This is a genomic window from Piscinibacter defluvii (genome assembly GCF_004011805.1).
Lineage (GTDB): Bacteria > Pseudomonadota > Gammaproteobacteria > Burkholderiales > Burkholderiaceae_C > Piscinibacter > Piscinibacter defluvii.
Genome location: NZ_ML137198.1, coordinates 228148 through 283485, shown reverse-complemented (window position 1 = coordinate 283485; position 55338 = coordinate 228148). Strand labels below are relative to the sequence as shown.

Sequence of the window (55338 nt, the reverse complement as noted above, 5' to 3'; positions counted from 1 at the left end):
GATCACGCGCTCGACCGTCGTGACGTGGCGGAAGCGCCAGAGCCGGAAGGCGTCTTCCAGGTCGGTGAGTTCCTCGCCGAGCTGGTAGAGGTCCCAGTGCTGCTGCGGGTGGCGGTAGACCTCGAGCCAGGCCTGCTCGACGGCGTCGCTGGCCGGGTAGGGCTGGGTCCAGTCGCGTTCCAGGTGCGAGGCCGGCACGCTCAGGCCGCGGCGCGCCAGCAGGCGCAAGGCTTCGTCGTACAGCGACGGCGCGCGCCACGCGGCCTCCACGCGCGCCAGCAGGTCGGGCCGGTGCGCGTGCGGCTTGAGCATCGCGGCGTTCTTGTTGCCGAGCATGAACTCGATGCAGCGGTACTGCCAGCTCTGGAAGCCGCTGCTGTTGGAGAGGTAGGGCCGGATCGCCGAGTACTCCGGCGGCGTCATCGTGGCCAGCACGTCCCAGGCGTGCACCAGCTGCTCCATGATCTTGCTGACGCGCGCGAGCATCTTGAAGGCCGGCGCCAGCTCGTCGGCGGCCACCGCACGCACCGCCGCGCCGAGCTCGTGCAGCATCAGCTTCATCCACAGCTCGCTGGTCTGGTGCTGCACGATGAACAGCATCTCGTTGTGGTCCGGCGAGAGCGGGTGCTGCGCGCTCAGCACCGCGTCGAGGTGCAGGTAGTCGCCGTAGCTCATGTCGCGGCTGAAGTCGAGCTGCGCACCTTCTTCCTGGACGATGCGCTCGCCCGCGCCCGTGCCGCCGGCGGGGTGGTGCGGGCAGCTCATGTCACCGCCGCCTTGACGTTGAAGCGCGCCTCGCGCCATTGCCCGGTCTCGAGCACCTGGCGCAGCTGCTCGACCGCGTCCCACACGTCGGCGAAGCGCAGGTACAGCGGCGTGAAGCCGAAGCGCAGCACGTCGGGGGCGCGGAAGTCGCCGATCACGCCGCGCTCGATCAGCGCCTGCACGATGGCGTAGCCGCCCTCGGCGCGCGCGAAGCTGACCTGGCTGCCGCGGAGGGCCTCGTCACGCGGCGTGACGAGCTCGAGGCCGTGCCCGGTGCAGCGCTCCTCGACCAGGCGGATGAACAGGCCGGTCAGGGCGAGCGACTTGCGGCGCAGTGCGGCCATGCCGCCCAGCGGCTCGGCGGCCAGCACGGTGTCGACGCCGCACTCCAGCGCGCCGAGCGCGAGCGCCGACGGCGTGCCGCAGGCGAAGCGCGCGATGCCCGGCGCGGGCCGGTAGTCGGGGCCGAACTCGAACGGCGCGGCATGCCCCATCCAGCCCGACAGCGGTTGCCAGAGCTGCTCGCGGTCCATGCGCTCCAGGTGGCGCCGGTGCACCCACAGGAAGGCCGGCGCGCCCGGGCCGCCGTTGAGGTACTTGTAGCCGCAGCCGACCGCGAAATCGGCCTCGGCCGCGTTCAGGTCGACCGGGATCGCGCCGGCCGAGTGCGCCAGGTCCCACACCGTCAGCGCGCCGCACTCGTGCGCCGCGCGCGTGACGGCGGCCATGTCGTGCACTCGACCCGTGCGGTAGTTCACCTGCGTCAGCATCAGCACCGCGAGGCGCTCGTCGATCTGCGCCGCGATCTCGTCGGGCTCCACCAGCTCGAGCGTGAAGCCGTGCTGCGCCGCCAGGCTCTGCGCGATGTAGAGGTCGGTCGGGAAGTTGTGCCGCTCCGAGACGATGCGCTGTCGTGCCGGCGGCGCGTCCCGCCCGACGATCTCGAGCGCGGCGCTCAGCACCTTGTACAGGTTCACCGAGGTGGAATCGGCCGCCAGCGTCTCGCCCGGGCGGGCGCCGATCAGCCGGCCGATCTTGTCGCCCACGCGCTGCGGCAGGTGGATCCAGCCGGCCTTGTTCCAGCTGGTGATGAGGTCGGCGCCCCATTCGCGCGTCACCACGTCATGCACGCGTGCCGCGGTGGTGGCCGGCAGCACGCCGAGCGAGTTGCCGTCGAGGTAGATGGTGCCCGCGGGCAGCGCGAACTGCTCGCGCAGCCGGGCCAGCGGGTCCTGCGCGTCGAGCGCTTCGCAGTCGTGTCGTGTGGTCATGGGAGTTCCCGCAGGATCGCGCGCACCGGGCTGGCGCAGGCGAGCGTCAGCTTCAGCGGCAGCGCGATCAGTTCGTAGTCGCCCTCGGGCACCTCGTCGAGCACCAGGTTCTCGAGCACGCGCAGGTCGTGCTCGAGCAGCAGCCGGTGCGAATCGAGCGTCTTGCTGGTGGCCGGGTCGACCGACTGGCTGTCGATGCCGACCAGCCGCACGCCCTGCGCGGCGAGCCAGGCGATGGTCTCGGGGGCGTAGGCGGCAAAGTCGTCCGACCAGGCGGTGGGCGCGCGCTCGCAGGTGCGCACCAGCACGCGTGGCGGCAGGTCGCGCACCGCGTGTGCGAGGTGCTCGATGCGCACCAGCGGGCCGCATCCGATGGCGTAAATCACGCGGCACGGGCCGAGGTAGGGCTCGAGGCCCACCGCGCCGATGGCCGGCGCGCCGTCGGCGTAGTGCAGCGGCGCGTCGGCATGCGCGCCCAGGTGCGGCGAGAGCGTCAGCGCCGACAGGTTGACCGGGCAGCCGGGGCCGATGCGCGCCGTCCAGCGCTGCTCGTAGGTTTGGTCGCCCGGGAAGGGCGGCGTGGCCGGGTTCAGGGCAGGGGAGATGTCCCAGAGGCGAGGCATGGGCGGAAGTGTAGTTGCTTGACATCTAAAATATCAAGCCCTAAAGTGACCGGAACGACCTGGAGACCGGACATGCGCATCACCTGCATCGGCGGCGGCCCCGCCGGCCTGTACTTCGCGCTGCTGATGAAGCTGCAGGACCCGGCGCATCGGGTGACGGTGATCGAGCGCAACGCCCCCACCGACACCTTCGGCTGGGGCGTGGTGTTCTCCGACCAGACGCTCGGCGCGCTTCGGCGTGCCGACGCGAAGACCGCCGGCCAGATCCTCGACGCCTTCAACCACTGGGACGACATCGACGTCCACTTCCAGGGCCGCACGATCCGCTCCTCGGGCCACGGCTTCTGCGGCATCGGGCGCATGCGGCTGCTCAACATCCTGCAGGCGCGCTGCGAGGAGCTCGGCGTCGAGATGCGCTACTCCACCGACTGCCCGGGCGACGAGGACATCGACGCCGACCTGATCATCGCCGCCGACGGCCTGAACAGCCGCATCCGCAGCAAGTACGCCGCCACCTACCAGCCCGACATCGACCTGCGGCGCTGCCGCTTCGTGTGGCTCGGCACGAAGAAGCGCTTCGACGCCTTCACCTTCGCCTTCGAGAAGACCGAGTGGGGCTGGTTCCAGGCGCATGCCTACCGCTTCGATGCCGACACCTCGACCTTCATCGTCGAGACGCCGGAGGAGGTGTGGCGTGCGGCCGGGCTCGAGGAGATGTCCAAGGAGGAGGGCATCAACTTCTGCGAGCGCCTGTTCGCGAAGTACCTGGACGGGAATGCCCTCATCAGCAACGCCGCGCACCTGCGCGGCTCGGCGCAGTGGATCCGCTTTCCGCGCGTGGTCTGCCGGCACTGGGTACACCACAACGGTCGCGCGCCGGTGGTGCTGATGGGCGACGCGGCGCACACCGCCCATTTCTCGATCGGCTCGGGCACCAAGCTCGCGCTGGAGGATGCCATCGACCTGGCCGGGCGCCTCGCCGCCCACCCGGGCGACCTGGCCGGCGCACTTGCCGCCTACGAGGCGCAGCGCGGCGTCGAGGTGCTGAAGATCCAGAACGCGGCGCGCAACTCGACCGAGTGGTTCGAGAACGTCGAGCGCCACGCCAGGCTGGCGCCCGAGCAGTTCGCCTACTCGCTGCTGACGCGCTCGCAGCGCATCTCGCACGAGAACCTGCGCGAGCGCGATGCGGGCTACGTCGGCGGGCTCGAGGGCTGGCTGGCGCAGCGCGCCGGCCTGGCGGCGCAGCCGGTGCCGCCGATGTTCACGCCCTTCACGCTGCGCGGCGTGACGCTGAAGAACCGCGTCGTGGTCTCGCCGATGGCGCAGTACAGCGCGGTCGACGGGCTGCCGGGCGACCACCACCTGGTGCACCTGGGCGCGCGTGCGATGGGCGGCGCCGGGCTGGTGTTCTGCGAGATGACCTGCCCCAGCCCCGAGGCGCGCATCACGCCGGGCTGCCCGGGGCTGTGGAACGACGCGCAGACGCAGGCCTGGAAGCGCATCGTCGACTTCGTGCACGGTCACACCAGCGCGAAGATCGCGATGCAGCTCGGCCACGCCGGACCCAAGGGCTCGACCCGCGTGCCCTGGCAGGGCGAGGACCTGCCGCTGCCCGAGGGCAACTGGCCGCTGCTCGCGGCCTCGCCGCAGCAGTACCTGGACGGCGTCAGCGCCTGGGCGCACCCGATGAGCCGCGAAGACATGGACCGCGTGCGCGACGAGTTCGTCGCCGCGACGCGCCGCGCCGTCGAGGCCGGCTTCGACTGGCTCGAGCTGCACTGCGCGCACGGCTACCTGCTGTCGGCCTTCCTCTCGCCGCTGACCAACCAGCGCAGCGACGAGTACGGCGGCTCGCTGGCGAACCGGCTGCGCTGGCCGCTCGAGGTGTTCGCCGCGATGCGCGCCGAGTGGCCGGACGACAGGCCGATGTCGGTGCGCATCTCGGCGCACGACTGGGTGCCCGGCGGCAACACGCCGGCCGACGCCGTCGAGATCGCGCGCGCGTTCAAGGCCGCGGGCGCCGACCTGATCGACGTCTCGTCGGGCCAGGTCAGCAAGCAGCAGCAGCCGGTCTACGGGCGGCTCTACCAGACGCCGTTTGCCGACCGCATCCGCAATGAGGTCGGCATCGCGACCATGGCGGTGGGCGCCATCAGCGAGGCCGACCACGTGAACAGCATCGTCGCCGCGGGCCGTGCCGACCTGTGCGCGATCGCCCGGCCGCACCTGGCCAACCCGGCCTGGACGCTGCTGGAGGCGGCGAAGATCGGCCACACCAGCGGCGTCGGCGCCGACTGGCCGGTGCAGTACCTCTCGGGCAAGAACCAGCTCGAGCGCAACCTCGAGCGCGAGCGCCAGCTCGCGGCGCAGAACGCGGGGCTGTCGGCGCAGGAGCGCGCCAACCTCGCGCAGGGAGTCTGAGCGTGGCCATCGTCGAGACCGCCGACCTCGAATCCCGCGTCGACGAGGGTGACCACCAGGCGCTCAAGCTGTGGCTGCGCCTGCTCGCCTGCACGACGCGTGTCGAGGCCGTGATCCGCAACCGGCTGCGCAGCGAGTTCGGCACCACCTTGCCGCGTTTCGACCTGCTCGCCCAGCTCGAGCGCGAGCCCGGCGGGCTGACGATGGGCGAACTCTCGGCCCGCATGATGGTGACCGGCGGCAACGTGACCGGCATCGTCGACCAGCTCGAGGCCGAAGGCCTGGTGGTGCGCAACGAGCACCCGAGCGACCGGCGTGCCTTTCGCGTGCAGCTCACCGCCGCGGGCCGGCGCCAGTTCCGCCGCATGGCCTCGGTGCACGAGGGCTGGGTGGTCGAGCTGCTCGAGGGCTGGAGCCCGGCGCAGAAGACGCAGGTGCACGAACTGCTCGCGACGCTGAAGCCGCACCTGGCCGGCTTCGACATCGCGCCCGCGCCGCGGCGCCACACCAGAACCACCAAGGACTCCGCATGACGATGGATTCGCACCTGGCCGGCGGCAACCGCCGCACCACGGCCGAGCTCGTGCCGCAGCACTTTGGGTGGTCTGTCCGGCAAAGCGTCGGCCTGATCACGCTGAACCGGCCCGAGCGCAAGAACCCGCTCACCTTCGACAGCTACGCCGAGCTGCGCGACCTGTTCCGCCTGCTCGCCTACGCCGACGACGTGCGCGCGGTGGTGGTGCAGGGCGCCGGCGGCAACTTCTGCTCCGGCGGCGACGTGCACGAGATCATCGGCCCGTTGACGCAGATGGGCATGCCGGACCTGCTCGCCTTCACCCGCATGACGGGCGACCTGGTCAAGGCCATGCGCGCCTGCCCGCAGCCCATCCTCGCGGCGGTGGACGGCGTGTGCGCCGGCGCCGGCGCGATCGTCGCGATGGCCTCCGACCTGCGCGTGGGCACCGCGCGCAGCAAGGTGGCCTTCCTGTTCACGCGGGTCGGCCTCGCGGGTTGCGACATGGGCGCCTGCGCGATCCTGCCGCGCATCGTCGGCCAGGGCCGCGCCTCGGACCTGCTGTTCAGCGGCCGTTCCCTGCCGGGCGAGGAGGCGCTCGCCTGGGGCTTCTACAACCGGCTCGCCGAGCCGGACGCACTGCTCGCCGCCGCCACAGACTGGGCACGCGACCTGGCCAGCGGCCCCGGATTCGGCCATGCCATGACCAAGCGCATGCTGCACCAGGAGTGGTCCATGGGCGTGGACGAGGCGATCGAGTCCGAGGCGCAGGCGCAGGCGATCTGCATGATGACGCAGGACTTCCGGCGCGCCTACGAGGCCTTCGTCGCGAAGCGCAAGCCGGTGTTCGAGGGCGACTGACCATGCGCCGCGACCACCTCGACTGGCCCTTCTTCGAGCCGCGCCACCGCGAGCTGGCCGAACTGCTGGGCGCCTGGTGCGCCGAGCACCTGCACACCGGCCACGGCAGCGACGTCGATGCGCAATGCCGCGGCCTGGTGGGCCAGCTCGGCAGCGCCGGCTGGCTGCGCCACGCGGTCGCCGGCACGGCGCACGGCGGCGCGGGCGAGGCGATCGACACCCGCGCGATCTGCCTGCTGCGCGAGACGCTCGCCTTCCACCACGGCCTGGCCGACTTCGCCTTCGCGATGCAGGGCCTGGGTTCGGGCGCGATCTCGCTGGCCGGCACCCCGGCGCAGCGCGAGCGCTACCTGCCCAAGGTGGCCGCGGGCGCGGCGATCGCGGCCTTTGCACTCTCGGAGCCGCAGGCCGGCTCGGACGTCGCGGCGCTGCAATGCGCGGCGCGCGACGACGGCGACGCCTGGGTGCTGGACGGCGAGAAGACCTGGATCAGCAACGGCGGCATCGCCGACTTCTACGTCGTGTTCGCCCGCACCGGCGAGCAGCCGGGGTCGCGTGGGATCAGCGCCTTCATCGTCGATGCCGGCACGCCGGGCTTCGAGATCGCCGAGCGCATCGACGTGATCGCGCCGCACCCGCTGGCGCGGCTGCGCTTCAGCGGCTGCCGCGTACCCAGGGCACAGCAGCTCGGTGCGCCGGGCGAGGGCTTCAAGCTGGCGATGCGCACGCTGGACATCTTCCGTACCTCGGTGGCGGCCGCCGCGCTCGGCTTCGCGCGCCGCGCGCTGCACGAGGGCCTGCAGCGCGCCAGGGCGCGGCCGATGTTCGGCCAGCGCCTGGCCGACTTCCAGCTCACGCAGGCCAAGCTGGCGCAGATGGCCACCACCATCGACTCGGCCGCGCTGCTGACCTACCGCGCCGCCTGGCAGCGCGACCAGGGCCGCACGGTCACGCGCGAGGCGGCGATGGCCAAGCTCGCCGCCACCGAGGGCGCGCAGCAGGTCATCGACGCCGCGGTGCAGCTGTGGGGCGGGGCCGGGGTGGTGCATGGCAACGTCGTCGAATCGCTCTACCGCGAGATCCGCGCGCTGCGCATCTACGAGGGGGCGACCGAGGTGCAGCAACTGATCATCGGCCGCGATCTGCTGAAGGAGACCTGATGCCTTCCGCCCACATCGACACCTTCGCCGCCGACCACCTGCCTCCGCGTGCGCAGTGGCCGGAGTTCGTGTTCGACGGCCCGGACCTGCAGTTCCCCGAGAAGATGAACTGCGCCACCGAGCTGCTCGACCGCCGGGTCGACGCCGGGCAGGGCGACCGGCTCTGCATCCTCGGCGAGGGGGTGCGCTGGAGCTACGCCGAGCTGCAGGCCCAGGCCAACCGCATCGCCCGCGTGCTGGTGGAAGACCTCGGCCTGGTGCCCGGCAACCGCGTGCTGCTGCGCGGGCCGAACTCGCCGATGCTCGCGGCCTGCTGGTTCGGCGTGGTCAAGGCCGGTGGCATCGCGGTGGGCAGCATGCCGCTGCTGCGCGCGAAGGAACTCGCGCAGATCGTCGGCAAGGCCGAGATCAGCCATGCGCTGTGCGACGTGCGCCTGGCCGAGGAACTGACCCTCGCGCAAGCGGACTGCCCGACCTTGCGGCAGGTACTGCGCTTCCACACCGATACGGCCGATGGCCTGGAGGCGCGTGCGGCCGCCAAGCCGTCGAGCTTCCGCAACGTGGCCACGGCGGCCGAAGACACCTGCATCATCGCCTTCACCTCGGGCACGACCGGGATGCCCAAGGGCACGATGCATTTCCACCGCGACGTGATGGCGGCCTGCGCCTGCTGGCCGCGCCATGTGCTGCGGCCGAGCGCCGGCGACATCTTCATCGGCAGCCCGCCGCTGGCTTTCACCTTCGGGCTCGGCGGGCTGCTGCTGTTCCCGCTCTCGGTGGGCGCCGCCACCGCGCTGGTGGAGCGGCCGTCGCCGGACGCGCTGCCGGCGGCCATCGAGCGCTACCGCGCCACGGTGCTGTTCACCGCACCGACCTCCTACCGCGCGATGGCCGGCAAGCTGGCGGGGCACGATCTCTCGTCGCTGCGCAAGTGCGTGGCCGCCGGCGAGGCGCTGCCGGCCGCGACGCGCCAGCTCTGGAAGCAGGCCAGCGGCATCGAGATCATCGACGGCATCGGCTCCACCGAGATGCTGCACATCTTCATCTCGCACGACGAGGCGCATGCCCGCCCCGGCGCCACCGGCACGGTGGTGCCGGGCTACACCGCCTGCGTGCTGGACGACGCCGGCCGCCTGCTGCCGCCGGGCAACGTCGGGCGCCTGGCGGTCAAGGGCCCGACCGGCTGCCGCTACCTGGCCGATCCGCGCCAGACGCAGTACGTGCAGGGCGGCTGGAACGTCACCGGCGACGCCTACCTGCACGACACCGACGGCAACTTCGTCTACCAGGCGCGCACCGACGACATGATCATCAGCGGCGGCTACAACATCGCCGGCCCGGAGGTGGAAGGCGCGCTGCTGCTGCACCCGAAGGTGGCCGAATGCGGCGTGGTCGGGGTGCCGGACGAGGAGCGCGGCCAGATCGTCAAGGCGTTCGTCGTGCTCAAGGCCGGCATCGCGCCGTCCGACGAGCTGGTGCGCGAGCTGCAGGACTTCGTCAAGCAGACCGCGGCGCCCTACAAGTACCCGCGGGCCGTCGAGTTCCGCGACACGCTGCCGCGCACCGAGACGGGCAAGCTGCAGCGCTTCAAACTGAGACAAGCATGATGCAGGTGTTGCAACCGGAAGGATGGGAGAAGCCGCGCGGCTACTCCAACGGCGTCGCGGCCGAGGGCCGGCTGGTGTTCGTGGCCGGCCAGATCGGCTGGAACGCGGCGTGCCGCTTCGAGAGCGACGACTTCGTCGCGCAGGTGCGCCAGGCGCTGGCCAACATCGTGGCCGTGCTCGCCGAGGCGGGCGCCCGGCCGGAGCACATCGTGCGCATGACCTGGTACGTGACCGACAAGCGCGAGTACCTCGCGCGCGGCCGCGAAGTGGGCCAGGTGTTCCGGGAGCTGATCGGCGTCTACCACGCGGCGATGAGCGCCGTCGAGGTGAGCGCGCTGATGGAGGACCGCGCGAAGGTGGAGATCGAGGTCACCGCGGTGATTCCGCGCTGATCGTCGCCTGGGTGTTGGAGACGGCGCCGGCACCGTTCGCTGCCGAGTCTGCTTGGTCCGGGGGATCACTGGCCCGACCGCCGTCAGGAACGACTGTAGTCCCGTGTGCTCGCGAGGGTGTGTCGAACACATCACGTTTCGTTGACAACGTTGGTTTGCAGCGTGGTCTTTGCACGCGTCGCGCGACCGGCGCATGATCGCCGGCGGCGCAGCTCGACGCCGAACAAACACAGGAGATCCCCCATGCACGCTCCCAGCCCGCTCGGCCGGCTGGCGCTGAGCCTCGCGCTCGCCGCCTTCAGCGCCTCGTGCGCCCTGCCGGTCGCCGCCCATCCGCCCGGCCATCACCCGAGCCTGCGCACCCCCGGCACGCCGCCGGGCATCGTGTTGCCGCCCACCGACGAGGACGTGCCGGCGCCGCCCGCCTGGGACGGCGTGGCGTTCCGCGGCGGCGTCGTGTCCGTCTCGCACCCGCTGGCCGCGCAGGCCGGCCGCGACGTGCTGGCACGCGGCGGCAACGCGATCGACGCGGCCGCCGCGATCCAGTTCATGCTCAACGTGGTGGAGCCGCAGTTCTCCGGCATCGGCGGCGGCGGCTTCATGATGATCCACCTGGCGCATCGCCACCGCACCTTCGCGATCGACGGGCGCGAGAAGGCCCCCGCCGCGGCCACGCCGACACAGTTCGTGCTGACCGACGTGCCGGCAGCGCAGCGCTTCACGATCGCCTCCACCAGCGGGCTGTCGGTCGGCGTGCCGGGCACGCTGGCGGTGCTGGACCATGCGCTCAGGCGCTACGGCACGATCCGCCTGTCCGAGGCGCTGGCCCCGGCCATCGAGGTGGCGGAGAAGGGCTTCAGGATCAACCGCTTCCTGGCCGCCAACATCGCCAACGACGGCGGCCGCACCGGCTTCCAGCCCGAGACGGCCGCCGTGTTCCGCCCGGGCGGCGTGCCGCTGGCCGACGGCGCGCTGCTGGTGCAGCCCGACCTCGCGAAGACCTTCCGGCTGATCGCCAGGCACGGCCCGAAGGTGTTCTACCAGGGCGAGATCGCGCAGGCGCTGGTGGCCGCGCAGCAGCGCAGCCGCACGCCGGTGGCGGCCGAAGGCGTGGGCCGCATGACGCTGCAGGACCTGGCCGACTACCGCGTCGTCGAACGCGACCCGGTGAAGGTGGACTACCGCGGCTGGACCGTGGCCGACATGGCGCCGCCGTCCTCCGGCGGGCTCACGGTCGGGCAGATGCTCGAGATGGTCGAGCGTTTCCCGATGGGCGACGCGGGCCAGGGCTTCGGCTTCGGCAGCCCGACCACGCTGCACGTGATGACCGAGGCGATGCGCCTGGCCTTCGCCGACCGCGCGGTGTGGATGGGCGACGAGGACTTCGTGCCGGTGCCCAAGACCGGCCTGCTGAACCCCGAGTACGTGGCCACGCGCTCGGCCATGATCAGCCTGACCTCGCGCATGGCCACGCCGGCCGCCGGCAACCCGCTGCCCTACGACACGGCGGCCACCGGCAACCGGAACGTGCGCCTCGCGCCCGAGAAGGAGGACACCGAGCAGCGCCCCTCGCACACCACGCACTACTCGGTGGTGGACAAGTGGGGCAACGTCGTCAGCTTCACGACAACGATCGAGGCCACCTGGGGCACCGGCATCACCGTGCCGGGCTACGGCTTCCTGCTCAACAACGAGCTGACCGACTTCAACTTCGACCCGGCCTTCAACCCCGCCACCGGCAACCCGGGCGCGAACGACGTGGCGCCGGGCAAGCGGCCGCGCAGCTCGATGGCGCCGGCGATCGTCTTCAAGGGCCGCGAGCCGGTGCTGGCCTACGGCTCGCCGGGCGGCGCGACGATCATCAACTCGGTGTTCAACGTCACGCTGAACCTGATCGACCACGGCATGAGCATCCAGCAGGCGATCAACGCGCCGCGGCTGTCGGTGACGAGCGCGACGGGCACGGTCTCGTGCGAGGGTGTCGAGCCCTTCATGCAGCCCAAGTTCAGCGTCGCGACGCAGGACGCGCTGCGCAGCCTCGGCCACCTGGTGCCCGGCGCGGCCGGCGCCAACGGCTGCACGGCCACCATCGGCTCGGTGCAGGGCGTCGTGATCGACCTGCGCACCGGGCGCCAGTACGGCGGTGCGGACCTGCGCCGCGAGGGCACGGTGCTCGGCCTGAAGCGCGTCAAGGCGCAGGGACCCAAGGACCGAGACAAGCGGGACGAGCGCGACGACGAGACCGACGACTGACCTGCCGGTCAGAGCGGCGGCAGGCCGTGGCGCGCGCGGGCGCGCGCGCAGGCCTCGTCGCCGATGCCGAGCGGCGCGCGCAGGCCGAACTCGCGGCACGGCGACGGGCGCCACTCGTAGATGCCGCACTGCGCCTGCACCCCGACCGTGCCCACCAGCGCCGCGCAGCGCGGCCGGGCATGGTCGGTGCCGCGCATGCGGCACAGGCTCGTGTTGAGCTCGACGGCCAGGCCGGCCGGCACCTGGCCGCCTTCGCCTTCGAGCTCTTCGCGCGCGAAGTCGACGCGGAAGCTGGCGCAGCAGGCGCCGCAGCGGGTGCAGGGGTTGTTCATCCGGCGGCGGTGCGCACCACGGTGACGTTGCACGGCGCCTCGGCCGCCACCTGGGCCGACACGCTGCCCAGGTAGCGGCGCAGGCTGCCGCTGCTGCGCGCGCCCATCACGATGTGGTCGACCTGGTTGCGCTGCGCGTACTCGACGATCGCGGCGGCCGGATCGGGCGCCTCCAGCACGTGGAAGGTCAGCCGGCCTTCCGGCACCTCGTGCTGCTGCTCGAGCGTCTTGACCAGCGGGTGGGCCCAGTGCTTGAGCTGCACCAGCAGGTTGACATGCTTGCTGCTGCCGTCGCGCTCGACCAGCTCGTCGGTGGCGATGCGGTTGATCTTCATGACGGTCAGGCAGGCCAGGCGTGCCCCGGGTTCGGTCTGCAGCAGGCGCTGCACCGTGTGGCGCACCGCTTCCAGCAGCGAGGGCTCGGCCGCGGCCACGTCCACCGCGGCCAGCACGATCGGGCTGCGCACGGTCTGCTCGACTGCGCTGGCCGCCGGCGCCGGCTCGTGCCCGATCGCGGTGAACCAGCGCCGCAGCGACTGCCAGCGGCTGCCGCGCGCCAGCCGCCCGGCGCGCTCGGTCAGCGCCACCTGCGCGGGATGCTGCATCTCGAAGGCCAGCTGCGCCGCGCTCTGGTGGCGCTTGCCCGGCTGCACCTCGAGGCAGCGCAGGATGACCTCCTGCAGCCAGGGCGGGATCTCGGGCCGGATCGCGCGCGGCGGCACCGGCTCCTCGTAGAGCCGGCGGCGCAGCCCGCGCACCGTGTTCGGCGCGCCGAACGGGCGCTGGCCGGTGGCCAGGTGGTAGAGCAGCACGCCGAGCGCGAACAGGTCGCTGCGCGGATCGTTGCGCACGAACTGCACCTGCTCGGGCGACATGTACGGGCCGGTGCCCATCGGCAGCTCGAACTCCTCGTCGAGCAGGTCGGGCAGCAGGTCGTGGCGCGACAGCCCGAAGTCCACCAGCACCGCCTCGCCGGTGCTGCGGAACATGATGTTGCTCGGCTTCACGTCGAGGTGGATGACGTGCTGGCGGTGCAGGTCGTGCAGCGCGGTGGCGACCTTCCAGCCGACCTCGATCACCTCGGCCAGCGGCAGCGGCGCCTGCTCGAAGCGTGTGCGCAGCGAGTTGCCCTCGATGCGCTCCATCACGATGTAGGGCTGGCGCGTGAAGTCGCCCTTGGCGACGAAGCGCGGCACGTGCGTTCCGGCGAGCGCCGGCATGATCATCTGCTCGACCTCGAAGCCGACGATGGTGGCCGGGTCGTCGCCGCCCTTGATGCGCGGCACCTTCATGATGAGCGGCATCGAATCGTCGCCGTCGTCCATGCGGGTGACGCGCCACAGGTGCGCCATGCCGCCCTGGTGGGTGCGCTCGACGAGCCGGAAACCGTCGATCACCTGGCCGGGTTCGAGCTTGCCCGGACCCGGCCAGCGCGACTCATTCGCCATGCTGCAGCCGCGCGGCCAGGCGCTGCGGCAGGCCGGCCGCGCGGATCTTCGCGCCGGCGGACTCCACGTCGTAGGGCACGCGGTGGTAGGTCAGCGTCGAGCCCTGGGTCTCGAAGGTGGCATAACACGCGGCCGGATTGCCGTCGCGCGGCTGGCCGGCCGAGCCGGGGATGACCAGCCAGCGGCGCTGTTCCGACAGCGGGATCGGCATGCCGGGCGTGGGCACGAAGTCGCCCGCCTTGCCGGTGCCGCTGAGGTGGAACAGCTTCGGGTCGTGCACGTGGCCGCAGAAGGTGAAGCGTGCGTCGGTGGACTGCAGGCTGCGCACCGCCTCGACGCGGCCGAGCACGTACATCCATTCGGACGGCGCGAAGGCGTTGGCGTGCACGAACAGCCGGTCGCCGTCGACCACCTGCATCGGCAGCCCGCCGAGGAAGGCGATCTGCTCGCGCGTCAGGCGCTCGCAGGTCCACTCGACCACCTGGCGCGCCTCGGGGATCATGGTCGGCAGCGGGCCCTGCACGACGGCCGCGTCGTGGTTGCCCAGCACCGCGATCGCGCCCTGCGCCACATGCTCGCGGATGCGGTCGACCACCCAGCCGGGGTCGGCGCCGTAGCCGACGAAATCGCCCAGGAAGGCGTAACGCTGCGCACCCTGCGCCTTCGCGTGCGCCAGCACCGCCTCGACCGCCTCGCGGTTCGCGTGCAGGTCGGTGATCAGCGCGAACTTCATGCGCCCGGGTCCGTCATCCGATGCGGCCGAGCAGCAGGTATTCCATCAAGGCCTTCTGCACATGCATGCGGTTCTCGGCCTCGTCCCACACCACCGACTGCGGGCCGTCGATCACCTCGGCCTCGACCTCCTCGCCGCGGTGCGCCGGCAGGCAGTGCATGAACAGCGCATCGGGCTGCGCCACCGACATCATCTGCCGGTCCACGCACCAGTCGGCGAAGGCCTTCTGGCGCGCCTCGTTCTCGGCCTCGTAGCCCATGCTGGTCCACACGTCGGTGGTGACCAGGTGCGCGCCCTCGCAGGCGGCGATCGGGCTCTTGAAGATCCGCACGCAGTCGGGATTCGACACGCCGGCCACCTTGGGGTCGATCTCGTAGCCCGAGGGCGTGCTGACGTGCAGCGTGAAGCCGAGAATGTCGGCCGCCTGCAGCCAGGTGTTGGCCATGTTGTTGCCGTCGCCCACCCAGGCCACCGTCTTGCCCTGGATCGAGCCGCGGTGCTCGATGTAGGTGAAGATGTCGGCCAGGATCTGGCAGGGGTGGTACTCGTTGGTCAGGCCATTGATCACCGGCACGCGCGAATGCGCCGCGAAGCGCTCCAGCTTGGTCTGCTCGTAGGTGCGGATCATCACCAGGTCGACCATGCGGCTGATCACGCGCGCGCTGTCCTCCACCGGCTCGGCGCGGCCGAGCTGGCTGTCGCCGGTGGTCAGGTGCACCACCGAGCCGCCCATCTGGTACATGCCGGCCTCGAAGCTGACGCGCGTGCGCGTGCTGGCCTTTTCGAAGATCATCGCCAGCGTGCGGTCCACCAGCGGCTGGTACTTCTCGTAGTTCTTGAAGCGCTTCTTGATGATTGCCGTGCGCTCGAGCAGGTAGGTGTACTCCTCGGCGCGCAGGTCGCGGAACTGCAGGTAGTGGCGCATCAGGCTCGGGCCCGGCTTCATGACGGCTCGGCCTCGGCGAGGAAGTCCTTGATCAGCGGCACCAGCAGGGCGACGATCTGCGCCGCCTCGTCGGCCGAGAGGATCAGCGGCGGCACGAGGCGGATCACCTTGTCGGCCGTGACGCTGAGCAGCAGCCCGGCACGGGCGGCGCGGCCGAGCAGGTCGCCGCAGGGGCGCGCCAGCTCGATGCCGAGCATCAGCCCCTGGCCGCGGATCTCGACCACGCCGGCGACGCCGGCCAGCTCGCGCTGCAGACCGCCCTTGAGCAGCGCGCCGACGCGCGCGGCGTTCTCGAGCAGGCCGTCCTCTTCCATGATGCGCAGCGTCTCGACGCCGGCGCGCATCGCCAGCGGGTTGCCGCCGAAGGTGGTGCCGTGGTTGCCGGGGCCGAACACCTCGGCCGCGCGCGGACCGCAGACCACCGCGCCGACCGGCACGCCCGAGCCCAGGCCCTTGGCCAGCGGCATCACGTCGGGCCGGATGCCGGCCCACTGGTGCGCGAACCACTTGCCGGTGCGGCCGATGCCGCACTGCACCTCGTCGAGCATCAGCAGCCAGTCGTTGGCGTCGCACAGGCGGCGCACCGCCTGCAGGTACTCGACCGTGGCCGGGTTGATGCCGCCCTCGCCCTGGATCACCTCGAGGAACACCGCGACGATGTTCTTGTTGCCCGCGGCAAGCTTCTCGAGCGCTGTCACGTCGTTCAGCGGCACACGCGGGAAGCCCTCGACCAGCGGCCCGAAGCCGGCCTGCACCTTGGGGTTGCCGGTGGCCGACAGCGTGGCGATCGAGCGGCCGTGGAAGGCCTTCTCGTAGACCACGATCTCCGGCCGCTCGATGCCCTTGTCGTGGCCGAACTTGCGCGCGATCTTCAGCGCCGCCTCGTTGGCCTCCAGCCCGGTGCTGCAGAAGAACACCTTCGACAGACCCGACAGTTCGCACAGCTTCGCGGCGAGCCGCTCCTGCAGCGGCACCAGGTAGTAGTTGGAGCTGTGGATCAGCTTGCCGATCTGCTCCTGCAGCGCCGGCACGAGCTTCGGGTGCGCATGCCCCAGCGTGTTGACCGCGATGCCGCCCAGGGCGTCGAGGTACTTGCGGCCCTCGGTGTCCCAGACCCAGCAGCCCTGGCCGTGGGAGAGCGCGATCGGCAGGCGCCCGTAGGTCCGCATCACGTGCGGTTCGGGGCTCGCGGGCAGTTTTTCCGGGGCATTCATCGCGGTCTCCGTCGCGGCAGGAGCGGGGAATTCTAAGGGTCGCCCCGGAAGCGCCGATAAACGGCCATGGGCGTGATGGAACCCGGATTCCGGTTTGCTGCGGCGCAGCAACTTGGCGGCACAATACCTGCTGCGCAACGGCCGTTCCTGTGGGCCGAACGCTGGCCTGCGCTGCAGCCTGCACCGGCCGAACCCGACATGCCTCCCCATCCCAAACGCGAAGTCTTCATCCAGGGCACCACGCTGGACGGCCGCACCTTCCGCCCGAGCGACTGGGCCGAACGGCTGGCTGGCGCGATGTCGTGCTTCCGCCCCGACGGGGTGCGCGGCCGCATCGGCGACTTCATCGGCTACTCGCCCTACTGCGTGCCGCGCGTGATCGGCGGCGTCAAGTTCGTCATCGTCAACGAGGCGCTGCGCGACCTCGAGCCGATGGCCTGGGACTTCGTGATGAACTTCGCGCGCGACAATCAACTGCAGGTCAGCGACGCCTGCCTGTTGCCCGACACGTCGGAGCGGGCCCCGAAATGAAGAAGGGCCCGCCTGCGCGAGCCCTTCGTCCACCACCCAAGAAGCCGTTCAGGCCGTCGCGAGCGCCTTGACGCTGGCGGCCAAGCGGCTCTTGTGGCGAGCCGCCTTGTTCTTGTGGAACATGCCCTTGTCGGCCACCGAGTCGATCACGCTCTGGGCGGTCTTGAACAGGTCGGTCGCCTTGGCCTTGTCGCCGGCGGCCACGGCCTTCTGCACGTTCTTGATGACGGTGCGGAACTTCGAGCGCAGCGCGGTGTTCGCGGCGTTGAGCTTCACGTCCTGGCGCGCGCGCTTGCGGCCCGACGCGATGCGGACGGTCTTCTTCTTGGCTTTGGATGACGTGGCCATGCGTGTAAAGGGGTTTGCCTGGGTGGAGCAAAGACAGCCAGTATAGCAGTAATCCGGCGCGCGCCTGCCGGCTGCCTATAATCCGCCGCCTTCATGAACCTGCTGCGGGCCGCCTCCACCGTCTCCCTCTTCACGCTGGCGTCGCGCATCACCGGCCTGGCCCGCGAGGCGATCGTCGCCGCGGCCTTCGGCGCCAGCGCCTGGATGGACGCGTTCCAGGTTGCCTTCCGCATCCCCAACCTGCTGCGCCGGCTGTTCGCCGAAGGGGCGTTCTCGCAGGCCTTCGTGCCGATCCTGGCCGAGACCCGCGCCCGCGAGGGCGACGAGGCCACGCACCGCCTGGTCGACGCCGTGGCCACCGCGCTGTTCTGGGCGCTGATGCTGGCCTGCGTGCTGGGCGTCGCGGCGGCGCCGGTGGTCGTGTGGCTGATGGCCTCGGGGCTGGAGCGCTTCGACGCCGCGGTGCTGATGACGCGGGTGATGTTCCCCTACATCGCCTTCATGTCGCTGGTGGCGCTCGCGGCCGGCATCCTGAACACCTGGAAGCGCTTCGCGGTGCCGGCGGCCACGCCGGTGCTGCTGAACCTGGCGGTGATCGGCGCCGCCTGGGGCCTGGTGCCGCTGTTCCGGCGCCACGGCATCGAGCCGATCCACGCGCTGGCCGTCGGCGTGATGATCGGCGGCGCGCTGCAGTTGCTGGTGCAGGTTCCGGCGCTGCGGCGCATCGGGGCGCTGCCGCACATCCGCCTCGCGCCGGCGGGCATCCGCGCCGCCTGGACGCACCCGGGCGTGGTACGAGTGCTGCGCCAGATGGCGCCGGCGCTGCTTGGGGTCTCGGTGGCGCAGCTGTCGCTGCTGATCAACACCCAGATCGCCTCGCACCAGGGTGTGGGTGCGGTCTCCTGGTTGACCTATGCCGACCGGCTGATGGAGTTCCCGACCGCCTTGCTGGGCGTCGCGCTGGGCGTGGTGCTGCTGCCGCAGCTCGCGGCGGCGCAGGCCAGGCAGCAGGAGGGCGAGTACTCCGGCCTGCTCGACTGGGGGCTGCGCCTCGTGCTGCTGCTGGCGCTTCCCTGCGCCGCGGCGCTGCTGGTGTTCCCGCAGCCGCTCGTCGCGGTGCTGTACCACTACGGCGCGATCACCGCGGGCGACGTCGAGCGCACCGCGCTCGCGCTGATGGGTTACGGCGTCGGGCTGATGGGACTGGTGGGCGTGAAGATCCTCGCGCCGGGCTACTACGCCCGCCAGGACATCCGCACGCCGGTGCGCATCGCGGTGGTCGTGCTGGTGCTGACGCAGCTGATGAACCTGCTGTTCGTGCCGCACCTCGGCCATGCCGGGCTGGCGCTGTCGATCGGCCTGGGCGCGCTGATCAATGCCGGCTGGCTGTACGTCGGCCTGCGCCGTGGCGGCCTCTACCGGCCGGGGCCGGGCTGGTGGCCGTTCGGCCTGCGTGTGATCGCCGCCAGCGGCGTGATGGCGGCGGCGCTGGCCTGGGCGGCGCGCGCGATCGACTGGATCGGCCTGCGCGAGCATCCCTGGCAGCGCATCGGCTGGATGGCCGCCTGCCTGGCCGGCGCCGTGCTGCTGTACTTCGCCTGCCTGCTGGCCAGCGGCCTGAAGCTTCGACAATTCGCGCGCCGCGGCTAAACTGACCTCATGGCCGGACCGCTGCAATTCGAGGCGCCCAGCGCGCTCGAGTACTTCGCCGCGCTGGTGGCCGAGGACCGCAGCCTCTCGCTCGTCGAGGCGGCAGCCTCCATCGCGCAGGACGAGTTCCCCCGGCTCGACACGCAGGCCGTGCTGGCCGAGATCGACACGCTGGCCGACAAGCTGCGCCGGCGCATCCCGGCAGACGCGGTGCCGGTGCAGCGGCTGCGCTGGCTGAACCGCTTCTTCTTCCAGGAGCTCGGATTCGCCGGCAACGTCAACAACTACTACGATCCGGCCAACAGCTACCTGAACCGGGTGCTGAGCACGCGGCGCGGCATCCCCATCACGCTGGCCGTGCTCTACATCGAGCTGGCCACGCAGATCGGGCTGACGGCGCGCGGCGTGTCGTTCCCGGGCCATTTCCTGATCAAGCTGAAGATGCCGCAGGGCGAGGTGGTGATCGACCCGTTCACCGGCCAGTCGCTCTCGCGCGAGGAACTCGACGAGCTGTTGCTGCCCTACAAGCGCCACCGCGGCCTGCAGGGGGAGTTCGACGTGCCGCTCGGCCTGTTCCTGCAGGCCGCGCCGGCGCGCGAGGTGGTGGCGCGCATGCTGCGCAACCTGAAGGAGATCCACCGCAGCGCCGAGGACTGGGGCCGCCTGCTGGCGGTACAGCAGCGCCTGGTGGTGCTGCTGCCGCAGGCCTGGGAGGAGCGGCGCGACCGAGGCCTCGCCTACGCCGAGCTCGGCCACCACGACGAGGCGGTGCGCGATCTGGCCGAGTACCTCGAGCGTGTCGGCGAGGCCCCCGACCGACGCGCGATCGGTGAGCGCCTGGACGAGCTGCGCCGCCTCGGGCCGCCACGCCTGCATTGAGCCGGCGGCGGCCGGCCGCCGGGCCGTCGCGGGGCGGCTGATTAGAATCCCGCGCCTGCCGACCCCGGCCCCGCGGGGCCGACACTCCTCCGAATGACGCTGTCTCCCGCCCAACGCCAGACACTGACCTGGTTCGCCATCGCTGCCGCTGCGCTGCTGCTGCTGTGGCTGCTGGCGCCGGTGCTGACGCCCTTCGTCGTCGGTGCGGTGCTGGCCTACGCGCTGCACCCGGCGGTCGAGCGGCTCGCCGCGAGGCGCGTGCCGCGGCTGCTGTCGGTGCTGCTGGTGGAGGTGGTGTTCATCGTCGCCGTGCTGGCGGTGCTGCTGCTGATCGTGCCGATCATCTCGAAAGAGCTGCCGATGCTGCGCGAGCAGATCCCGACGCTCGCCGACCGGCTCAACCGCAACCTCTCGCCCTGGCTGGCGCAGTTCGGCATCCACGTGCAGCTCGACATCGCCGGCATCAAGGCCTTCGTGCTGAAGTACCTGGACGCCAACCTGGAAGACTGGCTCGGCACCGTGCTCAGCTCGGCGCGCATCGGCGGCTCGATCCTGCTGGCGGTGATCGGCAACGCGGTGCTGGTGCCGGTGGTGCTGTTCTACCTGCTGATGGACTGGCCCCGGCTGGTGGAGCGCAGCCAGGCGCTGATTCCGCGCGCGCGCCTGGAATCCGTGACCGGCTTCCTCGACGAGTGCGACGTGATGCTCGGCCAGTACCTGCGCGGCCAGCTGCTGGTGATGCTCATCCTGGCGGCCTTCTATGCGATCGGCCTGGCGCTGTTCCGCTTCGACCTGGCACTGCCGGTGGGCGTGTTCACCGGGCTGGCGATCTTCATTCCCTACCTCGGCTTCGGCCTCGGCCTGCTGCTCGCGCTGCTGGCCGGCCTGCTGCAGTTCGCCAGCTGGTACGGCGTGGTGGCGGTGGCGGTGGTCTACGGCATCGGCCAGGTGGTCGAGAGCCTGTTCCTGACGCCGCGCCTGGTGGGCGAACGCATCGGCATGAACCCGCTGATGGTCATCTTCGCGCTGCTCGCCTTCGGCCACCTGTTCGGCTTCGTCGGCGTGCTGATCGCGCTGCCGGTCAGCGCGGTGCTGGTGGTGGCGGTGCGCCGGCTGCGCGCGCTCTACCTCGACAGCCCGCTGTACCGCGGATGAAGCAGCTGCCGCTGGCCATCGGCGCGCTGGGCGCGGGCCCCGAACAGAGCTTCGAGACCTTCACGCCCGGCGCCAACGCGGCGCTGCTGGCGCATCTGGCCGGCTTCGGCCCCGGCGCGGCGCCGGTGTACCTGTGGGGGCCGCGCGGCTGCGGCAAGACGCACCTGCTGCACGCGCTGGTGCGCAGGGTCGAGGCCCAGGGGCAGCGCGCCGGCTGGTTCGCTCCCGACGTGCCGCTGCCCTGGGAGGCGGACGAGGCCTGGCCGCTGATCGTGCTGGACGACTGCGATGCCCTCGACGCGGCGCGCCAGCAGGCCGCCTTCGCGCTGCTGGTGCACTCGCTCGGGCAGGGCAGCGCGGTGGCCGCGGCCGGACGGCTGCCGCCGGTGGACCTGCCGCTGCGCGAGGACCTGCGCACCCGGCTCGGCTGGGGCCCGGTGTTCGGCGTGCAGCCGCTGGACGAGCCGGCCGTGCGCGCCACGCTGCGCCGCGAGGCCGACCGGCGCGGCATCTTCCTGTCCGACGAGGTGATGGGCTACCTGCTGACGCGCTTCGAGCGCGACCTGAAGCACCTGATGCGCCAGCTCGAGCGGCTCGACCGCTTCTCGCTGGCGAACAAGCGCGCAATCACCGTGCCGCTGCTCAAGCAGATGATCGCGGAGGAAGGAACGCCGTGAACCTGACGCTGTTCGACCTCGACGAGACGCTGATCCCGCTCGATTCGGACCACGCCTGGGGCGAGTTCGTGATCCGGCTCGGCTGGGTCGACGAGGGGGCCTTCCGGCGCCGCAACGACGCGTTCTTCGCCGACTACAAGGCCGGCCGGCTCGACATCCACGCGTACATCGCCTTCGCCACCGAGCCGCTGCGTGCGCAGGGGCCGCAGCGCTGCGCCGAGGCCCATGCGCGCTTCATGCACGAGGTGGTGGAACCGGCGCTGCACCCGGCGGCGCTGGCGCTGGTGCGCGAGCACCAGGCGCGCGGCGACCGTGTCGCGCTGGTCACCGCGACCAACGACTTCATCACCGCGCCGATCGCGCGCGCCTTCGGCATCGAGGCGCTGATCGCCGTGCGGCTGGAGCGTGGGCCCGGGGGTACCATCACCGGCCGGATCGACGGCGTGCCGAGCTACCGCGAGGGCAAGGTGGCGCGGGTGGGCGAGTGGCTGGCGGCTTCCGGCGCGGCCTGGGGCGATTTCGAGCGGGTCAGCGTCTACAGCGATTCGCCCAACGACCTGCCGCTGCTCGAACGCGCCACCGACCCGGTGGCGACCAATCCGTCGCCGGCCCTCGAGGCGATCGCGCGCGAGCGCGGCTGGCGCATCCTGAGACTGTTCGAATGATCAAGAAGCTGATCGACAAGCTGCTGGGCAAGAGCGGCAAGGCCAACCCGCTGGGCAAGCGGGTCGAGATCCCGCTGAGCGAGCACGGCATCGACAAGGCGCTGGTCGACGAGCGCGCCATCAAGGTGGTGAGCACGCTCGCCGAGGCCGGCCACGAGGCCTACATCGTCGGCGGCGCGGTGCGCGACCTGCTGCTCGGCCTGCGGCCGAAGGACTTCGACGTCGCGACCAACGCCACGCCCGAGCAGGTCAAGGCACTGTTCCGGCGCGCCTTCATCATCGGGCGGCGCTTCCGCATCGTGCACGTGGTGTTCGGGCGCGGGCGCGAGCACGAGGTGATCGAGGTCTCGACCTTCCGCGCGCTGATCGACGCCAGCGCCGAGCAGGTGCAGGGCGACGAGAAGAGCTCGCGCCGCGAACTGGCCGACAAGACCAGCGTGGTCGACGCCAGCGGCCGCGTGCTGCGCGACAACGTCTGGGGCCCGCAGATCGAGGACGCGGCGCGCCGCGACTTCACCGTCAACGCGATGTACTACGACCCGCAGCGCGAGATCGTGGTCGACTACCACGGCGGCCTGGCCGACGCGCGCAAGAAGCTGCTGCGCATGATCGGCGACCCGGCCACGCGCTACCGCGAGGACCCGGTGCGCATCATCCGCGTGGTGCGCTTCGCGGCCAAGCTCGGCTTCGAGATCGAGCCCAAGACCCGCGCGCCGATCCGCGAGATGGCCGCGCTGCTGGACAACATCCCGCCCTCGCGCACCTTCGACGAGATGATCAAGCTGCTGCAGACCGGCCACGCGCTGGCCAGCATCGAGGAGCTGCGCAAGCAGGGCCTGCACCGCGGCGTGTTCCCGGTGCTCGACGTGGCGCTCGACGAGGCGCAGCGCCACGACGGGCGCGAGAAGTTCGTGCAGCTCGCGCTGGCCGACACCGACCGGCGCGTCGGCGAGGGCAAGCCGGTGGCGCCGAGCTTCATGCTCGCCTGCCTGCTGTGGCACGACGTGCTCGACGGCTGGCAGAAGGCCCGGGCGCGCGGCGAGGCCCCGTTCCCGGCGCTGCAGCAGGCGGTCGACGCCGCCTTCGACGCGCGCATCGGCGACATTTCCGGCCGCGGCAAGCTGGGCGCCGACATGCGCGAGATCTGGATGATGCAGCCGCGCTTCGAGCGCCGCAGCGGCACCACGCCGTACTCGCTGGTCGAGCAGCCGCGCTTCCGTGCCGGCTTCGACTTCCTGCGCCTGCGCGCCGATGCCGGCGAGGTGGACAACGAACTCGCCGAATGGTGGGAGGACTTCTCCCTCGGTACCGACGAGGAGCGCGAGGCACTGGTCGAGCAGGCGCGCGAGCGCGACCAGCAGGCCCGCCGCAGCGGCCCGGCCGGCACGGCCGGCGCGCCGGAGGCCGCGCGCAAGAAGCGCCGCCGGCGCCGCAAGCCGGCCGGCGAGGGCGCGGCGCCCGCGCCGGCCGCCGAACCGGCGCCCGATGCCTGACGATGCCGCGCGCGCCTGGGTCGGCCTGGGCGCGAACCTGGGCGACGCACGCGCCACGCTGGCCGCGGCGCTCGACGCGCTCGGCCGGATCGACGCCACGCGGCTGCTGCGCCGCTCGTCGATCTACCGCAGCGCGCCGATCGATTCCAGCGGGCCCGACTACCTGAACGCCGTCGCCGAGCTCGAGACCACGCTCGCGCCGCACGAGCTGCTGGCGCGCCTGCAGGCGATCGAGCGGGCGCATGGCCGCGAGCGGCCGTACCGCAACGCGCCGCGCACGCTGGACCTCGACCTGCTGCTGTACGGCGACGCGGTGATCGATACGCCGACGCTCGCCGTGCCCCACCCGCGGCTGCACGAACGGGCCTTCGTGCTGCATCCCCTGGCCGAGCTGGCGCCCGGGCTCGTGGTGCCCGGCCGGGGCCGCGTGGAGGCGCAGCTGCCGGGTGTCTCGGACCAGCGCATCGAGCGCCTGAGCGCCTGACCGGGCCGGCTACACTCGCGCCCCATGACGGTTTCGTGACCGTCGTGTGACACGAGGACATTCGATGCTGTTCGGCAAGCTGCTGCCCCGCGAAGGCAACTTCTTCGAGCTCTTCAACCAGCATGGCGGGCACATCGTCGAGGGCGCGCGTGCCTTCACGCTGCTGATCCAGAACTACGCCGACCCGGGCCTGCGCGAGAAGTACGCCACCGAGGTGGGCAATGCCGAGCGCAGCGCCGACCGCGTCACCGCCGAGGTGAACCGGCTGCTGCACAAGACCTTCATCACCCCGATCGACCGCGAGCAGATCCATTCGCTGATCAATGCGATGGACGACGTGCTGGACCTACTGCAGGACGTGACCGAGACCATGTCGCTGTACGACGTGCACCACATGACCGAGGAGGTGATGCGCCTGGGCGACCTCTCGGCCAAGTGCTGCGAGCGCGTGCAGCACGCCGTCTCGCTGCTGCCCAAGATCAGCCAGCCGGCCACCGCCGAGGCGGCCATCAAGACCTGCGAGGAGATCGACAAGCTCGAGAGCGACGCCGACCGCGTGATGCGCAGCGCGATGTCCAAGCTGTTCCGCGAAGAGACCGACGTGCGCGAGCTGATCAAGCTGAAGACGATCTACGAGCAGCTCGAATCGATCTCCGACCGCTGCGAGGACGTGGCCAACCTGATCGAGGGCGTGGTCCTCGAGAACTCCTGAGCGCACGCGCGCCGACGGGCTGATACATGGATTCCGTCCAGACCGCGTTCTGGGTCGTGGTGCTGCTGGTCGTGCTGGCCGTGGCCTTCGACTTCATGAACGGCTTCCACGACGCCGCCAACTCGATCGCCACGGTCGTCTCCACCGGCGTGCTCAAGCCGCAGCAGGCGGTGCTGTTCGCGGCCTTCTTCAACGTCGTCGCGATCTTCGTGTTCCAGCTGAAGGTGGCGGCCACGGTCGGCAAGGGCATCGTCGTGCCGGGCGTGGTGGATCACCACGTGGTGTTCGGCGCGCTGATCGGGGCGATCTTCTGGAACATCGTCACCTGGTGGTACGGCATCCCGTCGAGCTCGTCGCACGCGCTGATCGGCGGCATCGTCGGTGCGGTGATCGCCAAGGCCGGCGCCGGTTCGCTGATCGGTGCCGGGGTGCTGAAGACGGTGGCCTTCATCCTCGTCTCGCCGTTGCTCGGCTTCCTGCTCGGCTCGCTGCTGATGGTGCTGGTGGCGCATCTCTTCAGACGAGCGTCGCCACTGCTGGTGGACAACTGGTTCCGGCGCCTGCAGCTGGTCTCGGCCGGCCTGTACAGCCTGGGCCACGGCGGCAACGACGCGCAGAAGACCATCGGCATCATCTGGATGCTGCTGATCGCCGCCGGCTACACCAGCGCCAGCGACAAGCTGCCGCCGACCTGGGTGATCTGGACCTGCTACATCGCCATCGGCCTGGGCACGATGTTCGGCGGCTGGCGCATCGTCAAGACCATGGGCCAGAAGATCACCAAGCTCAAGCCGGTGGGCGGCTTCTGCGCCGAGACGGGCGGGGCGCTGACGCTGTTCCTGGCCACCGCGCTGGGCATCCCGGTCTCGACCACCCACACCATCACCGGCGCGATCGTCGGCGTCGGCTCGGTGCGCAGCGCCTCGGCGGTGCGCTGGGGCGTGGCCGGCAACATCGTCTGGGCCTGGATCTTCACGATCCCCGCCTCGGCCTTCGTGGCCGGCGTGTTCTACTGGATCGGCCTGAAGCTGTTCAACTGAGCCCGGCCTGGTACTCGAAGAAGCGCTGGGCCGAGAAGGCGATCGTCGCCATCAGCACGCCGGCGCCGAGCATCAGCGCGACGATCACGCCGATCACCACGCCCCAGCCGCTGACGTGCGGCGGGCCCTGCGGGTTGTGGCGTGCGTTCCACTTCTCGTCCGGCGTGAGGCCGTAGACGATGGCGCTCAGCATCGTGGCCGACAGCACCAGGCCGAGCAGCGGGATCAGCACCCAGGCGAGCCGGTCGTCCTGGCCGAGTTCACGCATGCGCAGCACGCCGAGCGTGCCCAGCAGCGTCGGCCAGGGCAGCAGCCAGCCCCAGACGTCCTTGAAGCCGTGCAGGTAGAAGCGGTGCAACCCGAGCGGGCCGCCCACCAGCGCGATCCAGGTGGCCAGGGTCTTCGACTTGTAGCCGGCGCTCATCGGTCGACGGGGGCCGCTGCATCGCCCAGACCGAGCGCCTTCTGCATCAGCACCACGTCGAGCCAGCGGCCGAACTTCCAGCCCGCGCTCCTGAGCACGCCGGTGTGCTCGAAGCCCAGGCTGCGGTGCACGCCGATCGAGCCGGCGTTGCCCGAATCGCCGATCACCGCGAGCATCTGGCGCGCGCCGGCCGCCTGGCAGCGTGCCATCAGCTCGGCCAGCAGCAGGCGCCCGACACCCTGCCCGCGCGCCGTGTCGGCCAGGTAGATCGAGTCCTCCAGGCAGAAGCGGTAGGCGCGCCGCGGGCGGAAGTGGTTGGCGTAGGCGTAGCCGAGCACCTCGCCGGCGCGTTCGGCCACCAGCCAGGGCAGGGCCTTGTCGAGCACGTCGGCACGCCGGCGGGCCATCTCGGCCGCGTCGGGCACGTCGAGCTCGAAGGTGCCCGTGCCGTGCTCGACGTGCCAGGCATAGATGGCGGTGATGGCCGGCAGGTCGGCCTCGGTGCTGGGGCGGATCGACAGGGATGCGGTCATGGGCAGGTGCGTGGCGGGCGCGAGCGACTATAATGCCGGGTTTCGCTGCTGGCCGGTCGGGGGACCGGCGTATCTACGGCAGTGAATCCCGACAGCCCAGATCGGCACGGACGGTGTGTCTCCCGCGCCGGGCCGATCGCCCCAGACCCCGAGGACACCCCATGGTCGTGATTCGACTGGCCCGTGGCGGCGCCAAGAAGCGCCCCTTCTACAACATCGTCGTTGCCGACTCGCGCGAGCGCCGCGACGGCCGCTTCATTGAGCGCATCGGCTTCTACAACCCGGTGGCCTCCGGCGGGGAGCAGCCGCTGCGCGTGGCCTACGATCGCCTGGAGCACTGGACCAGCCACGGCGCCCAGCCGTCGCCGACGGTCAAGCGTCTGGTCCAGCAGGCCAAGGCGGCGGCCTGAGGGCTGCCCGGTCGGCCGTGACGGGCACCCCGCCCGACATCGTCGATTGGCCCGCCGATGCGGTCGAGGTCGGCCGCATCGTCGATGCCTGGGGCGTCAAGGGATGGATCAAGGTCCAGCCCTTCGCCACCGACCCGCAGGCGCTGTTCTCCACGCGCCGCTGGTACCTGAAGAGCCCCGAAGGCGCGCTGCGCCCGGGGCCTGCATTGTTTCCCCCGCTGCTGAAGATCGTGCAGTCGCGCGAGCACGGCGAAGTCGTGGTCGCGCAGGCGCAGGACGTGGCCGACCGCACGGCCGCCGAGGCACTGCGCGGGGCGCGTGTGTTCGTGCCGCGCGCCAGCTTCCCGACGCCCGAGCCCGACGAGTACTACTGGGTCGACCTGATCGGCCTGGCCGTGGTCAACCGCGCGGGCGAGTCGCTCGGCCGTGTCGTCGGCCTGCTCGACACCGGCCCGCACAGCGTGCTGCGCGTGCTGCCCGAGGGCGCCGACCCGGCCGCCGGCGAGGAGGCCGAGCGGCTGATCCCCTTCGTCGCCGCCTACGTCGACACGGTGGACCGCGAGGCCGGCCGCATCGTCGTCGACTGGGGCCTGGACTACTGAGTTGCCGGGCGTCGCGATGCGCTTCGACGTGCTGACGCTGTTCCCGGACCTGTTCCGGCCCCACCTCGAACTCGGCGTCACGCGCCGCGCCTACGAGTCGGGCCGGGTCGACGTGCACCTGTGGGCACTGCGCGACTTCGCCGACGATGCCTATCGCCGCGTCGACGACCGCCCGTACGGCGGCGGCCCGGGCATGGTGCTGCTGGCCGAGCCGCTCGAGCGGGCGCTGGCGGCGGTGCGCGCGGCGCGGCCCGACGCCGCGCCCGTGGTGCATTTCACGCCCACCGGACGGCGCCTCGACCAGGCCGCGGTGGGCGAGTTCGCCGCCGGGCCCGGCGCGATCCTGCTGTGCGGGCGCTACGAGGGCATCGACCAGCGCTTCCTGGACCGGCATGTCGACCTGGAACTCAGCCTGGGCGACTTCGTGCTGTCCGGCGGCGAACTGCCCGCCCTGGCGCTGCTGGATGCGGTGGCGCGGCTGCAGCCGGGCGTGCTGGGCGACGCCGCCTCGCACCAGCAGGACAGCTTCTCCGACGCGCTGCTCGATTGCCCGCACTACAGCCGGCCCGAGGTGCTGGGCGAGGGGCCCGATGCCCGGCCGGTGCCGGCGGTGCTGCTGTCGGGCCACCATGCCGAGATCGCCCGCTGGCGGCGCGAGCGGGCGCTCGAACTCACCGCGCGCCGGCGCCCCGACCTGATCGCCGCGGCGCGTGCCGCCGGGCGGCTCCGGCCGGCCGACGAGAAGTTCCTGGCCTCGCTCGGGCTATAATCTGCGGCTTTTCGATCCTCTGGCGGGCACCGGATCCGAAGGATCCGACCAACACCACCGACCAAGCCCCGCCACGATCATTGGAGAACCCATGGACCTGATCCAGACCCTCGAGCGGGAAGAGATTGCCCGTCTCAACAAGACCATTCCCGAGTTCGCGCCGGGCGACACGGTGATCGTGAACGTCAACGTCGTCGAAGGCACGCGCAAGCGCGTGCAGGCCTACGAAGGCGTGGTGATCGCCAAGCGCAACCGCGGCCTGAACAGCAGCTTCATCGTGCGCAAGATCTCCAGCGGCGAAGGCGTGGAGCGCACCTTCCAGCTCTACAGCCCGCTGATCGCCTCCATCGAGGTCAAGCGCAAGGGCGACGTGCGCCGCGCCAAGCTCTACTACCTGCGCGAGCGCTCCGGCAAGTCGGCCCGCATCAAGGAGAAGCTGGCCTGATCCCGATGAGGATTCACGCCGTCGAAGCCGCCCCGCGAGGGCGGCTTTGTCTTTTTCCACCCCGATGACCCGCCCGCTGATCCTCGACCCGCAGGCGGTGCCGGTGCTCGGCACCGATGCGCACCTGCCCGCCGTCGATCCGGCCACGCTCCTGCCGGACGCCTTGCGTGCGCGCTTCGCTGCGCCGCCGGCCTACCGGCCCGAGATCGCCGGCGACGGCCACCTGTTCGCCGGCCGCGAGCCGGCGCATGCCTCGGTGCTGGTGCCGCTGGTGGCACATGCCGCCGGCACCACCGTGCTGCTGACACGCCGCACCGACCACCTGCGCGACCATGCCGGGCAGATCAGCTTCCCCGGCGGCCGCGCCGAGTCGGACGATGCCGATGCCGTGGCCACCGCGCTGCGCGAGGCCGAGGAGGAAGTGGGCCTGCCGCGCGCCGCGGTGGACGTGATCGGCGCGCTGCCGCACTACACCACCGTCACCGGCTTCGTCGTCACCCCGGTGGTGGCGCTGGTGCGCCCGGGCATCGAGCTCACGCCCGATCCCTTCGAGGTGGCCGAAGCCTTCGAGGTGCCGCTGGCCTTCCTGATGAACCCGGCGCACCACCACCGGCATGTGTTCGAGACCGGCGGGCAGCAGCGCCGCTTCCTCTCGATGCCCTGGGTCGCGCCCGGTGCCGACGGCGCGCCGCGGCAGTACTTCATCTGGGGGGCCACGGCCGCCATGCTGCGCAATCTGTACGGCTTCCTCGCGGCCTGACTCTGCAGGGGCGGCCGGGGTGGCCGCTATCATCGGCCGGCATGAGTTTTTTCGCCGTCCTGTTCGCCCTGCTGATCGAACAGCTCAAGCCGCTGCCGCGCGGCAACGTCATCCATGACGCCCTGACCGGCTGGATGCGCTGGACGGGGCGGAACTTCGATGCCGGGCGCGACCACCATGCCTGTGTCGTGTGGTGCATCACCGTGCTGCTGCCGGCGCTGCTGACCTTCGCGGCCTACCAGGCCGCGGCCCACTTCAGCCTGCTGCTGGCGCTGGCCTGGGACGTGGCGGTGCTCTACCTGACGCTGGGCTTCCGCCAGTTCAGCCACTACTTCACCGACATCCGCGACGCGCTGGACCGCGGCGACGAGGCCGAGGCGCGCCGCCTGCTGACCCAGTGGCGCCACCTCGACGCGAGCGAACTGCCGCGCACCGAGCTGCTGCGCCACGTGATCGAGCATTCGCTGCTGGCCGCGCACCGGCACGTGTTCGGCGTGTTCTTCTGGTTCGTGCTGCTGTCCAGCCTCGGGTTCGGGCCGGCCGGCGCGGTGCTGTACCGGTTGGCCGAGTTCGCCGGCCGCTACTGGGCCTTCAAGAGCCGCACGGTCGGCGCGCCGATCAACCAGCGCCTGATGAACCTCTCGCAGTGGCTGTTCGGCCTGCTCGACCACGTGCCGGCGCGGCTGACGGCCTTCGGCTTCGCGGTGGTGGGCAACTTCGAGGAGGCCATCACCTGCTGGCGGCGCGACGCGGCACTGTGGAAGCATCCCAACGAGGGCATCATCCTGGCCGCCGCGGCGGGCGCCGTCGGCGTGCAGCTCGGCGGCAGCGCGGCACCGGGCGTGACGCCCGACCGCAGCAAGACCTTCGAGGCCGGCGCGCTGCCCGAAGCCGTGCTCGCCGACGGCTCCACGCCCGGCCTGCCGCCCGTGCCCGGCCACCTGCGCAGCATCGTCGGCCTGGTGTGGCGCTCGGTGGTGCTGTGGATGCTGCTGCTGGCGCTGCTGACGCTGGCCAACCTGATCGGCTGAGCTAGAAGCGCGAGCGGGCCAGCTCGGCGTGGATCTCGGCGTAGATGCGGTGGCGCGAGGCGCTGACGCGGCCGGCCTCGACCGCCGCCAGCACCCCGCAGCCCGGCTCGTGCAGGTGGGTGCAGTTGTAGAAGCGGCAGCCGGTCGAGGCGGCGCGGATGTCTGGCATCAGCCCGGCCAGCTCGGCCGGCTCGAGGTGGCGCAGGCCGAACTCCTGGAAGCCCGGGGAATCGATCAGCCCGGTCGTGCGCGCCGCGTCGAGCCAGTACCACTGCGTGGTCGTGGTGGTGTGGCGGCCGGAGTTCAGCGCCTGGGAGATCTCGCCCACCTGCGCGCCGGCGTCGGGCACGAGCAGGTTGATCAAGGTGCTCTTGCCGGTGCCGCTCGGGCCGAGCACCAGCGTCGCGCGCTGCGCCAGCAGCGGCGCCAGCACCGCCCGGCTCTCGTCCGGCCGCGCCTTGAGCGCCAGCTCCACGACCTCGGTGCCCATTGCCGCGTAGGGCGCCAGGCGCCCACGGGCCTCGTCGATCTCCGGCAGGTCGGCCTTGTTCAGCACGATGCGCGCCGGGATGCCGGCCTGCTCGGAGGCGATCAGCGCCCGCGCCAGCTGCGATTCGCTGAACACCGGCCGCGCGGCCACCAGCACCAGGATCTGGTCGAGGTTGGCGGCAAAGGACTTGGTCTTCCACTCGTCCTGCCGGAACAGCAGGTTGCGGCGCGGCTCGACATGCTCGATCACGCCTTCGTCGCCGCCGGCGGCGGTGGGCATCCAGCGCACCCGGTCGCCGACCACGCAGTCGCTCTTCTTGCCGCGCGGGTGGCAGGTCAGTCGCCGCCCCTCCGGTGTCTCGACGATGTAGTGGCGGCCGTGGCCGGCCACGACCAGTCCGACATCGAGCTCCTGGTGGCGGCTCACTCAGGCCGTGAACGCGACGAGTGCGTCCGTCTTGGCGGCGCAGATGAAGTCGTTCACCGAGATGCCGCCCACCGAGTGGGTGTCGAAGCGCACCACGCAGCGGTCGTAGAACACGCGCAGCTCGGGGTGGTGGTCTTCCGCGTTGGCGATCCAGGCCAGCGCGTTCACGAACGCGATGGTCTCGTGGTAGTTGCGGAACGAGAAGGTCTTCTCGATCGCGCCGTCGGCCAGGCGCCAGCCGCTGAGCTGGGCCAGGTGGTCGCGGATCGCCTCCGGGCTCATCGCCGGGTGGCCTTCTAGGGGCTGGCAGCGTTGGTGCAGGAGATTGCTCATCGTGGTGTCCTCAGGCCGGCTGGCGCTGCATGGCCGCCAGGCGCTCCGAGGCAGGCGGGTGCGAGTAGTAGAAGCGCACGTACACCGGGTCGGGCGTCAGCGTGGCCGCATTGTCCTCGTGCAGCTTGAGCAGCGCGGCGGCGAGGTCGGCGCCGCTGGCCTGCTGGCAGGCGTAGGCATCGGCCTCGAACTCGTGCCGGCGCGACAGCTGCGCCAGCAGCGGCGAGACGAAGAAGCCGAACACCGGCACGACGAGCAGGAACAGCAGCAGCGCCAGCGCATCGTTCGGCGCACCCACCGAGGCCTGCACGCCCAGCCCGGCGTAGAACCAGCTCTGCCCGGCCAGCCAGCCGAGCAGCGCGAAGCCGGCCAGGCTGATGCCGAACATCGCCACCATGCGCTTGACCACGTGCTTGTGCTTGAAGTGGCCGAGCTCGTGCGCCAGCACCGCCTCCACCTCCGGCGGCGAGAGCTTGCTCAGCAGCGTGTCGAAGAACACCACCCGCTTGGCCGCGCCGAAGCCGGTGAAGTAGGCGTTGGCATGGGCCGAGCGCCGGCTGCCGTCCATCACGAACAGGCCGCGCGCGGTGAAGCCGCAGCGCGCCATCAGCGCCTGCACGCGTGCCTTGAGCGACTCGTCGGCCAGCGGCTCGAACTTGTTGAACAGCGGCGCGATGACGGTCGGGTACAGCACCAGCATCAGCAGGTTGAAGCCCATCCACACGCCCCAGGCCCACAGCCACCAGGTGCCGCCGGCTGCCCCCATGATCCACAGGATCAGTGCGGCGATCGGCAGCCCGACCAGCGCGCCGACCAGCAGGCCCTTGGCCATGTCGGCGACGTACAGCCCGAGCGTCATGCGGTTGAAGCCGAAGCGCTGCTCGATGCGGAAGGTGCTGTAGAGCTCCAGCGGCAGGTCGATGGCACCGGAGATGAGCGCGAAGGCGGCCAGCAGCGCCAGCTGGTAGGCCATGTCGCCGAAGCGCGGCTGGATCGCCTCGCGCAGCGCGCCGTTCAACGCATCCAGGCCGCCGAGCAGCGTCCAGCCCAGCAGCACCGCGGCGCCGACCGCGGTGGCGAGCAGGCCGAAGCGGCCCTTGGCGAGCGTGTAGTCGGCCGCCTTCTGGTGCGCGGCGATCGACACCGAGCCGGCGAACGGGGCCGGCACCGCGTCGCGGTGCGCCGCCACATGGCGCATCTGCCGCGTCGCGAGCCAGTACTTGACGGCCAGCGAGGCGAGCAGCACGGCGGCGAAGACGTAGGTCAGGGTCGAGGCGTGCATGGCCCCAAGTGTAGAACTGCGAGAATCGGCCCCCGTTTCGCAATGACTATCGAACCGATGAGCGCCACCCCGTTGACCGCCAGCGACCAGAACCTGGTCTGGATTGACCTGGAGATGACCGGCCTGTACCCGGACCGCGACCGCATCATCGAGATCGCGGTGGTCGTGACCGACGCCCAGCTCGGCTCGCGCACCGAGGGCCCGGTGTTCGCCATCCACCAGAGCGATGCCACGCTCGACGCGATGGACGCCTGGAACAAGGGCACGCACGGCAAGAGCGGGCTGATCGACCGGGTCAAGGCCTCCACCGTGGACGAGGCCGCCGCCGAGCAGCAGGTGATCGAGTTCCTGCAGCGCTACGTGCCGCGCGGCAAGTCGCCCATGTGCGGCAACAGCATCTGCCAGGACCGGCGCTTCCTCGCCAACCACATGCCGGCGCTGGAGGCCTTCTTCCACTACCGCAACCTGGACGTCTCCACGCTCAAGGAGCTGGCGCGGCGCTGGAAGCCGGCCATCCTGGACGGCTTCAAGAAGGCCCAGGCGCACACCGCGCTGGCCGACATCCACGAGTCGATCGACGAGCTGGTCTACTACCGCCAGCACCTGCTGGCGGCCTGATCAGCCCTGGCGCCCGCGCAGCGCGCGCATCAGCGCCATCGCCTCGGGCGGGGGGCGGCGCGGCAGCTTGCGGTAGTCGCTGCCGTCGCTCTGGCGCGCCAGCAGCTTCTCGTTGACCAGCTCGCGCCGCAGCGTGCAGTGGTCGCCGAACAGGTGCCAGGCGTTCAGGATGTCGTTGACCTCGCGCTCGCTGTAGCGGCGCCGCGCGTCGAAGCGCAGCCACAGCCCCCACAGCATCAGGCGCTGCACGCTGAACTTGATCGGCCAGCGGGTCAGCCGGCCATGCGCGTCGAACTGGCGCAGCGCCTTGCGGGCCGTGTCGCTGAGTTCCGGCTCGGGCGCGGGCCCGGCGGCGGGCTGCGGCGCGGGCGGGCGCGCCTTCAGGCTCTGGTAGTTGCGGTAGCCGGCCGCGCGGGCCAGCATGTTCAGCAGCTCGACATGGCCGGGCGGCCGCTGCTCGAGCTCGTGGGTCTGCTTCAGGTCGCGCGCGAGTGATTTCGCGAAGCGCGAGATGTCGGCCGCGTGCAGCGGGACGTCGGTTCGGGGCATGAAGGTCTTCCTTCGTGCATGCGCCAAGCCTCGGTGTCGAGGCGCCGGGGGTTGCCGACTTCCGGCCGGACGCACACGAGGGTGACCGGACACGGGAGAACAAGGGCAGGTTCAGCTCGCACACGGGGTGCGCGGCAACGCCTGGGTGAACTGCCGACCGAGGCGGATTCTAGAGCGCGGCCAGCTCGCGCGCCACGCTGTCGAGGGTGGCCTCGCTGCCGTCCCAGGCCAGTTTCCGCTGCGGTGCCGTGAAGCCGGCGAAGTGGCGCGCCATCGACTGCAGATAGAGCGGGTCGTAGTGCTGCTCCAGCAGCTCGCGCACCACCTGCGGATGCCCGCCGGCGCGTGCCAGCGCCTGCCAGCGGTTCACGGTCTCGTGGCCGCGCAGGACGCGCAGCGCGTCCAGGCGGCCGCAGAAGGCCTCGGTGTCGCGCACGAAGAAGTCGTACTCCTGCAGCAGCAGCGCCACGCGCGCGTCCAGCGGCAGCTCCAGGCGCAGGCAAGGCGCGGCGCGCATGCGCTCGACGAGCTTGTCCGGCACGCGCAGATCGCCCACCTTGCGGCTCTCGCTCTCGACGACCACCGGCCGCGCCGGATCGAAGCGGCGCAGCGCATCCCAGAGGTGCGACTCGAACAGCTTCTGGCCGGGCTGCGGTCGTCCGGGCACGAGCCCGAGCACCGAGCCGCGGTGCTCGGCCAGGGCCTCGAGGTCGAGCACCTGGGCACCGAGCGCGGCGGCGCGCTGCAGCAGCCGGCTCTTGCCCGAGCCGGTGACGCCGCAGACCACGCGCAGGTCGAGCCGGCCCGGCAGCTCGTCCAGCGCAGCCAGCACGGCGCGTCGGTATTCGCGGTAGCCGCCTTCGAGCAGGTGCACCCGCCAGCCGACCTGCGACAGCACCGTCGCCAGCGCCCCGCTGCGCATGCCGCCGCGCCAGCAGTACACCAGCGGCTGCCAGTCCTTGGGCTGGTCCATCGCCTCGCGCTCGAGGTGCGCGGCGATGTTGCGCGCCACCAGCACCGCGCCGCGCCGCCGCGCCTCGAAGGGCGAGACCTGCTTGTACTCGTAGCCGATCGCGGCGCGTTCGGCGTCGTGCAGGCTGGGCCAGTTGACGGCGCCGGGCAGGCGGTCTTCGGCGTACTCGCTCTCCGAGCGGGCGTCGATGACCGTGCCGAAGCGGTCGAGCTGCGCCAGCGCGTCGGCCGCCGGGATCGCGACGATGGGCATCAGGGGGAGATGGCGTCCAGCAGCTCGCTCTCGATGGCGATCTGCGTGCGGTTCTGCTGCAGCGCCGAACCGTCGATCAGGAAAGTGTCCTCGACTCGCTCGCCCAGCGTCGTGATCTTGGCCAGCTGCAGGTTGACGTGGTGGCGCGCCAGCACGCGTGCGATGGCGTAGAGCAGGCCGGAGCGGTCGCTGGTGGACACGCCCAGCAGCCAGCGCTGCGCACGCTCGTCGGGCCGCAGCGTGATGCGCGGCGTGACCGGGAAGCTGCGCACGCGGCGCGACAGGCGCCCGCGGCTGGGCTCGGGCAGCGGCCCGGTGGCCGCCAGTGCCTGGCCGAGCTGGTTCTCGACCAGCGCGATCAGGTCGCGGTAATGCGCGTTGTCCTGCTCCTCGAGCGCCGGGTTGGTGACCTGGAAGGTGTCCAGCGCATAGCCGGCGCGCGTGGTGTGCACCTTGGCGTCGAGGATGTTGAAGCCGGCGCCGTCGAAGTAGCCGCAGATGCGCGCGAACAGGTCGGGCCGGTCGGGCGAGTACACCAGCACCTGCAGCCCCTCGCCGAGCGAGGACGGCCGCGCCCGCACCACCGGCTCGTTCGTCTGCACGTGGCGGAACAGCGAGCGCGCGTGCCAGGCGATGTCCGGCGCGTCGTGGCGCGCGAAGTAGCTCAGCTCGAGCGTCTTCCACAGCGGGCCCTCGGTGCCGGGCAGCATCGAATGCAGGTTCAGCAGGTGGCGCGCCTCCTCCTTGCGCGCCTCGATCTCGGCGTCCAGGTTGGGCTTGGCGCCGCCCAGCGCGCGCAGCGTCAGGCGGTACAGGTCCTCCAGCAGCTTGCCCTTCCAGGCGTTCCAGACCTTCGGGCTGGTGCCGCGGATGTCGGCCACCGTCAGCAGGTACAGCGCGGTGAGGTAGCGTTCGCTGCCGACCTTCTTCGCGAACTCCTCGATCACCTCGGGGTCGGACAGGTCCTCCTTCTGCGCGATGCGCGACATCGTCAGGTGCGAGCGCACCAGGAACTCGATCAGCGCGGCGTCCTCGCGCTCGACCAGGTGGTCGCGGCAGAAGCGCCGCACCTCCTGCGCACCGAGCTCGGAGTGGTCGCCGCCGCGGCCCTTGGCCACGTCGTGGAACAGCGCGGCGACGTACAGGATCCAGGGCTTGTCCCAGGTCAGCGCGAGCTGGGTGCAGAACGGGTACTCGTGTGCATGCTCTGGGATGAAGAAGCGCCGCACGTTGCGCAGCACCATCAGGATGTGCTGGTCCACCGTGTAGACGTGGAACAGGTCGTGCTGCATCTGCCCGACGATGCGGCGGAACACCCACAGGTAGCGCCCGAGCACCGAGGTCTGGTTCATCAGCCGGAAGGCGTGCGTCTGGCCCTCGGGCTGCTGCAGGATCTTCATGAAGGTGGCGCGGTTCACCGGGTCGCGCCGGAAGTCCGCGCCCATCAGCTCGCGGGCGTTGTAGAGCGCGCGCAGCGTGCGCGCCGACAGGCCCTTGGGCCCGACGGTCGTCTGGTAGGTGAGGAAGGTCTCGAGGATGGCGTGCGGGTCGCGCTCGTACAGGTCGTCGCTGGCCACCTCCAGCATGCCGGCGCGCTCGAGGAACTTCTCGTTGATCGGGCGCATCGGCTGATCCTGCGAGCCCTCGACCCGTTCCTCGATGTTCAGCATCAGGATCTGGTTCAGCTGCGCCACCGCCTTGGCGGCCCAGTAGTAGCGCCGCATCAGCACCTCGGAGGCGCGCTGGCCCGGCGCGTTCTTGTAGCCGAAGCTCTCGGCCACCGCGGTCTGCAGGTCGAACACCAGCCGGTCCTCGCGGCGGCCGGCGATGACGTGCAGCCGCGCGCGGATCAGCTTGAGCAGGCCCTCGTTGCGCTGCAGCTGCTTCACCTCGAACGGCGTGATCAGGCCCTTGGCGGCCAGCTCGCCCCAGTTCTTGCCGAGCCCGGCGGCGCGCGCCACCCAGATCACCAGCTGCAGGTCGCGCAGGCCGCCGGGGCTTTCCTTGCAGTTCGGCTCGAGCGAATAGGGCGTGTCCTCGTACTTCTGGTGGCGCTGGCGCATCTCCAGCGTCTTGGCGCGCAGGAAGGCGCGCGGGTCCATCGCGCGCGTGTTGGCATGGCGGAAGGTGGTGAACACGCGGCGCGAGCCGCACAGGTAGCGCGATTCGAGCAGCGCGGTCTGCACGGTCACGTCGCGCTGGCCCTCGGCGACGCATTCGTCGACCGTGCGCACGCTCGAGCCGATCTCCAGTCCGATGTCCCAGCAGGCGGTGATGAAGCCCTCGATCGCGGCCTGCCGCGCGGCGGCATCGTCCGGCGGCAGCACGACGGCGGCCGGCGGCAGCAGCACCAGCACGTCGACGTCGGAATAGGGGAACAGCTCGCCCCGGCCGTAGCCGCCGACGGCCAGCAGCGCCGCGCCCTCGGGCATGCCGGCGCGGCTCCACAGCGCGGTCAGCGTGGCGTCGACATGGCGGGCCAGCGCACGCACCAGCCGGGCGGCGGCCGGCGCCGTCGGCCGCGCGGCGCCGAAATGCGCCAGCAGCTCGGCCTTGCCCTCGCGGAAGCGCTGGCGCAGCTCGGCGACGCTGGGCGCCGCGGCCGGCAGCGGCTCGACCGCATTCACGCTGCGACGAAGGCCGGCGGCGGCGGGCTGCCGGCCGACAGCGTCAGCACCTCGTAGCCGGTGTCGGTGACGAGCACCGTGTGCTCCCACTGCGCCGACAGCGAGCGGTCCTTCGTGACGATGGTCCAGCCGTCGCCCATCTCGCGGATCTCGCGCCGGCCGGCGTTGACCATCGGCTCGATCGTGAAGGTCATGCCCGGCACCAGCTCCTCGAGCGTGCCGGGGCGGCCGTAGTGCAGCACCTGCGGCTCCTCGTGGAACTTGCGCCCGATGCCGTGGCCGCAGAACTCGCGCACGATCGAGAAGCCCTGGCTCTCGGCGAAGGTCTGGATCGAGTGGCCGATGTCGCCCAGGCGCGCGCCCGGCTTCACCTTCACGATGCCCTTCCACATCGCCTCGTAGGTGAGGGCGCACAGGCGCTTGGCGGCGATGGAGCCCTCGCCGACGACGAACATGCGGCTGGTGTCGCCGTGCCAGCCGTCCTTGATGACGGTGACGTCGATGTTGACGATGTCGCCGTTCTTCAGCGGCCGGTCGTTCGGGATGCCGTGGCAGACCTGGTGGTTGATCGAGGTGCAGATCGACTTCGGGTAGGGCGTGTAGCCCGGCGGCGCGTAGTTCAGCGGGGCGGGCACCGCGCCCTGCACGTTGACGATGTGCTCGTGCGCGAGCTTGTCGAGCTGCTCGGTGCTGACGCCCGGCTTGACGTGGGCGGCGAGCATGTCCAGCACCTCGGAGGCCAGGCGCCCGGCGACGCGCATGCGCTCGACCTCGGCGGCGCTCTTGATCGTGATCGTCATGGGGCGGGATTATCTCATCGGCCACGTAGAATCGCGGGTTTCCACCGGGGTTCCCCCACCCCCCGCATTCCTCACCAGAAGGCCCCCGCGTGAGCCCTGCGCCCAAGCACCTGATCCACTTCGAGGGGGGCAACGCGCTCTCCGCCTTCCGCGCCCAGGCCTTGCTGCCCAGGCTCCAGGCCGTCGATCCGCGCATCGCCGCCGTGCACGCCCGCCACGGACACTGGGTCTGGAGCGACCACCCGCTGGCGGCCGCCGAGCACGACCGGCTCGCCGCGCTGCTGCGCTACGGCGACCCCTACGAGGGCCCCTCCGGCCCGGACGACGGTGCGCTGTTCGTCGTCGCGCCGCGCCTGGGCACCGTTTCCCCCTGGGCCTCGAAGGCGACCGACATCGCCCACAACTGCGGCCTGGCCATCCGGCGCGTCGAGCGCGTCACCGAATTCCGCCTGACGCTCAAGGGCGGCCTGCTGGGCGGCGCCAAGCCGCTGCCCGAGGCCGCCTGGCCGGCCTGTGCCGCGCTGCTGCACGACCGCATGACCGAAAGCGTGCTGCGCAGCCGCGACGACGCGCGCCACCTGTTCGACGAGCAGCCGGGCAAGCCGATGGAGCATGTCGACGTGCTCGGCCGCGGCCGGGCCGCCCTCGAGGCCGCCAACCGCGACTTCGGCCTGGCGCTGTCGGACGACGAGATCGACTACCTGGTCGACGCCTTCACCGGCCTGAAACGCAACCCGACCGACGTCGAGCTGATGATGTTCGCGCAGGCGAACTCCGAGCACTGCCGGCACAAGATCTTCAACGCGCAGTTCGTCATCGACGGCGTGGCGCAAGAGAAGTCGATGTTCGGCATGATCCGCCACACGCACGAGGTGGCGCCGCAGCACACGGTGATCGCCTACAGCGACAACGCGAGCGTGATGGAAGGCCACGTGGTCGAGCGCTGGCTGCCGCAGGGCTACACCAACGCGCCGGTGTACGGCCCGCGCACCGAGACGGCCCATGTGCTGATGAAGGTGGAGACGCACAACCACCCGACCGCGATCTCGCCCTTCCCGGGCGCGTCCACCGGCGCCGGCGGCGAGATCCGCGACGAGGGCGCCACCGGCCGCGGCTCGCGGCCCAAGGCGGGCCTGACCGGCTTCTCGGTCTCGAACCTGCGCCTGCCCGGCACGAACGAGCCCTGGGAGCGCGAGGCGATCGGCAAGCCAGCCCACACCGCCAGCCCGCTGCAGATCATGATCGACGGCCCGCTGGGCGGCGCGGCGTTCAACAACGAGTTCGGCCGGCCCAACCTGCTCGGCTACTTCCGCGTCTGGGAGCAGGCGGTGGCCGGCGTGCAGCGCGGCTACCACAAGCCGATCATGATCGCCGGCGGGCTGGGCACGATCTCGGCGTCGCAGACGGCGAAGATCGCGTTCCCGGCCGGCACCTTGCTGATCCAGCTCGGCGGGCCCGGCATGCGCATCGGAATGGGCGGCGGCGCGGCGAGTTCGATGGCCGCGGGCGTGAACGCCGCGGAGCTCGACTTCGACTCGGTGCAGCGCGGCAACCCGGAGATCCAGCGCCGCGCGCAGGAGGTCATCAACCACTGCTGGGCGCTTGGCGAGAGCAACCCGATCCTCGCGATCCACGACGTGGGCGCGGGCGGCATCAGCAATGCCTTCCCCGAACTCGTCGACGGCGCCGCCAAGGGTGCTCGCTTCGATCTCACCAAGGTGCCGCTGGAGGAATCCGGCCTCGCCCCCAAGGAGATCTGGTGCAACGAGAGCCAGGAGCGCTACGTGATCGCGCTGCGCGCCGAGGCCCTGCCGCTGTTCGAGGCGATGTGTGCGCGCGAGCGCTGCCCGTTTGCAGTGGTCGGCGTGGCCACCGAGCAGAAGCAGCTGGTGCTCGAGCAGCCCGGCTCGGACGACCGCCCGATCGACATGCCAATGGAGGTGCTGCTTGGCAAGCCGCCGCGCATGTTGCGCGATGTGCAGCGCGTGGCCCGAAGTGCTCCCGAGCTGAAGCTCGACGACGTGGCGCTGGAGAAGGTGGCCTTCGACGTGCTGCGCCACCCGACCGTGGCCAGCAAGCGCTTCCTGATCACGATCGGCGACCGCACGGTTGGCGGCCTGAGCCATCGTGATCCGATGGTCGGGCCCTGGCAGGTACCGGTGGCCGACTGCGCGGTGACGCTGGCCGACTACGCCGGCCTCGCCGGCGAGGCGATGAGCATGGGCGAGCGCACGCCGCTGGCCGCGCTCGATGCGCCGGCCTCCGGCCGCATGGCGGTGGGCGAGGCCATCACCAACCTGCTCGCTGCGCCGATCGAGCTCGGGCGCGTCAAGCTCAGCTGCAACTGGATGGCCGCCTGCGGCGAGCCGGGCGAGGACGCTGCGCTGTACGACACGGTGAAGGCGGTGGGGCTCGAGCTGTGCCCGGCACTGGGCATCAGCGTGCCGGTGGGCAAGGATTCCCTCTCGATGCGCACGCGCTGGAGCGAGGGCGGGCAGACGAAGCAGGTCACCGCGCCGGTGAGCCTGATCGTCTCGGCCTTCGCGACCGTGAGCGACGTGCGCGGCACGCTCACGCCGCAGCTGCAGCCGGGCGAGACCAGCCTGATCCTGGTCGACCTGGGGCAGGGGAAGAACCGCCTTGGCGGCTCGATGCTGGCCCAGGTGACCAACCAGTTCGGCGACACCGTGCCCGATCTCGACGACCCGGCCCTGCTGAAGAACCTGGTCGCCGCCATCAACACGCTGCGCGCGCAAGGCCGGCTGCTCGCCTACCACGACCGCGCCGACGGCGGCCTGTGGGCCACGGTCTGCGAGATGGCGTTTGCCGGCCACCTGGGCGTGGACCTGAACGTCGACCTGCTGGTGACCGAAGGCGACGGCATCGCCGACAGCCGCGCCGAGTATGGCGACTCGAAGAACTGGGCCGGCCAGGTGGGGGCCCGGCGCGCCGAGCTCACGCTCAAGGCACTGTTCAACGAGGAGCTGGGTGCCGTGATCCAGGTGCCGCGCGCCGAGCGCGACGCGGTGATCCAGGTGCTGCGCGAGCACGGCCTGGCACGCCACAGCCATGTGATCGGAACCACCAACACGCGCGGCGTGCTCGAGGTGTGGCGCGACACCAAGAGCGTGTTCTCCGCCCCGCTGCGCGCGCTGCACCAGGCCTGGGACGAGGTCAGCTTCCGCATCGCCGCGCTGCGCGACAACCCGGCCTGCGCCGAGGCCGAGCATGCGGCCGCCGGTGCGGCGGACGACCCGGGGCTGCACCTGCACCTGAGTTTCGACCCGGCCGAGGACGTGGCCGCGCCGTTCCTGAACCTCGCGAAGCCCAAGCTGGCGATCCTGCGCGAGCAGGGCGTCAACTCGCAGGTCGAGATGAGCTACGTGCTCGCGAAGGCCGGCTTCGAGACCTTCGACGTGCACATGAGCGACCTGCAGGCCGGCCGCGCGCGGCTGGACCAGTTCCTCGGCTTCGTCGCCTGCGGCGGCTTCAGCTATGGCGACACGCTCGGCGCCGGCGAGGGCTGGGCGCGTTCGGTGATGTTCAACCCGGCGCTGGCCGAGCAGTTCGCCGCCTTCTTCCAGCGCAGCGAGACCTTCGCACTGGGCGTGTGCAACGGCTGCCAGATGATGGCCGCGCTGGCGCCCATCATCCCCGGCGCGCAGGCCTGGCCCAAGTTCACCCGCAACCGCAGCGAGCAGTTCGAGGCGCGGCTCTCGCTGGTGGAGGTGCTCGCGAGCCCGTCGCTCTTCTTCGACGGCATGGAAGGCAGCCGCATTCCGATCGCGGTGGCGCACGGCGAAGGTTATGCGGACTTCTCCCAGCGCGGCGACGCCAAGGCCGTGCAGCGTGCGATGCGCTTCGTCGATCACCACGGCAAGGCCACCGAGGCCTACCCGTTCAACCCGAACGGCAGTCCGGACGGGCTGACCGCGGTCACGACCGCCGACGGCCGCTTCACCGCGCTGATGCCGCACCCCGAGCGGGTGTTCCGCAACGCACAGATGAGCTGGACCCCGGGCGACCGGGCCGCGCCCAGCCCCTGGATGCGCATGTTCCGCAACGCCCGCCGCTGGGTGGGGTGAGGGAGGTCTCGATGGGCGACAGCACGAGCACACGGCTCTGGCCGGCCGGCACCGACCCGGCGGCCTGGATGCGCTCCTGGACACAGGCCTTCGCGCCGCAGAATCTGGTGCAGCCCATCCTGCCGGGCTGGACCTTCAACATCAACAGCCACAACTCGAGCGCGCCGCAGACCGAGGCCGACGTGCTGCAGCGCCACAGCTACGGGCGCCAGCTCGGCCGCATCGCCGACGCGTTGGCGGTGCTGATCGCCGCCGCGCCGGCCAAGGTGCGCGGCGAGGAGGCGGTCGACAAGTTCGTCGACATGAAGGACGAGATCGACGCCGTCAAGCGCCAGTCGGCGCTGGCGCGCGTGGAGCGCCTGCGCGGTGACCTCGACCTGCTCAAGCAGACCGACCGCCCCGAGTTCGACCGCCTGATCAAGGCCCTGCGCCAGATCGTCGACGCGGCCTGATCCCGCGCAGCGCAACGGCGCCCCGGGCGCCGTATGCTGCAGGCCTGCCCGACGCGGAGGCCCGCATGCACAGCCCCCCTGCCAAGTACCTGATCGTGATCGACGCCGGCGGTTCGATGGTGGCGCGGCTGTTCGACGCGCAGCGCAGGCCGCTCGGCGAGTTCGACGCGTCGTCCGAGGAGGTGGCGGTCATGACCAGCGGCCTCGCCCCGCAGCGCAGCGGGCTCGAGGCCGGCTGGGCCCAGGCCCTGGCCGGCCACAACCCCGACGAACGCGCCGCCGCCGAGGTCTACACGCTGGACGTCTGAGCCAGGCGCACCGTCACCGGGGCCCCGCTCAGCACCGCGTTGCCGGACAGCGGATCGCGCGCGTTCTCGTCCAGCAGCGCGTTCAGGTTCGCGCCCGGCCGCCGGGCCGCGACCGCCAGCCGGGCCCCGGGCAGGTCGTGGCCCCAGCCGTGCGGCAGGCTGACCACGCCCTGCATCATCGCGTCGTCCAACTGCACCGGCGCGCGCACCGTGCGGCCGGCGCCTTCGATCTCGGCCAGCATGCCGTCGGCCAGGCCGAGGCGCTGCGCATCGTGCGGGTGCATCAGCAGCGTGCAGCGCTCCGGCCCCTTGGCCAGCAGCGGCAGGTTGTGCATCCAGCTGTTGTTGCTGCGCACCTCGCGCCGGCCCACCAGCTGCAGGCCGTCGGCCGGCGCGGCCGCCAGTTCGCCGGCCGCCTGCGCCAGCGCCGCCAGCAGCGGCGCGGGGGCCAGCTCGACGCGGCCGCTGGGCGTGCGCAGCAGTTCGGGAAGGCGCGGCTGCAGCGGCCCGAGGTCGATGCCCGCGGGCGTCTGCGCCACCCTGTCCAGGTTCAGCCCGTCGGGGCGTGCGCCGAAGGCGTCGCCGTAGGGTCCGGTGCGCAACGCCAGGTCGAGCAGCCGCGCCGGGCCCCGGCGCGGGGCGAGGGCGGCCAGCAGCGCCGGCGTGCGCTCGCCGGCCAGCTTGCGCACCTCGTCGGCGACCCATTCGTCGTCCAGCGCCAGCACGTCGGCGCCGGCGCCGCGGCCGAGCGCGATGGCCGCCAGGCGCAGCAGGTTCTGCCATTCGGGCGGCTGGCCGGCTGGCGGCTCGAACACCGCCGGGCTGTAGCGCGCGTGGTTGCGGTGGCTGAGCTGCGGGAAGGCGATGTCGTAGTGATCGTCCTCCAGCGGGCTCGGGCCGGGCAGGATCACGTCGGCATGGCGCGTGGTCTCGTTCAGGTAGATGTCCAGGCTCACCATGAACTCGAGCGAACCGAGCGCGCGCGCCAGGCGCGGCCCGTTCGGCGCCGACAGCACCGGGTTGCTGGCCACGCTGATCAGCGCGCGCACCTGGCCGGGGCCGGGGGTCTCGATCTCCTCGGCCAGCACGCCCATCGGCAGCTCGCCGAACACCTCCGGCGCGCCGCTCACCCGGCTGGCGTGGCGCCCGGTGACGATGCCACGCCCGACCCCCGGCTTGCCCGCCGTGTTGGCGGCGAAGGCGGCGGCGCGCGGGAACATCGCGCCGCCGGGCTCGTCGAGGTGGCCGGTGAGCGCGTTCAGCACGTCCACCAGCCAGGAGGCGAGCGTGCCGTGGCGCTGCGTGCAGGTGCCCAGGCGCCCGTAGACGCAGCCGCGCGGCGCGGCGGCCAGCTCGCGCGCCAGGGCCCGGATGGTGTCGGCGGCGATGCCGCAGGCCGGCGCCACCGCGTCGGGCGTGAATGGCGCGACAGCCGCCGGCAAGGCCTCCAGGCCGGCCAGGTGCGGCGCGATGCGCCCGGGCCGCACCCGGCCCTCGGCGAACAGCGTGTGCAGCATCGCGGCGAGCAGGAAGGCATCGCTGCCCGGGCGGATGAAATGATGCGCGTCGGCCAGTGCCGCGGTTTCGGTGCGGCGCGGGTCGATCACCACGACCCGTCCGCCACGCGCGCGCAGCGCCTTGAGCTTGCCGCGCACGTCCGGCACGGTCCACAGGCTGCCGTTGCTGACCGCCGGGTTGGCGCCCAGGATCAGCAGGAAGTCGCTGCGCTCGACGTCGGGCACCGGGATGCTGAGCCAGTGGCCGAACATCAGCCCGCAGGCGAGCTGCTTGGGCATCTGGTCGAGCGTCGAGGCCGAGTAGATGTTCTTCGTGCCCAGCGCCTTGGCGAGCCGGCCGAAATAGGGCAGCAGGCTCATCTTGTGGGCCGAGGGGTTGCCCACCGTGACCGCCACCGCGTCGCGGCCGTGGGCCTCGATCACCGGCAGCAGGCGGCGTTCGATCTCGGCGAAGGCCTCGTCCCAGCCGGTCTCGACGAAGGCGCCATCGCGCCGCACCAGCGGCCGGCGCAGGCGGTCCGGGTCCTCGTGCAGATCCTTCAGCGCGACGGCCTTGGGGCACAGGTAGCCGGCGCTGAACACGTCGGCCGCGTGGCCGCGCACCGCGCTCACGCGGCGGCCCTCGATCGTCAGCTCCAGCCCGCAGCAGGCCTCGCACAGCGGGCAGATGCGGTGGGCGGTGCGCGGGCTCGTCGTTTCGTCCATCGCGGGTCTCCTCGGGGCGGTGCTGCGTGCCTTATGCCACGGCGCCGGCCGGCGCGCTGTCGACCAGGCGACGCAGCAGCGCGGCGCTGGCCGCGTCGGCCGGGAAGAAGGTCTCGATCGCCAGCTCGGCCAGCGTGATGTCCACCGGCGTGCCGAACACCATCGTGGTGCTGATCAGCGACAGCGTGCCCCCGGGGCTGGCGAGCTGCAGCGGCACCAGCACCGCGGGCTCGGCCGGCGCGGCGGCCGTGCCCGGCGCGACCGGGTAGGCGCTGAGTTCGTCGTGCAGCGCGGCCAGCGCGGCGTCGCCGCTGGCGGCGATCTGCTGGCGCAGCCTCGCGAACAAGTGATGCCGCCAGGCCGCCAGGTTGAGGATGCGCGGCGCCAGGCCATGCGGGTGCAGGCTCAGCCGCAGCACGTTGACCGGCGGCACGAGCAGGTCGGCCGCAAGCCCGTCCAGCAGGGGCGGCACGGCACGGTTGTACGACACCAGGTTCCAGTGCCGGTCCAGCGCCAGTGCCGGGCAGGGCTCGTGGGCGCGCAGCACCTGCTCGACGGCCGCGCGCGCGTTGCGCAGCGCCGGGTCGTCGAGCGGCCGCTCGGCGAACATCGGCGCGAAGCCGGCCGCCGTCAGCCAGCGATTGCGTTCGCGCAGCGGCACCTCGAGCCGCTCGGCCAGGCGCAGCACCATCTCGCGGCTGGGCATGGCGCGGCCGGTCTCCAGGAAGCTGAGGTGGCGCGCCGAGACCTCGGCAGCCAGGGCCAGCTCGAGCTGGCTCAGGCGGCGGCGCTGGCGCCACTCGCGCAACAGGCTGCCGATGGGGGCGCGCAGGCCGGCGGTCATGCGGCGACGATAGCCGAGCCGCGTGCCGCCGGCGATGACCTGCGAGGTCATCGCCGGGTGCGCAGGATTCGACGCTTGCGCCACAGACTGTGGCGTGACGGACATGCCCGCGGCCACCTGCGCACGCCGGCGCCCTGGAGCCTGTTTGCAGTGCAGCATCGCCGACGCACACTGCCCGTCCGGACCGCTGCACGCGCAGCGGCCCTGTCAGGGCTGACACGTTGTGGAGCGGGCATGCTTGCGGCTAGCATGCGGCACGGATGCTGCAAGGCATCCTGACGGCGAGCCGCGGTGCGCGCCGCACAACAAGTTCGGTCGTTGGAGTGATGAATGACGCTGTTCTTCGCGGACCTGGTGGTCCGCACCGATGAGGCGCGCCGGGCGTTCGAGACCCATCCGGTGGTGCTCGACGCCGTCGCCAAGGGCATGACCCTGGAGCGCTACCGGCGCCTGCTGCTCGAGCTCTACCACGTCGTCTGGCACTTCAACCCGGTCAGCGCCGCGGCGGCGAGCCGCCTGCCCGACAGCCACCGCCAGGTGCGCTACTTCCTCTACGAGCACATGCACGAGGAATCGGGCCACGAGGAGTGGGTGCGCAACGACCTCGAGGCGGTCGGCGTGATGCCGTCGGACACGGAGGCGCACGAGCCCTCGCCCTACACGCGCGCGCTGGTCGGCTACAACTACTGGGCCGCCGAGCGCCGCCATCCGTGCTCGGTGCTGGGCATGCTGTACACGCTGGAGGTGATCGCCTCGGTGTACGGCGGGCCGTTTGCCGCGGCCATCACGGAGGCCCTGCTGCTCGAGGGCGAGCGCGGCGTGTCCTTCATCAACTCGCACGCCACCATGGATGCCGAACACATGGCCGTGCTGCGCAAGATCCTCAACACCCTGCACGACGAGCCGGCGCGCGAGGCGGTGGTCGAGTCCGCGCTGCTGAACTTCCACCACTTCACGCGCATCATCGAGACCGTATGAACGACCCTCGCGGGCTGTCCGGTGTCCCGAAGCTGCTGTCGCGGCCCTACAAGTACCTGCGCCTGGAGTGGTCGAGCGATCTCGCCATGCTGCGCGTGCGCACCTGCGTCAAGCCGATCCAGTGCTACAGCCTGGCCGGGCTGACCGAGATGCAGCGTGTGCTCGACGACATCGCCGAGAACCCCGGCGTGGTGCGCCACCTGGTGCTCAGCTCCGACGTCACCGGCGTGTTCAACTTCGGCGGCGACCTGGCGCTGTTCGTGCTGCTGGTGCGCGCGCAGGACGTCGATTCGCTGAAGATGTACGGCCGGCGCTGCATCGACCTGGTCTGGTGGCTCGAGCATGCCGCGGCGCGCGGCGTGCACACCACGGTGCTGGTGCAGGGCGACACGCTGGGCGGTGGGCTCGAGTCGGTGCTGCCCTTCCACAAGGTGATCTTCGAGCGCAGCGCGCAGGCCGGCTTTCCCGAGGTGCTGTTCAACCTGTTCCCCGGCATGGGCGCCTGGCCGCTGACGATCCGCAAGGCCGGCTTCGCGGTGGCCAACGACATGATCCTGTCCGGCCGGCTGTTCACCGGCGAGCAGCTGCTGCGGCGCAGCCTGGTCGACCGGGTGGTCGAGGACGGCGAGGGCGAGGAGGCCATCCTGGACGTGGTGCGCTCCGTCGAGCCGCGCCTGCGCGGCACGCTCGCCGCGCTGACGGCGCAGCGCATGGCCGCGCCGATCACCTACGAGTCGCTGATGACGACGGTGGAACTGTGGGCCGAGTCGGCGCTGCAGCTGACCACGCGCGACCTGCGCCTGATGGAGCGCCTGGCGCGTGCCCAGGTGCGCAAGGTGGGCGGCGCCGACGAGGGTGCGGTCGAGGAGATCAAGAAGATCGAGCTCGACACCGCCTGGGGCGAGCTGAAGTCCGGCAACACCGGCTTCGGCGACGAGCGCGGCACCGGCATCACCGCCTGGGGTGCGTTGGCCGACTGAGGGCGTCGCCTACTTCCGCCCCTTGAGCTTGGCCAGCTCGGCCTTCAGCGCGACCACGTTCTTCTTCTCGCGCTCGACCGTCTTCTCGGCCTCCTTGAAGCGCAGCGCGCGGAACTTGGGCATCAGCGCCCCGTCGACGATCTTCAGCACCTCCGCCTTGGCGGCGGCGTAGTCGACCTTCTGGCCGGCGGCGAAGGCCTTCTCCATCGCGGCGCGGGTGGCGGGCTGGAGCTTGACCGGCAGGTTCGCGCCCTTCAGGACATGCGTCTTCATCATCGCGTAGTCCTGGAAGCCGTCGGTCACGCCGATCATGAACTGCGCGTACGCCTCGAAGCCCTGCTTCTTGGCCCAGGGCAGGAAGTCGAGCCGGCGCTGCTGCCAGTCGAAATCGGCGTACTTCTTCGCGTACCAGCTCTTCACGTCCGTCTCGGACTTGATGATCGACTCGGTCACCGCGATCTTCTGCTCGACCTCGGCGATCTCCTTCGGGTCGGCCGGGATCGGGTTGACCTTGTCGAAGGCGTCGAGGTCGGCCGAGGTGACCACCTTGGAGTTCTTCTTCAGCCGCACCAGCCACTGGCGGCGCTTGGCCAGGTCGGACTGGCCGGCCACGTCGAGGCTGTCGATCACGGTCAGGTCCGAGCCGACGCGGATGCCGTAGACCAGCTTGCGGCCGTCGTAGGTCAGCACGAACTCGGCCGCCTTCTTGGCCTTCTTCATCTTCTCGCCGATCTTCTCGGCGTCGACCTTCTTGTCCTTCAGCGGCGTGTCGAGGATCGAGACGCGCGAGCGCGCATCCCACTCGACGCCGGCCACGTCCTCCGGCTTCTTCGCGGTGGCCAGCACCTCGGTCACGGTTCCCATCGATAGGCTCCTCGGTTAGGGCCTGTTCACACTACGGCAGGACTCGCGCCGGGGTGGCCCAAGGCGCTGGGCAAGGCGCGGCGCGCAGCCCAGGCTGGTGGCCTGGGCCAGTGGCGCAACGCGGCCCAGCGCCTTGGGGTACCCCGGCCCGCCGGGTGATCTCGGCAAACAGGCGCCCGCCGCGTTGCACGACTTGCCCAGGCGTCCAGCCTGGGCTGCGCCGTGCGCCTTGCGGGCGTCTGTTTGTCGAGTCACGCGAGCCCTGCCGTAGTGTGAACAGGCCCTGGTCGCAGCGGCGCATTGGACGGCCGCACGGGCGCGCCGGTCCATCCCCCGAGCGGGCTGTCCGGAACCGCCTGCCGATTGCGTGCAACGCTGCGTCAGAGCCAGGCCGAGATCACGTCGCGCAGCTGGTCGCGGGTGTAGGGCTTGGCCAGGTGTGCGTCCATGCCGACCTCCAGCGCATGCGCCGCGTCCTCCTCGTAGGCGTTGGCGGTCAGCGCGACGATCGGCGTGCGCGGCAGGCGGTGGCGCGTCTCGCGCGCGCGGATGTGCTGGGTCGCGGTGTAGCCGTCCATCACCGGCATCTGGCAGTCCATCAGCACCAGGTCGACCGAGCGGCGCGACAGCACGTCCAGCGCCTCCACGCCGTCCTGCGCCTCGATGATCGACAGCCCGAGCGACTCCAGCATCTCCTCGGCGATCACCCGGTTGACCGGGTTGTCCTCCACCACCAACACGGTGCCGGACAGGCGCGAGGGCAGGGGGTCGAGCGGGGTCATCGCCGAGTCGGTGGCCTCGCCGGCCGGCGGGTGCGGGTCGATCTCGAAGCCGAGCTCGAAGGCGAAGCGCGAGCCGGCACCCTGCCGGCTCTCGACCTCGATCTGCCCGCCCATGGCCTGCACGATCTTCTGGCTGATGGCCAGGCCGAGGCCGGTGCCGCCGGCGCGCCGGCTGCGCGAGCCGTCGAGCTGGTGGAAGGGCTCGAACAGGTTCGACGCCTCCGCCTCCGGGATGCCGATGCCGCTGTCGATCACCTCGAAGTGCACCCGCACCTGGCCGGCCGGTGCGGCGCGCGGGCTCAGGCGCAGCGAGACGCCGCCGCGCTCGGTGAACTTGATCGCGTTGCCCACCAGGTTGAGCAGCACCTGCTTCAGGCGCTGCGCGTCGCCGAGCACGCGGTCACCCACCGTGGGCTCGAGGTCGAGCACCAGCGACAGGCCCTTGGACTGCGCATTGGCGCGGAACAGCGCCACCACCGAGGCCGCCGTGGTGTGCAGCGACAGCGGGGCACGCAGCAGGCTGAGCTTGCCGGCCTCGATCTTGGAATGGTCCAGCACGTCGTTGAGGATCGCCATCAGCGATTCGCCCGACGAGGCGGCGGTCTTGACCAGGCGGCGCTGCTGCGGGTCGAGCGCCGAGCTGCGCAGCAGCTCGAGTGCGCCCAGCACGCCGTTCATCGGCGTGCGGATCTCGTGGCTCATCGTGGCCAGGAACTGCGACTTGGCCATGTTGGCCGACTCCGCCTGCTCCTTGGCGCGCTGCAGCGACGCGTTGGCCGCCTCGGCGATCGCCTTGGCGCGCTGCAGCGAGGCGTTGGCCGCGTCGGCCTCCAGCCCGTGGCGCACCGCCTCGGTGGTGGCGAGCGTGAACTCGCGCGCCACACGGAACATCGTGACCCCGAAGATCGCCACCAGCGCCGCCAGCGGCAGGGATCGAACCTTGTCGTCGAGCAGCGACACCAGGATCACGCCGGCCAGCTGCGGCAGCGCCAGCAGGTGGAACGACCAGCCGACCAGCGACATGAAGTAGGCCGCCACCGCCGTCGCCCCGCAGGCCATCACCATGAAGGCGGTGGCCTCGGCGCCCGACAGCTCGGTGTAGATGCCGGCCACGCTGACCACCCACAGCAGCCCGGCGGTGGCCGCGTTGCCCTCCAGCGAGTGCCGCGCGACGCGCAGGCCACGTTCGTCGAGGCGGGCGGTGTCGCCGAAGCGACGCGAGATCCACCAGCGCCAGGCGGCGCCGAGCAGGCCGATCGCGCCGGCGGCGACCGCGGCCTCGCGCTGCCCGGCACGCCAGCCGACCCACACGATGTAGGCCACCACGATCACCTGCGCCATCACGCTGCGCCCGGCGTTGTGCAGCGCGAGCTTGAGCAGTTCGCGCTCGACGGCAGCAGCCGTGGCAGGGGAAGCGTCGCGGGGCATTAGGCCCACGAGCATAACCGGGCCGCCGCGGCCACGAGCGTGCGCTATCGTCGCGCCGTGCTGACAACCGCGGACCCTTTGCGCACTCCCGGCCCGCCGGGCCGCTCGGACCGGCTCGACGCGCTGCGCGGCCTGGCGATGGTCTGGATGGCCGTCTTCCACTTCTGCTACGACCTGAACCATTTCGGCCTGATCCGCCAGGCCTTCCGCAGCGACCCGTTCTGGCTCTGGCAGCGCACCGCCATCGTGACACTGTTCCTGGCCTGCGCCGGGCTGGCGCTGGCGCTGGCGCTGCACGCCGGGCAGGGCTGGCCGCGCTTCTGGCGCCGCTGGGCGCAGGTGGCCGGCTGCGCCGTGCTGGTCAGTGCCGGCTCGGCGCTGATGTTCCCGCGCAGCTGGATCAGCTTCGGCATCCTGCACGGCATCGCCGTGATGCTGGTGCTGGCGCGCCTGGCGGCGCCGCTGCGCGGCTGGCTGTGGCTGCTCGGGCTGGTGGCGATCGCGCTGCCGCGCCTGGTGGCCGATCCGTTCTTCGACTCGCGCTGGACCAACTGGCTCGGCCTCGTGACACGCAAGCCGGTCACGGAGGACTGGGCCCCCGTCCTGCCCTGGCTCGGCGTGATGCTGTGGGGCCTGGCGGCCGGGCAGTGGCTGCTGGCGCGGCGCCCCGGCTGGCTGGCCGGGGCGCTGCCGCGTGCCCTGGCTCCGCTGGCGGCGCTGGGGCGCTGGAGCCTGAGCTTCTACATGCTGCACCAGCCGGTGCTGATCGGCGCGCTGATGCTCTATCTTTGGATCCGGCGCTGAGGCGATCCTGTCAAGGCGCTGTCACGCGCGGCGCCTAGCCTCGCGGACCACCAACGAGGAGACCCCATGACCCCGAACCTCCTGCGCGGCGGCGCGCTGGCGCTCGTGCTGGCCGCCACGCTGCCGGCCTTCGCCCACCGCGACGGCGGCGCTGCCGCGGACCCGGCGCCGATCGTGATCGGCCACCGCGGCGCGAGCGGCCACCTGCCCGAGCACACGCTGGCTTCCTATGCCCTGGCCATCGAGCTGGGGGCCGACTACGTCGAGCCGGACCTCGTGGCCACCAAGGACGGCCACCTGATCGCGCGCCACGAGCCCAACATCACGGCCACCACCGACGTCGCCACGCGCCCCGAGTTCGCCGCGCGCCGCACCACGAAGCTGGTCGACGGCGTGGCCGAGACCGGCTTCTTCGCCAGCGACTTCACGCTCGCCGAGATCAAGAAGCTGCGCGCCGTGCAGCCGGCCGGCGAGCGCGACCAGGGCTTCAACGGCCGCTTCGAGGTGCCGACGCTGGAGGAGATCATCGAGCTGGTGCGACGCAAGTCGGCCGAGAAGCAGCGCCGCATCGGCCTGTACCCCGAGACCAAGCACCCCACCTACCACCAGGGCCTCGGCCTGGCGCTGGAGGACCGGCTGCTGCGCGTGCTGACGCGCGCCGGCTGGAACCACCGCGGCGCGCCGGTCTACATCCAGTCCTTCGAGACCGCCAACCTGCGCTACCTGCGCACGCGCACCGAGCTCCCGCTGGTGCAGCTGGTGGATGCGGACGGCATCGCGCCGGACGGCCGGCTCACCTACGCGGCGCCGTTCGACAAGCCGTACGACTGGGTCGTCTCCGGGCGTGCCGGCGGCTTCGCCGACCTGCTGACGCCGGCCGGGCTCGCCGAAGTGGCCACCTATGCCGACGGCATCGGCCCGTGGAAGCCCTACATCCGCAGCTCGGCCTGCACGCTGGTCAACGGCGCGTGCAGCGACGTGAACGGCGACGGCCTGGTCAACGATGCCGACCGCACGCTGCTGCCGCCCACCGACCTGGTGCAGCGCGCCCATGCGCTCGGGCTGGTGGTGCATCCCTACACCTTCCGCAGCGAGCAGCGGCGCCTGGCGAAGGACTACGCCGGCAACCCGGTCAACGAATACCTGGACTTCTACACGCTCGGTGTCGACGGCATGTTCAGCGACTTCCCCGACGCCGCCGTCGCGGCGCGTGCGCTGTTCCTGCTCAAGACCGACGCGGGCTACGCCCGCTGCCTGATCGAGTCGCGCTGCGGGCGCGGGCGGCGCTGAGGCCGCCCGCGGTGCGCGGCGCTCACACGATCACGAAATCGGACAGCGCGACGGTCGTGCCGGCCGTCAGCGTCGCGAAGTGCAGCGCGGCGCCGCTGCCATTGCCGTCGGCATCGAAGGAGAGCCAGCCGGTCGCGCTGTCGTAGATGATGCGGTCGCTGGCGTCCAGCGCTTGCGGTCCCAGGCGCAGGGCCGATGCCGCCAGCATGCCGGTGGGTCCGATGCCGGCGAACACCGCGTCATCCAGCTGGAAGCGGTCGTCGGCGGAGACGAAGTCCGCAATCCTGTCGACATTGTTCGTCGCGTTCAGCGGCGAATTGAAGCGGAACGCGTCGAGCCCGGTGCCGCCGGCCAGCCCGTCGTTGCCGCTTCCACCGAGCACCGTGTCGTTGCCACTCCCGCCGAGCACCGTGTCGTTGCCGACCTCGCCCTCCAGCGAGTCGTTGCCGCCGGCGCCGGACAGGCGATCGGCGCCACGGTCACCGTCCAGCGCGTTAGCGCCTGCGTTGCCGGTGATCACGTTGGCCTGATCGTTGCCGGTGCCGTTGACCGACGCGGTGCCCGTCAGCACCAGGTTCTCCTGGTAGCTGCCGAGCGTGCGGCCGACGCTGCTGCGCACGGTGTCGATGCCGCCGCCGGCGAGCTCGACCACGACGACCCCGGTGTTGCCGATGACGTAGGTGTCGTTGCCGGCGCCGCCGGCCAGTCGGCCGGCGCCGCCGCCGCCGTTGAGCACGTTGGCGCCGGCGTTGCCGGTGATCACGTTGGCCGCGCTGTTGCCGGTGCCGTTGACCGACGCG

At 71.4% G+C, this 55338-nt stretch carries 54 protein-coding genes (1 of these 54 only partly in view); 31 read left to right on the top strand and 23 right to left on the bottom strand.

Annotation, left to right across the window (positions count from 1 at the left end):
* The 3 genes in view from kynA to kynB are tightly spaced (each overlapping or abutting the next) and all read right to left on the bottom strand, a layout consistent with a single transcriptional unit that may run on beyond the window.
* Positions 1-765, bottom strand: the 5' portion of a protein-coding gene (kynA, locus tag D9C15_RS06855; protein ID WP_127996681.1) for a tryptophan 2,3-dioxygenase. The gene continues 105 nt to the left of window position 1, outside the view; 765 of the gene's 870 nt are visible here — the first part of the coding sequence; the start codon lies at positions 763-765; the stop codon falls past the left edge of the window.
* Positions 762-2036 carry a kynureninase gene (gene kynU / locus D9C15_RS06850; protein ID WP_127996680.1) on the bottom strand — a complete coding sequence of 425 codons (1275 nt, stop codon included), beginning with the start codon at positions 2034-2036 and terminating at the stop codon, positions 762-764. The genes kynA and kynU overlap by 4 nt, the downstream gene beginning before the upstream one ends.
* Positions 2033-2659 (bottom strand): arylformamidase, encoded by a 627-nt coding sequence (gene kynB / locus D9C15_RS06845; protein ID WP_127996679.1) that lies wholly within the window; start codon positions 2657-2659, stop codon positions 2033-2035. The genes kynU and kynB overlap by 4 nt, the downstream gene beginning before the upstream one ends.
* 72 nt (positions 2660-2731) lie before the next feature.
* Between kynB and D9C15_RS06840 the strand changes: the two genes are divergently transcribed.
* The 7 genes from D9C15_RS06840 to ggt all read left to right on the top strand — a co-directional run bounded on the left by D9C15_RS06840 (position 2732) and on the right by ggt (position 11870).
* On the top strand, positions 2732-5083 hold the full coding sequence (locus tag D9C15_RS06840; RefSeq protein ID WP_127996678.1) for a bifunctional salicylyl-CoA 5-hydroxylase/oxidoreductase: 2352 nt from the start codon (positions 2732-2734) through the stop codon (positions 5081-5083).
* A 2-nt stretch (positions 5084-5085) separates the two neighbouring features.
* Positions 5086-5616 carry a MarR family winged helix-turn-helix transcriptional regulator gene (locus D9C15_RS06835; RefSeq protein ID WP_240668311.1) on the top strand — a complete coding sequence of 177 codons (531 nt, stop codon included), beginning with the start codon at positions 5086-5088 and terminating at the stop codon, positions 5614-5616.
* A complete protein-coding gene (locus D9C15_RS06830) occupies positions 5613-6458 on the top strand; it encodes an enoyl-CoA hydratase family protein (protein WP_127996677.1) in 846 nt (281 codons plus the stop codon). Before D9C15_RS06835 ends, D9C15_RS06830 begins: the two co-directional genes overlap by 4 nt.
* Positions 6459-6460: 2 nt before the next feature.
* On the top strand, positions 6461-7618 hold the full coding sequence (locus D9C15_RS06825) for an acyl-CoA dehydrogenase family protein (RefSeq protein ID WP_127996676.1): 1158 nt from the start codon (positions 6461-6463) through the stop codon (positions 7616-7618).
* Positions 7618-9225 carry an AMP-binding protein gene (locus D9C15_RS06820; RefSeq protein ID WP_205854740.1) on the top strand — a complete coding sequence of 536 codons (1608 nt, stop codon included), beginning with the start codon at positions 7618-7620 and terminating at the stop codon, positions 9223-9225. Before D9C15_RS06825 ends, D9C15_RS06820 begins: the two co-directional genes overlap by 1 nt.
* Positions 9225-9617 carry a RidA family protein gene (locus tag D9C15_RS06815; protein WP_127996728.1) on the top strand — a complete coding sequence of 131 codons (393 nt, stop codon included), beginning with the start codon at positions 9225-9227 and terminating at the stop codon, positions 9615-9617. The genes D9C15_RS06820 and D9C15_RS06815 overlap by 1 nt, the downstream gene beginning before the upstream one ends.
* Positions 9618-9860: 243 nt before the next feature.
* Positions 9861-11870, top strand: coding sequence for a gamma-glutamyltransferase (gene ggt, locus D9C15_RS06810; protein WP_127996675.1), 2010 nt, complete (start codon positions 9861-9863; stop codon positions 11868-11870).
* A gap of 8 nt (positions 11871-11878) precedes the next feature.
* Here the strand turns inward: ggt and D9C15_RS06805 are convergent, their stop codons facing one another.
* The 5 genes from D9C15_RS06805 to D9C15_RS06785 are packed head-to-tail and all read right to left on the bottom strand — an operon-like array spanning position 11879 to position 16543.
* Entirely contained in the window at positions 11879-12202 is a 324-nt protein-coding gene (locus tag D9C15_RS06805) for a YkgJ family cysteine cluster protein (RefSeq protein ID WP_127996674.1), read from the bottom strand.
* Positions 12199-13650 carry a serine/threonine protein kinase gene (locus D9C15_RS06800; protein WP_127996673.1) on the bottom strand — a complete coding sequence of 484 codons (1452 nt, stop codon included), beginning with the start codon at positions 13648-13650 and terminating at the stop codon, positions 12199-12201. The genes D9C15_RS06805 and D9C15_RS06800 overlap by 4 nt, the downstream gene beginning before the upstream one ends.
* Complete coding sequence (locus D9C15_RS06795; RefSeq protein ID WP_127996672.1) at positions 13640-14383, bottom strand: metallophosphoesterase family protein; 744 nt, start codon at positions 14381-14383, stop codon at positions 13640-13642. Before D9C15_RS06795 ends, D9C15_RS06800 begins: the two co-directional genes overlap by 11 nt.
* A gap of 13 nt (positions 14384-14396) precedes the next feature.
* Positions 14397-15329: an ornithine carbamoyltransferase gene (argF, locus tag D9C15_RS06790; protein WP_127996671.1), complete on the bottom strand. Its 933-nt coding sequence runs from the start codon at positions 15327-15329 to the stop codon at positions 14397-14399.
* The gene (locus D9C15_RS06785; RefSeq protein ID WP_127996670.1) at positions 15326-16543 is read right to left on the bottom strand and encodes an aspartate aminotransferase family protein; all 1218 of its coding nucleotides are present in this window, start codon (positions 16541-16543) and stop codon (positions 15326-15328) included. Before D9C15_RS06785 ends, argF begins: the two co-directional genes overlap by 4 nt.
* A 198-nt stretch (positions 16544-16741) precedes the next feature.
* Here D9C15_RS06785 and D9C15_RS06780 point away from each other — a divergent pair, with 198 nt between their 5' ends.
* Complete coding sequence (locus D9C15_RS06780; RefSeq protein WP_127996669.1) at positions 16742-17074, top strand: DUF3579 domain-containing protein; 333 nt, start codon at positions 16742-16744, stop codon at positions 17072-17074.
* Positions 17075-17122: 48 nt separating this feature from the next.
* Here the strand turns inward: D9C15_RS06780 and rpsT are convergent, their stop codons facing one another.
* Positions 17123-17422 carry a 30S ribosomal protein S20 gene (gene rpsT / locus D9C15_RS06775; RefSeq protein WP_112187623.1) on the bottom strand — a complete coding sequence of 100 codons (300 nt, stop codon included), beginning with the start codon at positions 17420-17422 and terminating at the stop codon, positions 17123-17125.
* Positions 17423-17515: 93 nt separating this feature from the next.
* Between rpsT and murJ the strand changes: the two genes are divergently transcribed.
* From murJ to D9C15_RS06730, 9 genes are all read left to right on the top strand, one after another.
* On the top strand, positions 17516-19072 hold the full coding sequence (gene murJ / locus D9C15_RS06770; RefSeq protein WP_127996668.1) for a murein biosynthesis integral membrane protein MurJ: 1557 nt from the start codon (positions 17516-17518) through the stop codon (positions 19070-19072).
* Positions 19073-19081: 9 nt separating this feature from the next.
* Positions 19082-19951, top strand: a complete 870-nt coding sequence (locus D9C15_RS06765; protein ID WP_127996667.1) for a SirB1 family protein — start codon at positions 19082-19084, stop codon at positions 19949-19951.
* A gap of 93 nt (positions 19952-20044) precedes the next feature.
* A complete protein-coding gene (locus D9C15_RS06760; protein ID WP_127996666.1) occupies positions 20045-21106 on the top strand; it encodes an AI-2E family transporter in 1062 nt (353 codons plus the stop codon).
* Positions 21103-21783 (top strand): DnaA regulatory inactivator Hda, encoded by a 681-nt coding sequence (gene hda / locus D9C15_RS06755; RefSeq protein WP_127996665.1) that lies wholly within the window; start codon positions 21103-21105, stop codon positions 21781-21783. The genes D9C15_RS06760 and hda overlap by 4 nt, the downstream gene beginning before the upstream one ends.
* A complete protein-coding gene (locus D9C15_RS06750) occupies positions 21780-22448 on the top strand; it encodes a histidinol-phosphatase (protein ID WP_127996664.1) in 669 nt (222 codons plus the stop codon). The genes hda and D9C15_RS06750 overlap by 4 nt, the downstream gene beginning before the upstream one ends.
* Positions 22445-23941, top strand: a complete 1497-nt coding sequence (gene pcnB / locus D9C15_RS06745) for a polynucleotide adenylyltransferase PcnB (RefSeq protein ID WP_127996663.1) — start codon at positions 22445-22447, stop codon at positions 23939-23941. The genes D9C15_RS06750 and pcnB overlap by 4 nt, the downstream gene beginning before the upstream one ends.
* The gene (gene folK, locus D9C15_RS06740) at positions 23934-24425 is read left to right on the top strand and encodes a 2-amino-4-hydroxy-6-hydroxymethyldihydropteridine diphosphokinase (protein WP_127996662.1); all 492 of its coding nucleotides are present in this window, start codon (positions 23934-23936) and stop codon (positions 24423-24425) included. The genes pcnB and folK overlap by 8 nt, the downstream gene beginning before the upstream one ends.
* Positions 24426-24489: 64 nt before the next feature.
* Entirely contained in the window at positions 24490-25137 is a 648-nt protein-coding gene (locus tag D9C15_RS06735; protein WP_127996661.1) for a DUF47 domain-containing protein, read from the top strand.
* Positions 25138-25163: 26 nt separating this feature from the next.
* Positions 25164-26177, top strand: coding sequence for an inorganic phosphate transporter (locus D9C15_RS06730; protein WP_127996660.1), 1014 nt, complete (start codon positions 25164-25166; stop codon positions 26175-26177).
* Here the strand turns inward: D9C15_RS06730 and D9C15_RS06725 are convergent.
* Positions 26170-26601: a hypothetical protein gene (locus D9C15_RS06725; RefSeq protein WP_127996659.1), complete on the bottom strand. Its 432-nt coding sequence runs from the start codon at positions 26599-26601 to the stop codon at positions 26170-26172. The genes D9C15_RS06730 and D9C15_RS06725 overlap by 8 nt on opposite strands.
* Positions 26598-27134, bottom strand: coding sequence for a GNAT family N-acetyltransferase (locus tag D9C15_RS06720; protein ID WP_127996658.1), 537 nt, complete (start codon positions 27132-27134; stop codon positions 26598-26600). The genes D9C15_RS06725 and D9C15_RS06720 overlap by 4 nt, the downstream gene beginning before the upstream one ends.
* Before the next feature lie 161 nt (positions 27135-27295).
* Between D9C15_RS06720 and rpsP the strand changes: the two genes are divergently transcribed.
* From rpsP to D9C15_RS06690, 6 genes are all read left to right on the top strand, one after another.
* Positions 27296-27544: a 30S ribosomal protein S16 gene (rpsP, locus tag D9C15_RS06715; RefSeq protein ID WP_127996657.1), complete on the top strand. Its 249-nt coding sequence runs from the start codon at positions 27296-27298 to the stop codon at positions 27542-27544.
* Positions 27472-28146 (top strand): ribosome maturation factor RimM, encoded by a 675-nt coding sequence (gene rimM / locus D9C15_RS06710; RefSeq protein WP_375138753.1) that lies wholly within the window; start codon positions 27472-27474, stop codon positions 28144-28146. Before rpsP ends, rimM begins: the two co-directional genes overlap by 73 nt.
* 16 nt (positions 28147-28162) lie before the next feature.
* A complete protein-coding gene (gene trmD, locus D9C15_RS06705; RefSeq protein ID WP_127996727.1) occupies positions 28163-28915 on the top strand; it encodes a tRNA (guanosine(37)-N1)-methyltransferase TrmD in 753 nt (250 codons plus the stop codon).
* 91 nt (positions 28916-29006) lie between these two features.
* Positions 29007-29360, top strand: coding sequence for a 50S ribosomal protein L19 (gene rplS / locus D9C15_RS06700; RefSeq protein WP_127996655.1), 354 nt, complete (start codon positions 29007-29009; stop codon positions 29358-29360).
* 64 nt (positions 29361-29424) lie between these two features.
* Positions 29425-30120 carry a CoA pyrophosphatase gene (locus tag D9C15_RS06695; RefSeq protein WP_127996654.1) on the top strand — a complete coding sequence of 232 codons (696 nt, stop codon included), beginning with the start codon at positions 29425-29427 and terminating at the stop codon, positions 30118-30120.
* A 41-nt stretch (positions 30121-30161) separates the two neighbouring features.
* Positions 30162-31151 carry a CobD/CbiB family protein gene (locus D9C15_RS06690; protein WP_127996653.1) on the top strand — a complete coding sequence of 330 codons (990 nt, stop codon included), beginning with the start codon at positions 30162-30164 and terminating at the stop codon, positions 31149-31151.
* Position 31152: 1 nt separating this feature from the next.
* On the opposite strand, the gene rsgA is transcribed toward D9C15_RS06690, so the two are convergent.
* Genes rsgA through D9C15_RS06675 form a run of 3 tightly spaced genes read right to left on the bottom strand, consistent with a single transcriptional unit; the run spans position 31153 to position 33682 of the window.
* Complete coding sequence (rsgA, locus tag D9C15_RS06685) at positions 31153-32067, bottom strand: ribosome small subunit-dependent GTPase A (protein WP_127996652.1); 915 nt, start codon at positions 32065-32067, stop codon at positions 31153-31155.
* A complete protein-coding gene (locus tag D9C15_RS06680) occupies positions 32068-32400 on the bottom strand; it encodes a 4a-hydroxytetrahydrobiopterin dehydratase (protein WP_127996651.1) in 333 nt (110 codons plus the stop codon).
* Between the two features lie 10 nt (positions 32401-32410).
* A complete protein-coding gene (locus tag D9C15_RS06675; RefSeq protein WP_127996650.1) occupies positions 32411-33682 on the bottom strand; it encodes a M48 family metallopeptidase in 1272 nt (423 codons plus the stop codon).
* A gap of 57 nt (positions 33683-33739) precedes the next feature.
* Here D9C15_RS06675 and orn point away from each other — a divergent pair, with 57 nt between their 5' ends.
* Complete coding sequence (gene orn / locus D9C15_RS06670; RefSeq protein WP_127996649.1) at positions 33740-34300, top strand: oligoribonuclease; 561 nt, start codon at positions 33740-33742, stop codon at positions 34298-34300.
* Here orn and D9C15_RS06665 read toward each other — a convergent pair whose 3' ends face one another.
* The 4 genes from D9C15_RS06665 to map form a co-directional block, all read right to left on the bottom strand.
* Complete coding sequence (locus tag D9C15_RS06665; protein ID WP_127996648.1) at positions 34301-34849, bottom strand: DUF2087 domain-containing protein; 549 nt, start codon at positions 34847-34849, stop codon at positions 34301-34303.
* Between the two features lie 169 nt (positions 34850-35018).
* Positions 35019-36074, bottom strand: a complete 1056-nt coding sequence (mnmH, locus tag D9C15_RS06660; protein ID WP_127996647.1) for a tRNA 2-selenouridine(34) synthase MnmH — start codon at positions 36072-36074, stop codon at positions 35019-35021.
* Positions 36074-38701, bottom strand: a complete 2628-nt coding sequence (locus tag D9C15_RS06655) for a [protein-PII] uridylyltransferase (RefSeq protein ID WP_127996646.1) — start codon at positions 38699-38701, stop codon at positions 36074-36076. Before D9C15_RS06655 ends, mnmH begins: the two co-directional genes overlap by 1 nt.
* Positions 38698-39501, bottom strand: a complete 804-nt coding sequence (gene map / locus D9C15_RS33940) for a type I methionyl aminopeptidase (protein WP_127996645.1) — start codon at positions 39499-39501, stop codon at positions 38698-38700. Before map ends, D9C15_RS06655 begins: the two co-directional genes overlap by 4 nt.
* Before the next feature lie 89 nt (positions 39502-39590).
* On the opposite strand from map, the gene purL reads away from it, so the two are divergent.
* The 3 genes from purL to D9C15_RS06635 all read left to right on the top strand — a co-directional run bounded on the left by purL (position 39591) and on the right by D9C15_RS06635 (position 44346).
* On the top strand, positions 39591-43586 hold the full coding sequence (purL, locus tag D9C15_RS06645) for a phosphoribosylformylglycinamidine synthase (RefSeq protein WP_127996644.1): 3996 nt from the start codon (positions 39591-39593) through the stop codon (positions 43584-43586).
* Positions 43587-43597: 11 nt separating this feature from the next.
* Positions 43598-44038 (top strand): hypothetical protein, encoded by a 441-nt coding sequence (locus tag D9C15_RS06640; protein ID WP_205854738.1) that lies wholly within the window; start codon positions 43598-43600, stop codon positions 44036-44038.
* A 65-nt stretch (positions 44039-44103) separates the two neighbouring features.
* Positions 44104-44346, top strand: a complete 243-nt coding sequence (locus D9C15_RS06635; RefSeq protein ID WP_127996643.1) for a hypothetical protein — start codon at positions 44104-44106, stop codon at positions 44344-44346.
* Here the strand turns inward: D9C15_RS06635 and D9C15_RS06630 are convergent.
* A complete protein-coding gene (locus D9C15_RS06630) occupies positions 44328-46568 on the bottom strand; it encodes a molybdopterin-dependent oxidoreductase (RefSeq protein WP_127996642.1) in 2241 nt (746 codons plus the stop codon). The two genes, D9C15_RS06635 and D9C15_RS06630, sit on opposite strands and share 19 nt — an antisense overlap.
* Positions 46569-46599: 31 nt before the next feature.
* Entirely contained in the window at positions 46600-47412 is an 813-nt protein-coding gene (locus D9C15_RS06625; protein ID WP_127996725.1) for a helix-turn-helix domain-containing protein, read from the bottom strand.
* A gap of 330 nt (positions 47413-47742) precedes the next feature.
* On the opposite strand from D9C15_RS06625, the gene D9C15_RS06620 reads away from it, so the two are divergent.
* Positions 47743-48390, top strand: coding sequence for an iron-containing redox enzyme family protein (locus D9C15_RS06620; protein WP_127996641.1), 648 nt, complete (start codon positions 47743-47745; stop codon positions 48388-48390).
* Complete coding sequence (locus D9C15_RS06615; protein ID WP_127996640.1) at positions 48387-49370, top strand: crotonase/enoyl-CoA hydratase family protein; 984 nt, start codon at positions 48387-48389, stop codon at positions 49368-49370. Before D9C15_RS06620 ends, D9C15_RS06615 begins: the two co-directional genes overlap by 4 nt.
* Positions 49371-49379: 9 nt before the next feature.
* Here D9C15_RS06615 and D9C15_RS06610 read toward each other — a convergent pair whose 3' ends face one another.
* Both D9C15_RS06610 and D9C15_RS06605 read right to left on the bottom strand, forming a co-directional pair.
* Complete coding sequence (locus D9C15_RS06610) at positions 49380-50234, bottom strand: hypothetical protein (RefSeq protein ID WP_127996639.1); 855 nt, start codon at positions 50232-50234, stop codon at positions 49380-49382.
* Between the two features lie 380 nt (positions 50235-50614).
* Positions 50615-52444, bottom strand: coding sequence for an ATP-binding protein (locus tag D9C15_RS06605; RefSeq protein ID WP_127996638.1), 1830 nt, complete (start codon positions 52442-52444; stop codon positions 50615-50617).
* Between the two features lie 78 nt (positions 52445-52522).
* Here D9C15_RS06605 and D9C15_RS06600 point away from each other — a divergent pair, with 78 nt between their 5' ends.
* Entirely contained in the window at positions 52523-53248 is a 726-nt protein-coding gene (locus tag D9C15_RS06600; protein WP_259372593.1) for an acetyltransferase domain-containing protein, read from the top strand.
* 66 nt (positions 53249-53314) lie between these two features.
* Positions 53315-54538, top strand: coding sequence for a glycerophosphodiester phosphodiesterase (locus tag D9C15_RS06595; protein ID WP_127996637.1), 1224 nt, complete (start codon positions 53315-53317; stop codon positions 54536-54538).
* A gap of 22 nt (positions 54539-54560) precedes the next feature.
* Here D9C15_RS06595 and D9C15_RS06590 read toward each other — a convergent pair.
* The coding region (locus D9C15_RS06590) for a calcium-binding protein (RefSeq protein WP_205854737.1) at positions 54561-55338 on the bottom strand (778 nt) is incomplete at its 5' end.

Excerpts from the sequence above, each read along its gene's own strand:
- kynU (WP_127996680.1), bottom strand. The coding sequence starts at position 2,036 with ATGACCACACGACACGACTGCGAAGCGCTCGACGCGCAGGACCCGCTG.
- kynB (WP_127996679.1), bottom strand. The coding sequence starts at position 2,659 with ATGCCTCGCCTCTGGGACATCTCCCCTGCCCTGAACCCGGCCACGCCG.
- D9C15_RS06840 (WP_127996678.1), top strand. The coding sequence starts at position 2,732 with ATGCGCATCACCTGCATCGGCGGCGGCCCCGCCGGCCTGTACTTCGCG.
- D9C15_RS06830 (WP_127996677.1), top strand. The coding sequence starts at position 5,613 with ATGACGATGGATTCGCACCTGGCCGGCGGCAACCGCCGCACCACGGCC.
- D9C15_RS06825 (WP_127996676.1), top strand. The coding sequence starts at position 6,461 with ATGCGCCGCGACCACCTCGACTGGCCCTTCTTCGAGCCGCGCCACCGC.
- D9C15_RS06820 (WP_205854740.1), top strand. The coding sequence starts at position 7,618 with ATGCCTTCCGCCCACATCGACACCTTCGCCGCCGACCACCTGCCTCCG.
- D9C15_RS06815 (WP_127996728.1), top strand. The coding sequence starts at position 9,225 with ATGCAGGTGTTGCAACCGGAAGGATGGGAGAAGCCGCGCGGCTACTCC.
- ggt (WP_127996675.1), top strand. The coding sequence starts at position 9,861 with ATGCACGCTCCCAGCCCGCTCGGCCGGCTGGCGCTGAGCCTCGCGCTC.
- D9C15_RS06805 (WP_127996674.1), bottom strand. The coding sequence starts at position 12,202 with ATGAACAACCCCTGCACCCGCTGCGGCGCCTGCTGCGCCAGCTTCCGC.
- D9C15_RS06800 (WP_127996673.1), bottom strand. The coding sequence starts at position 13,650 with ATGGCGAATGAGTCGCGCTGGCCGGGTCCGGGCAAGCTCGAACCCGGC.
- D9C15_RS06795 (WP_127996672.1), bottom strand. The coding sequence starts at position 14,383 with ATGAAGTTCGCGCTGATCACCGACCTGCACGCGAACCGCGAGGCGGTC.
- argF (WP_127996671.1), bottom strand. The coding sequence starts at position 15,329 with ATGAAGCCGGGCCCGAGCCTGATGCGCCACTACCTGCAGTTCCGCGAC.
- D9C15_RS06785 (WP_127996670.1), bottom strand. The coding sequence starts at position 16,543 with ATGAATGCCCCGGAAAAACTGCCCGCGAGCCCCGAACCGCACGTGATG.
- D9C15_RS06780 (WP_127996669.1), top strand. The coding sequence starts at position 16,742 with ATGCCTCCCCATCCCAAACGCGAAGTCTTCATCCAGGGCACCACGCTG.
- rpsT (WP_112187623.1), bottom strand. The coding sequence starts at position 17,422 with ATGGCCACGTCATCCAAAGCCAAGAAGAAGACCGTCCGCATCGCGTCG.
- murJ (WP_127996668.1), top strand. The coding sequence starts at position 17,516 with ATGAACCTGCTGCGGGCCGCCTCCACCGTCTCCCTCTTCACGCTGGCG.
- D9C15_RS06765 (WP_127996667.1), top strand. The coding sequence starts at position 19,082 with ATGGCCGGACCGCTGCAATTCGAGGCGCCCAGCGCGCTCGAGTACTTC.
- D9C15_RS06760 (WP_127996666.1), top strand. The coding sequence starts at position 20,045 with ATGACGCTGTCTCCCGCCCAACGCCAGACACTGACCTGGTTCGCCATC.
- hda (WP_127996665.1), top strand. The coding sequence starts at position 21,103 with ATGAAGCAGCTGCCGCTGGCCATCGGCGCGCTGGGCGCGGGCCCCGAA.
- pcnB (WP_127996663.1), top strand. The coding sequence starts at position 22,445 with ATGATCAAGAAGCTGATCGACAAGCTGCTGGGCAAGAGCGGCAAGGCC.
- folK (WP_127996662.1), top strand. The coding sequence starts at position 23,934 with ATGCCTGACGATGCCGCGCGCGCCTGGGTCGGCCTGGGCGCGAACCTG.
- D9C15_RS06735 (WP_127996661.1), top strand. The coding sequence starts at position 24,490 with ATGCTGTTCGGCAAGCTGCTGCCCCGCGAAGGCAACTTCTTCGAGCTC.
- D9C15_RS06730 (WP_127996660.1), top strand. The coding sequence starts at position 25,164 with ATGGATTCCGTCCAGACCGCGTTCTGGGTCGTGGTGCTGCTGGTCGTG.
- D9C15_RS06725 (WP_127996659.1), bottom strand. The coding sequence starts at position 26,601 with ATGAGCGCCGGCTACAAGTCGAAGACCCTGGCCACCTGGATCGCGCTG.
- D9C15_RS06720 (WP_127996658.1), bottom strand. The coding sequence starts at position 27,134 with ATGACCGCATCCCTGTCGATCCGCCCCAGCACCGAGGCCGACCTGCCG.
- rpsP (WP_127996657.1), top strand. The coding sequence starts at position 27,296 with ATGGTCGTGATTCGACTGGCCCGTGGCGGCGCCAAGAAGCGCCCCTTC.
- trmD (WP_127996727.1), top strand. The coding sequence starts at position 28,163 with ATGCGCTTCGACGTGCTGACGCTGTTCCCGGACCTGTTCCGGCCCCAC.
- rplS (WP_127996655.1), top strand. The coding sequence starts at position 29,007 with ATGGACCTGATCCAGACCCTCGAGCGGGAAGAGATTGCCCGTCTCAAC.
- D9C15_RS06695 (WP_127996654.1), top strand. The coding sequence starts at position 29,425 with ATGACCCGCCCGCTGATCCTCGACCCGCAGGCGGTGCCGGTGCTCGGC.
- D9C15_RS06690 (WP_127996653.1), top strand. The coding sequence starts at position 30,162 with ATGAGTTTTTTCGCCGTCCTGTTCGCCCTGCTGATCGAACAGCTCAAG.
- D9C15_RS06680 (WP_127996651.1), bottom strand. The coding sequence starts at position 32,400 with ATGAGCAATCTCCTGCACCAACGCTGCCAGCCCCTAGAAGGCCACCCG.
- D9C15_RS06675 (WP_127996650.1), bottom strand. The coding sequence starts at position 33,682 with ATGCACGCCTCGACCCTGACCTACGTCTTCGCCGCCGTGCTGCTCGCC.
- orn (WP_127996649.1), top strand. The coding sequence starts at position 33,740 with ATGAGCGCCACCCCGTTGACCGCCAGCGACCAGAACCTGGTCTGGATT.
- D9C15_RS06665 (WP_127996648.1), bottom strand. The coding sequence starts at position 34,849 with ATGCCCCGAACCGACGTCCCGCTGCACGCGGCCGACATCTCGCGCTTC.
- mnmH (WP_127996647.1), bottom strand. The coding sequence starts at position 36,074 with ATGCCCATCGTCGCGATCCCGGCGGCCGACGCGCTGGCGCAGCTCGAC.
- map (WP_127996645.1), bottom strand. The coding sequence starts at position 39,501 with ATGACGATCACGATCAAGAGCGCCGCCGAGGTCGAGCGCATGCGCGTC.
- D9C15_RS06640 (WP_205854738.1), top strand. The coding sequence starts at position 43,598 with ATGGGCGACAGCACGAGCACACGGCTCTGGCCGGCCGGCACCGACCCG.
- D9C15_RS06635 (WP_127996643.1), top strand. The coding sequence starts at position 44,104 with ATGCACAGCCCCCCTGCCAAGTACCTGATCGTGATCGACGCCGGCGGT.
- D9C15_RS06630 (WP_127996642.1), bottom strand. The coding sequence starts at position 46,568 with ATGGACGAAACGACGAGCCCGCGCACCGCCCACCGCATCTGCCCGCTG.
- D9C15_RS06625 (WP_127996725.1), bottom strand. The coding sequence starts at position 47,412 with ATGACCGCCGGCCTGCGCGCCCCCATCGGCAGCCTGTTGCGCGAGTGG.
- D9C15_RS06620 (WP_127996641.1), top strand. The coding sequence starts at position 47,743 with ATGACGCTGTTCTTCGCGGACCTGGTGGTCCGCACCGATGAGGCGCGC.
- D9C15_RS06615 (WP_127996640.1), top strand. The coding sequence starts at position 48,387 with ATGAACGACCCTCGCGGGCTGTCCGGTGTCCCGAAGCTGCTGTCGCGG.
- D9C15_RS06610 (WP_127996639.1), bottom strand. The coding sequence starts at position 50,234 with ATGGGAACCGTGACCGAGGTGCTGGCCACCGCGAAGAAGCCGGAGGAC.
- D9C15_RS06605 (WP_127996638.1), bottom strand. The coding sequence starts at position 52,444 with ATGCCCCGCGACGCTTCCCCTGCCACGGCTGCTGCCGTCGAGCGCGAA.
- D9C15_RS06595 (WP_127996637.1), top strand. The coding sequence starts at position 53,315 with ATGACCCCGAACCTCCTGCGCGGCGGCGCGCTGGCGCTCGTGCTGGCC.